The organism is Flavobacterium sp. J27 (genome assembly GCF_004303025.1).
Lineage (GTDB): Bacteria > Bacteroidota > Bacteroidia > Flavobacteriales > Flavobacteriaceae > Flavobacterium.
Genome location: NZ_PJQW01000003.1, coordinates 230687 through 287679, shown reverse-complemented (window position 1 = coordinate 287679; position 56993 = coordinate 230687). Strand labels below are relative to the sequence as shown.

Here is a 56993-nt window from a genome sequence, read left to right as displayed (position 1 = left end):
TTCATTAAGTCATTTTTATTGAAAGAAACTAAGTCTCCAAGTGTATCAACTTCAGCCGCTTTTAAACAATTTAATGCTCTAACTGATAAATCCATATCCACGAGTTTCGTTTTTAACAACTGTCTCATGTGTAAAGATTCTTCATCGTAAGATTCAGTTTGAGCAATTTCATCAGCCTCAAGTGTAATTCTCTCATCAGAAAACAACATAAAGTGGTGAATCAACGTTTTAGCTGCTTCAGTTAATGCATCTTTTGGATTAATAGAACCATCTGTAATGATTTCAAAAACTAATTTTTCGTAATCTGTTTTTTGTTCAACACGAAAGTTTTCGATACTATACTTAACGTTTTTTACAGGTGTATAAATCGAGTCTGTAAAAATAGTTCCAATAGGTGCGTTTGCTTTTTTGTTTTCTTCAGCAGGAACATAACCTCTACCTTTTTCAATAGAGAGTTCCATATTGATAGTCGTTTTGCTATCTAAATTACAAATTACAAAATCAGGGTTTAAAACTTGAAAACCTGAAATGAATTTCTGAAAATCACCTGCAGTTATTTGTTCTTTTCCAGAGATAGAAATAGAAACAGATTCATTATCTACATCTTCTATTTGACGTTTAAAACGAACTTGTTTTAAATTTAAGATAATTTCTGTTACATCTTCTACAACACCTGAAATAGTAGAGAACTCATGTTCAACACCTTCAATTCTAACAGATGTAATAGCATATCCTTCTAGAGAAGAAAGTAAAACTCTTCTTAATGCATTACCAACAGTCAATCCATAACCAGGTTCTAAAGGTCTAAATTCAAATTTACCTTCAAAATCGGTTGAATCGATCATGATAACTTTATCGGGCTTTTGAAAATTAAATAATGCCATATTTCGACTAAAGTCAGTTTTTATTTGTTATACAACTCAACGATTAGTTGCTCTTTAATATTTTCTGGAATCTGAAGTCTTTGAGGAACAGAAACAAAAGTACCTTCTTTAGTTTCATTATTCCATGTAATCCACTCATATACTTGAGAAGAATTAGATAAAGATCTATCAATAGCTTCAAGAGATTTAGATTTTTCACGTACAGCTACTTTATCACCAGCTTTTAAATGGTAAGAAGGTACATTAACAACTTCACCATTTACAGTAATATGTCTATGAGATACAATTTGACGAGCTGCTCTACGAGAAGGAGCTATACCCATTCTATAAACTACGTTATCTAAACGAGCCTCACATAATTGTAATAAAATTTCACCAGTTACACCTGATGCAGCAGAAGCTTTTTCAAATAAATTTCTGAATTGACGCTCTAAAATACCATAAGTATATTTAGCCTTTTGTTTCTCCATTAACTGAACAGCATATTCAGATTTTTTACCTCTCTTCTTAGCCAAACCGTGTTGTCCTGGAGGGTAGTTTCTTTTTTCGAAGGCTTTGTCTTCTCCGAATATTGCTTCGCCAAATTTACGAGCAATTTTAGTTTTTGGACCAGTATATCTTGCCATTTTAAAAATTAATTAAGATAGTGATTATGAATTCAGGTCAAAATAATCCTTCGATAATCGTTATTCTATCTTGGTTATACTTATAATTAAACTCTTCTTCTCTTTGGAGGTCTACATCCATTGTGCGGCATTGGAGTAACATCAATAATCTCTGAAACTTCAATTCCTCCATTGTGAATTGAACGTATTGCAGATTCTCTTCCGTTTCCAGGACCTTTAACGTAAACTTTTACTTTTTTTAGTCCAGCCTCTAGTGCTACTTTAGTACAATCTTCTGCTGCCATTTGAGCTGCATATGGAGTGTTCTTTTTCGAACCTCTGAAGCCCATTTTTCCTGCTGAAGACCAAGAAATCACTTCACCTTTCTTATTTGTTAAAGAAATAATGATGTTATTAAAAGTAGCATTAATATGTGCTTCTCCTGTAGATTCAACGATAACTTTACGTTTTTTAGTTGTTGCCTTAGCCATATTACTTACTTATTATTTAGTTGCTTTTTTCTTGTTAGCAACAGTTTTTCTTTTACCTTTTCTAGTTCTAGAATTATTCTTAGTTCTTTGACCTCTTAAAGGAAGTCCTGCTCTATGACGAATTCCTCTTTGACATCCAATATCCATTAAACGTTTGATGTTTAATTGAATTTCTGAACGCAATTCTCCTTCAATTTTGAAATATGAAACAGCATCACGAATACCGCTGATCTCATCATCATTCCAATCTTGAACTTTTTTATCTTCGCTTACTTGAGCTTTAGCTAAAATTTCTTTAGCTCTGCTACTGCCAATACCAAATATGTATGTTAAAGCAATAACTCCTCTTTTCTGTTTAGGTATATCAACCCCTGCAATTCTTGCCATAATTATCCTTGTCTTTGTTTAAATCTAGGATTCTTTTTATTAATCACGTATAATCTTCCTTTTCTACGTACTATAATGCACTCGGCACTTCTCTTTTTTACTGATGCTCTTACTTTCATTTTACTAGCTTTAGTATCTATATGTAATTCTTGCTTTTGTTAAATCGTAAGGACTCATTTCAAGTTTTACCTTATCTCCTGGTAATAATTTTATATAATGCATACGCATTTTACCAGAAATATGAGCAATTACAACATGTCCATTTTCTAACTCTACACGAAACATAGCATTAGATAATGCTTCAACTATTGTTCCGTCTTGTTCTATTGCTGATTGTTTTGCCATAAAAAATAATTTAAGCTACTGCTTTTCTATTTTTACCTGTTTTCATCAATCCATCATAGTGTTTATTCAATAAATAAGAATTTATTTGTTGAATAGTATCAATTGCAACTCCTACCATAATTAACAAAGAAGTACCACCATAGAAATATCCCCAAGCTCCTTGAACCTTTAACAAACTTACGACTATAGCTGGGAACACAGCTATCAAAGCTAAAAATAAAGATCCAGGAAAAGTAATTAAAGACATTATCCTATCTAGGTAGTCGCCTGTTTCTACACCAGGTCTAATTCCTGGTATAAAACCACCACTTCTTTTTAAATCATCTGCCATTTTATTAGTTGGAACAGTAATTGCGGTGTAAAAATACGTAAAAATAACGATTAACAAAGCAAATACAATATTATAAACTAAACCAAATGGGTTATTAAACATACCAGCTAATGATTGAGCAGTATCAGATTGCGATAATCCTGATACAGCAGCAGGTATAAACATGATAGCTTGCGCAAATATAATAGGCATAACTCCAGAAGCGTTTAACTTTAAAGGTATAAACTGTCTAGATCCCATCATATCTTGTTCAAAATCTCCAGAAACAGTTCTTCTTGCGTATTGAACTGGAATTTTTCTTACAGCCATAACAAGTAATATACAAGCTATAATAATTATAAACCACAACACTATTTCAAGAACAATCATCATAATACCCCCATTTGCTTGTATTGTTCTAGAACTAATTTCTTGAATAAAAGCCTGAGGCATTCTTGCAATAATACCAACCATAATTAACAAAGAAATACCATTTCCAATACCTTTATCAGTAATTTTCTCTCCAAGCCACATAGCAAAAATTGTACCTGTAACAAGGATTAATACTGATGAAAAAAGGAAAGAAAAAGATGTAAATCCTAATAGAAAAGCATCCGCTGGTAAAGTTTTATATAAATTATAAATATACCCTGGACCTTGAACTAAAGTTATCAAGATAGTAAGCCATCTTGTAATTTGGTTGATTTTTTTTCTTCCACTTTCACCATCCTTTTGTAATTTTTGCAAATAAGGTATTGCAATACCCATTAACTGAACCACAATAGATGCCGAAATATATGGCATGATACCTAATGCAAATACAGAGGCCTGCGAAAACGCGCCCCCTGTAAATACATTGATTAACCATCCAATACCTTGATCAGTTTGATTAGTAAGATTTCCTAATTTAGTAGCATCAATACCAGGAAGTGTTACCTGAGCACCAAAACGGTACACTAATAACATTCCTAAAGTTAATAAAATTCTATTTTTTAACTCTTCTATTTTCCAAGCATTGACTAAAGAATCTATAAATTTCTTCATTTTACTAAAAGGATTATAAAGTTACAGCTTCTCCACCAGCAGCTTCAATAGCCGCTTTTGCAGTAGCAGTAAATTTGTGAGCACTTACTTTAAGTTTAGCTTTTAGCTCACCTCTACCTAAAATCTTTACTAAGCTATTTTTTGTAGCCAAACGACTATCAATCATTACTGATAAATCTAAAGTATCAGTAACAATACCATTATCCACTAAAGATTGAATAGTATCCAGATTGATACCTTGATATTCAACTCTATTAATATTTTTAAATCCAAACTTAGGCACACGTCTCTGAAGTGGCATTTGACCACCTTCAAAACCAATTTTCTTAGAATATCCAGAACGAGATTTTGCTCCTTTATGTCCTCTAGCGGCTGTTCCGCCTTTACCAGAACCTTCTCCTCTACCTACTCTTTTATTTTGGTTGTGAACTGAACCTTCAGCTGGTTGTAAGTTACTTAAATTCATAACGAATATTATTATTTAGTTTCTTCTACAGAAACTAAGTGTTTAACTTTATTTACCATTCCAAGGACTGCAGGACTTGCGTCATGCTCAACAACTTGTCCTAATTTTCTTAACCCTAAAGACAATAAAGTTCTTTTTTGAGTTTCAGGACAATTGATTTTGCTTTTAACTTGTTTTACTAAAATTTTTGCCATTTTTCCTTGAATTTTTAACTTTTAAATACTTTTTCTAAAGAAATACCTCTTTGTTTAGCAACAGTTAAAGCACTTCTCATTTGTAATAAAGCATCAAAAGTAGCTTTAACAACGTTATGAGGGTTTGAAGAACCTTGAGATTTCGACAATACATCATGCACTCCTACAGACTCTAATACCGCACGCACAGCACCACCAGCAATAACTCCAGTACCATGAGAAGCAGGCATTAAAAATACTCTAGCTCCACCAAATTTCCCTTTTTGTTCATGAGGCACAGTTGCACTGTTCAAAGGTATTCTAACTAAATTTTTCTTTGCATCTTCTACTGCTTTAGCAATAGCCTCAGAAACATCTTTAGATTTACCTAATCCGTGACCAACAACACCATTTTCATCGCCAACTACAACAATAGCTGAAAACCCAAATGCTCTACCTCCTTTAGTAACTTTTGTTACACGGTTTACACTAACCAAACGATCTTTTAATTCAAGACCACTTGGTTTTACTAGTTCTACGTTTTTATATTTTTGATACATAATTTCTTAGAATTTAAGTCCAGCTTCTCTAGCTCCTTCTGCTAATGATTTAACACGACCATGATATAAATATCCACCTCTATCAAAAGTGATAGTATTTATTCCAGCTTTAAGAGCTCTTTCAGCTACTAATTTCCCAACTGCATTTGCAGTTTCAACATTTGTACCTTTAGTTACTTCTTTATCACGAGAAGAAGCAGCAACTAGTGTAACACCGTTAACATCATCTATGATTTGAGCATAGATTTCTTTATTAGATCTAAATACAGAAAGTCTAGGTTGAGAAGCAGTTCCGCTTACAACTTTTCTAATTCTGAATTTTATTCTTTGTCTTCTTTCAGTTTTTGTTAATGACATAGTCTTAATTTTTAAGCTGATTTACCTGCTTTTCTTCTTAATACTTCACCTACAAACTTAATACCTTTTCCTTTATAAGGTTCTGGTTTACGGAAAGCTCTGATTTTAGCAGATACTTGGCCTAATAATTGTTTGTCAAATGATGATAATTTTACTATTGGATTTTTACCTTTTTCAGAGATGGTTTCAACTGTAACTTCAGGAACAATTTCCATAACAATGTTATGAGAAAACCCTACCGCTAAATCAAGTCTTTGTCCTTGATTTGATGCTCTGTACCCTACTCCTACAAGCTCTAATTGTTTAGTAAACCCTTCTGAAACCCCTACAATCATATTATTGATAAGAGCACGATAAAGTCCATGTTTCGCTCTCTCATTCTTTTGATCTGATGAACGCTCTACGATAACCTGGTTATCTTCAACTTTTACTGTAACATCAGAAAATTCCTGAGAAAGCTCGCCTAATTTTCCTTTAACTGTAATTACAGCATCTTTTACCTCTACGGTTACTCCTGCTGGAATTGCAACTGGATTTTTACCTATTCTTGACATTCCTTCGTCTTTAATATTAATATACGTAACAAATTACTTCTCCACCAACATTAAGCTGTTTAGCTTGTTTACCAGTCATAACACCTTTTGAAGTTGAAACTATTGCAACTCCTAAACCGTTTAAAATTCTAGGTAATTTAGTAGAGCCAGCATATTTACGTAAACCTGGTTTACTAATTCTTTGGATATCTTTGATAACAGACTCTTTCGTTTCTTTATCATACTTAAGTGCAATTTTGATTGTTCCTTGAACAGAACTATCATCAAATTTGTAACTTAAGATATACCCTTGATCGAATAAAATTTTTGTGATTTCTTTTTTCAAGTTAGAAGCTGGAATTTCAACAATCTTGTGATTCGCTCTAACAGCATTTCTAATTCTTGTAAGAAAATCTGCAATTGGATCTGTATACATATGTATAAATTTGCGGTTACGGTTTTCATAAGGTACTCACCAAATGAACCTGTAACCAATTAAAATTATTTTTTGGATTGCAAAAGTATAAAAAAATTGCGATATTACCAAGATGCTTTTTTAACACCTGGAATTAATCCTTGATTTGCCATTTCACGGAAAGTTACACGAGAAATTCCAAATTGACGCATATAACCTCTTGGTCTTCCAGTTAACTTACAACGATTGTGTAAACGAACAGGAGAAGCATTCTTTGGTAATTTTTGTAATGCCTCGTAATCTCCAGCTTCTTTTAAAGCTTTTCTTTTTTCAGCATATTTAGCTACTAAAGCTTCTCTTTTCGCCTCACGGGCTTTCATTGATTCTTTTGCCATGTCTTAATTCTTTTTAAAAGGTAAACCTAGTTCTGACAATAATGATTTTGCTTCTTTATCTGTATTAGCAGAAGTTACAAACGTAATATCAAAACCAGCAATTTTATTTACTTTATCAATATCAATTTCTGGGAAAATGATTTGTTCTAAAACCCCTAAGTTATAATTACCTCTACCGTCAAATCCAGTTGATTTAATACCACCAAAATCTCTTACACGAGGTAATGAAGAAGTAATTAGTCTATCTAAAAACTCATACATTCTTTCGCCACGTAAAGTTACTTTAGCACCAATCGGCATACCTTTTCTTAATTTAAAAGACGCGACATCCTTTTTAGAAATTGTAGCCACTGCTTTTTGACCAGTGATTTTTGTTATTTCTTCTACTGCATAGTCTACTAATTTTTTATCAGATACTGCAGCACCAACTCCACGGCTTACAACAATTTTCTCAAGTTTAGGAACTTGCATTACATTTTTGTAACCGAACTCTTCTCTAAGAGCAGCAATTATTCTACTCTTATATTCTTCTTTTAATCTAGGTATATAAGCCATTACTATAATACTTGATTAGATTTTTTTGAAACTCTTACTTTCTTATCTCCTTCAACTTTAAAACCTACCTTAGTAACTGATTTTGATTTCGGATCAATTAAAGATAAATTAGAAATATGAATAGGAGCTTCTTTCTTAACGATACCACCTTGAGGGTTTTTTGCACTTGGCTTTGTGTGTTTAGAAACCATGTTCACTCCTTCAACTACCGCTTTATTTTTGTCACGGATAACTCGTAACACAGTACCTTCTGAACCTTTGTGGTCACCAGCAATTACTTTTACTACGTCTCCTGATTTAATTTTTAGCTTTGCCATCATTTTTAGAATTAAAGCACCTCTGGTGCTAATGATACAATTTTCATGAATTGTTTTTCACGAAGTTCTCTTGCAACTGGACCAAAAACACGAGTTCCTCTCATTTCTCCTGCAGCGTTTAACAACACACATGCGTTATCGTCAAAACGGATGTAAGATCCATCAGCTCTTCTCACTTCTTTTTTAGTACGTACAACAACTGCAGTCGATACAGCTCCTTTTTTTACGTTTCCGTTAGGAGTTGCATCTTTAATTGAAACTACAATCTTATCTCCTACAGAGGCATAACGACGTTTCGTTCCTCCTAAAACACGAATAGTTAAAACTTCTTTAGCTCCCGTGTTATCTGCTACTTTTAATCTTGATTCTTGTTGTACCATGGTTTACTTAGCTCTTTCAATGATTTCAACTAATCTCCAACATTTAGATTTACTTAAAGGTCTTGTTTCCATGATCCTTACTGTATCTCCAATGTTACAGTCATTCGTTTCGTCGTGTGCAACATATTTTTTTGTTTTTAACACGAACTTACCGTATAAAGGGTGTTTTACTTTTCTAGTTTCAGAAACAACAATAGATTTCTCCATTTTGTTGCTAGTAACTACACCAACTCTTTCTTTTCTTAAATTTCTTTTTTCCATCTTTCAGCAGAATACAATTATTGTAACTCTCTTTTAGTTATTTCAGTTGCCACTCTAGCAACTTCTCTTCTAATAGTTCTAATTTGAAGAGGATTTTCAATAGGAGAAATAGTATGAGCAGTTTTTAGCTCACTGTATCTTCTCTTTAATTCACTAAGTCTTTGTTGTAACTCAGCTGCAGATAGATTATTTATCTCTGATTGTTTCATAATAATTTTTGATTATGCTTCGAAATCTCTAGCAACGACAAACTTAGTTTTAACTGGAAGTTTTTGAGCAGCAAGACGCAGCGCCTCTTTTGCAACTGATAGAGGAACTCCTCCAACTTCAAACATAATTCTTCCAGGTTTCACAACTGCAGCCCAATATTCAACTGCACCTTTACCTTTACCCATACGTACTTCAAGAGGTTTCTTAGTAATTGGCTTATCTGGGAAAATTTTAATCCATAATTGACCCTCTCTTTTCATAAAACGAGTTGCAGCAATACGTGCAGCTTCAATTTGACGAGAAGTAATAAAGGTTGAATCTAAAGATTTAATTCCAAACATTCCATTAGAAAGTTCGTGTCCTCTTTGAGAAACACCTTTCATTTTACCTTTCTGTACCTTGCGGTATTTTGTTCTTTTAGGCTGTAACATTTTTCTTTAGTTTAAAATTACTTTCTTTTGCGTGAATTACCGTTTGGCTTACCTTTTCCAGTAGATCCTGCAGATTTAGATTTTTGTTTATCCATACCTACTAACGGAGAAAGATCTCTTTTCCCGTAAACCTCTCCTTTCATTATCCATACTTTGATCCCCATTCTACCATAAGTAGTATGAGCTTCAGCTAATGCATAATCAATATCAGCTCTGAAAGTTGACAAAGGAATTCGACCATCTTTAAATCCTTCAGAACGTGCCATTTCAGCTCCGTTTAAACGACCAGAAATTAAAACTTTAATCCCTTCAGCATTCATTCTCATTGCAGCCGCAATCGCCATTTTGATAGCTCTTCTATAAGAAATTCTGCTTTCAATTTGACGAGCAATGCTGTTAGCTACTAAATAAGCATCTAACTCAGGACGTTTAATTTCAAAAATATTGATTTGAATTTCCTTGTCTGTAATTTTTTTAAGCTCTTCTTTTAACTTGTCTACCTCTTGACCACCTTTTCCGATTATGATACCAGGTCTAGCAGTAGTGATAGTAACGGTTACAAGTTTTAAAGTTCTTTCTATAATTACTTTAGATACACTCGCTTTTGATAAACGCGCATGGATATATTTTCTGATTTTAAAATCTTCAGCGATCTTATCACCATAATCATTTCCTCCATACCAGTTTGAGTCCCATCCTCTGATGATACCAAGTCTATTTCCGATTGGATTTGTCTTTTGTCCCATACTGTTTATTAATTGCTTTGTGTGTTATTGTTTGAACCCAACACGATTGTTACGTGATTTGAGCGTTTTCTAATTCTGTGTGCACGACCCTGTGGTGCTGGACGTAATCTTTTCAACATCATTCCACCATCCACTCTGATCTCTTTAACAAATAAGCCTGCTTCTTCTACACTAGTTTCAGTATTTTTCTGCTCAAAATTATTTATTGCAGATAACAATAACTTCTCTAATTTTCTTGAAGCTTCTTTACTATTAAATCTTAATATATTAAGAGCTAATTCTACTTTCTGACCTCTAACTAAATCTGCTACAATACGCATTTTTCTTGGTGAAGTAGGGCAGTTATTTAATTTAGCAAAAGCCACTTGTGACTTTGCCTCTTTAATCTGCTCTGCTCTTTCTCTTTTACGAACTCCCATAGCTTCTTATTATTTTTTACCTTTATTTTTTGCACCAGCATGACCTCTAAAAGATCTAGTTGGCGAAAATTCCCCTAATTTATGCCCTACCATGTTTTCTGTTACGTAAACAGGTACAAATTGACGACCATTATGCACTGCAATAGTTTGACCAACAAAATCTGGAGTAATCATTGAAGCTCTAGACCAAGTCTTAATTACAGCTTTATTATCTTTCTCTATATTTTCTTGAACTTTTTTCTCTAATTTATAGTGAACATAAGGTCCTTTTTTTAATGAACGTGCCATGTGTATCTAATTATTTCTTTCTACGTTCTACAATATACTTATTACTTGGGTTAACCTTAGAACGAGTTCTATAACCCTTAGCAGGTAAACCTTTTCTTGAACGAGGATGTCCTCCTGACGAACGTCCTTCACCACCTCCCATTGGGTGATCAACTGGATTCATTGCAACAGGTCTTGTTCTTGGTCTTCTACCTAACCATCTAGATCTACCAGCTTTTCCAGAAACAACTAACTGATGATCAGAGTTTGACACAGCTCCGATTGTAGCCGAACAAGTCAATAAAATTAATCTTGTTTCTCCAGAAGGCATTTTTATAGTAGCATATTTTCCATCTCTTGCCATTAATTGAGCAAAAGTACCTGCAGAACGAGCAATAACAGCTCCTTGACCTGGTCTTAACTCGATACAAGAAATAACCGTTCCTAAAGGAATTTTACTTAAAGGTAAAGTATTTCCAATTTCTGGAGATGCATCTGGTCCAGAAACTACAGTTTGTCCAACTTGCAAACCATTTTGAGCAATAACATAAGTTTTAGCTCCATCAGCATATGCTAATAATGAAATAAAAGCTGAACGATTTGGATCATATTCTATAGTTTTAACAGTAGCTGGAACACCAACTTTTGTTCTTTTAAAATCTATAATACGATACTTTTGTTTATGACCACCACCTATATAACGCATGGTCATTTTTCCTTGACTATTTCTACCTCCAGAGTTTTTTTTCGGTGCGATTAAAGAACGCTCCGGCTTATCAGTTGTAATAGTGTCAAAGCTATTTACAACTCTAAAACGCTGACCTGGGGTAATAGGTTTTAATTTTCTAACTGACATTTTCTATTAGATATTAGTATAAAAATCTATTGTTTCTCCTTCTTGTACTTGAACAACTGCTTTTTTATAAGCATTAGTTTTTCCACTGATCAAACCACTTTTAGTGTACTTTACCGATCTATCAGCTCTATAGTTCATTGTATTAACACCAACAACATTCACTCCATATGCCGCTTCAACAGCATTTTTAATTTGAATTTTATTAGCTTTTTTATCAACTACAAAACCAAAACGGTTAAAAATCTCACCATCTTTAGTTATTTTTTCAGTTATAATAGGCTTAATAATGATACTCATAACCTTAATTATTTACTTAAATTATCTTCAATTCCGCTTAAAGCACCTTCTAAAACAACTAAATTATTAGCATTCAAAATACCATAAGTGCTTAATTCTGAAGAAGTTACTACTGATGACGTCTTTAAATTTCGTGACGACAAATATACATTTTTATTTGAATCACCCAACACAAATAAAGATTTTTTATTATCTAACCCTAAAGCTTTCAATACATTAATGAAATTTTTAGTATTTGGCGTTTCAAAATTAAAGTCTTCTAAAACTATTAAATTTGATTCTTTCGCTTTTAAAGAAAGAGCAGATTTTCTAGCCAATCTTTTCAAATTTTTATTCAATTTAAAAGAATAATTTCTTGGTCTAGGTCCAAAAACAGTACCTCCTCCTTTAAACAAAGGGTTTTTAGCACTACCTGCACGAGCCGTACCTGTTCCTTTTTGCTTTTTAATCTTACGAGTACTTCCAGTTACTTCAGCTCTTTCTTTAGACTTGTGCGTACCTTGTCTTTGATTTGCTAAATACTGTTTTACATCAAGATATACAGCATGATTATTTGGCTCTATTGCGAATACCGAATCAGAAAGTTGAACTTTTCTCCCAGTATCTTTTCCGTTGATATCTAATACTTTTACTTCCATTATTTCTGAATGATTACATAAGAGTTTTTATGTCCTGGAACACATCCTTTAACAACTAAAAGATTTTTATCAGCAACAACTTTTAAAACTTTAAGGTTTTGAACTGTAACATTCTCACCACCCATTCTACCAGCCATTCTCATTCCTTTAAATACTCTTGAAGGATAAGAAGATGCACCAACTGACCCAGGAGCTCTCAAACGGTTATGTTGACCATGAGTTGACTGACCAACACCACCAAAACCGTGGCGTTTTACAACTCCTTGAAAACCTTTACCTTTAGAAACACCTTGAACATCTACAAATTCTCCTTCATTAAACAAATCTACAGTTAGCACTTCTCCTAACTTGTATTCTTCTTCAAAGTACTTGAATTCAACAACTTTCTTCTTAGCAACAGTACCTGCTTTTTTGAAGTGACCTTCTTCAGCTTTTACAGAATGCTTTTCAGTTTTGTCATCGAAACCAAGCTGAAGAGCACTATACCCGTCAACCTCATTGGTTCTGACTTGGGTAATAACGCATGGACCCGCCTCTATAACAGTACAAGGAATATTTTTCCCGTTCTCATCAAAGATACTAGTCATGCCAATTTTTCTTCCGATTAACCCAGACATATAAAACTAATTAATTAATTAAACTATGATTACACTATATACATATATGTACACATCCTCATTTTGAGGGTGCAAATATATAATTATTTTTTAATTATCGCAAAAATAATTAGTTACCTTCTTTTTTTTCAAAAAAAGGCTAATTATGCTCATTAAAAAAACCGTAGCATTATTATAAACACTAACGGTCTTTTAAAATATTTTACTAGAAAATCAAAAACTTACACTTTAATTTCTACTTCAACTCCACTAGGTAATTCTAATTTCATTAAAGCGTCAATAGTTTTTGAAGATGAACTATAAATATCTAACAATCTCTTGTAAGAACTTAATTCAAATTGCTCTCTAGACTTCTTATTAACGTGCGGAGAACGTAAAACAGTAAAGATTTTTTTATTAGTAGGTAATGGAATTGGACCAGTCACTACAGCACCAGTACTTTTTACAGTCTTAACGATTTTTTCAGCAGATTTATCCACTAAATTATGATCGTATGATTTTAATTTTATTCTGATTTTTTGACTCATTTTCTTAAGAATTAAGCGTTACCTTTTGCTTTTTTAATTACTTCTTCCGAAATATTAGATGGCGTTTCAGCATAATGAGAAAACTCCATTGTAGATGTTGCTCTACCAGAAGACAAAGTTCTCAAAGTTGTAACATATCCAAACATTTCAGATAAAGGCACATCTGCTTTAATAGTTTTTGCACCTGATCTATCACCCATGTTATTTACTTGACCTCTTCTTCTATTTAAATCACCTACGATATCACCCATATTTTCCTCTGGAGTAATAACTTCGATCTTCATAATAGGTTCAAGAATAACAGCGCCAGCAGCTTTTGCCACTTCTTTATAACCTAATTTTGCTGCTAATTCAAAAGAAAGCGCATCAGAATCTACTGGGTGGAAAGATCCATCTAACAAAGTTACCTTTAAACTATCAACAGCATATCCAGCTAAAGGACCAGACTTCATAGCCTCTCTAAATCCTTTTTCAACTGCAGGAATATATTCTTTAGGCACGTTACCACCTTTAACTTCATTGATAAATTGTAATCCCATTGCTGGCTTACCATCAACTTCATCAGCAGGTTCTAATCTGAAAACGATATCACCAAATTTACCACGACCTCCAGATTGTTTTTTATAAACTTCTCTATGTTGCGCAGACTTAGTAAAAGCTTCCTTATACTCTACTTGCGGCTCCCCTTGATTAACCTCTACTTTAAACTCACGCTTCATACGATCTACCAGGATATCTAAGTGAAGCTCACCCATACCAGAAATAATTGTTTGACCAGAAGCCTCATCAGTTCTTACTGTAAACGTTGGATCTTCTTCAGCTAATTTCGCTAAAGCCATACCCATTTTATCAACATCTGCTTTCGTTTTTGGCTCAATCGCAATACCAATTACTGGATCAGGGAATTTCATTGACTCAAGAATAATTGGGTGTTTTTCATCACACATTGTATCTCCAGTCTTGATATCTTTAAATCCTACAGCAGCTCCAATATCTCCAGCTTCAATAAATTCAATTGGATTTTGTTTATTAGCATGCATTTGGTAAATACGAGAAATACGCTCTTTATTACCTGAACGAGTATTTAAGATATATGAACCCGCATCTAAACGTCCAGAATAAGCACGGAAAAAAGCTAAACGACCTACATAAGGATCTGTAGCAATTTTAAATGCAAGAGCAGCAAAAGGCTCTTTTGGATCAGGACGACGTAATATTTTCTTTTGATCTTCTTCTAACAAATCAGCATCATCAGGATGAATACCTTCAATACCTTCCTTATCTAAAGGAGATGGCAAATATTTACAAACAGCATCTAACATGAATTGAACTCCTTTATTTTTAAAAGAAGAACCAGCAATCATAGGAATGATAGCCATATCAATAGTTGCAGCACGTAAAGCTGTATTAATTTCTTCTTCAGTAATTGAATTTTCATCCTCCATATACTTATCTAAAAGATTTTCGTCATATGTAGCAATTTCTTCAATTAAGATAGAACGATACTTTTTAACATCATCTACCATATCTGCAGGAATATCAATAATATCAAAAGTAGCACCTTGAGTTTCATCATGCCATACTATAGCTTGATTCTTAACCAAATCCACCACTCCTCTAAAATCAGCTTCTTCACCAATTGGTAATGTAATCGCAACAGCATTAGATTTCAACATATCTTTTACCTGTTGACAAACAGCTAAAAAGTTAGAACCTTGACGATCCATCTTATTAACAAACCCCATACGAGGCACTCTATATTGATCTGCTAATCTCCAGTTAGTTTCAGACTGTGGCTCTACACCATCTACCGCACTAAATAAGAAAACCAAACCATCCAAAACACGTAAGGATCTATTTACCTCTACAGTAAAATCAACGTGTCCTGGAGTATCAATAATATTAAAGTGATATGCTTGAGAATCTGGTAGCAATTTCCCTTGTTGAGTTGGAAAATTCCACTCACAAGTTGTTGCAGCCGAAGTAATGGTAATACCTCTCTCTTGCTCTTGAGCCATCCAGTCCATTGTAGCAGCACCATCATGCACTTCTCCAATTTTATGTGATTTCCCTGTGTAAAAAAGAATACGCTCAGTTGTTGTTGTTTTACCAGCATCAATATGAGCCGCAATTCCTATATTTCTTGTAAATTTTAAATCTCTAGCCATTTCTATTATTTTATGAATTAAAATCTAAAGTGAGAGAAAGCTTTATTCGCTTCCGCCATTTTATGAGTATCCATTCTTTTCTTAACAGCAGCACCTTCTTCTTTAGCAGCAGCTAAAATTTCAGAAGCCAACTTACTAGCCATTGATTTTTCATTTCTTTTTCTTGCATATAAAATCATCCACTTCATAGAATAAGAAATTTTTCTGTCTGGACGAATTTGCATAGGAATTTGGAATGTAGCTCCACCCACTCTACGCGAACGCACTTCTACGTGAGGCATAACATTTGTTAATGCATCTTTCCATATTTCTAAAGCAGTTTTCTCTGCATCTTGCTTTTTAGTTTCTACAATATCTAATGCATCATAAAAAACTTTAAAAGCTGTTGATTTCTTACCATCCCACATTAAATTGTTTACGAAACGAGTTACTAACTGATCGTTAAACTTAGGATCTGGTAAAAGAGGTCTCTTTTTAGCCTGTCTTTTTCTCATGTCTTTTCTTTAAAAGATTTAAATTACTTTTTCTTTCCAGTTGTTGCAGCTGCTTGTCCTGGTTTTGGACGTTTCGCTCCATACTTAGATCTACGTTGTGTTCTACCTGCTACACCAGCAGTATCTAATGCACCACGAACGATGTGGTAACGTACACCTGGTAAATCTTTTACTCTTCCACCTCTAACTAATACTATCGAGTGCTCTTGTAGATTGTGTCCTTCTCCAGGAATGTAAGCATTTACCTCATTACCATTTGTTAAACGAACACGGGCAACTTTACGCATTGCCGAGTTTGGTTTTTTTGGCGTTGTAGTATAAACACGCGTACAAACCCCTCTTCTTTGAGGACAAGAATCTAAAGCAGCCGATTTACTCTTCTTAGTTATTTTGGCTCTTCCAGTTCTTACTAATTGTTGAATTGTTGGCATAATTGTTTATAAAATTACTAATATTAATCCCTCAACACTATTTAAGGGGGTGCAAATGTAATTATTATTTTTTACAAAACAAATCTAATTTATTTATTTTCAAGCTTATTAAATATTACTTAACCATTACTAAACATCACAATCACTAAATACCAAAATATTTAAAAAAAATAGAATACACATAAAGAATGAAATTTATTTTCCATTTTTGCGTTACTTTACACCAATGAAAAAAATAACAACCATATTGTTTTTATTTTACTTTTTGACATCAACAAGTCAAAACTTCTATTTAGAAATCAACGGAACAACCCCTACTGAATCAAAAACAATCGACAGTATTACTTACAAAAAAAAACACATTAATCTAGCGTCAATTATAGTTGAGAAAAAAAAGATTGATTCCATCTTAATTAAATCTGGATATTTAGAATTCATAACTAAAGAGGAAAAAAAAATAAATGACAGTACTTTTAATTTTCTTTATTATCTAGGAAAAAAGACAGTATTTGTAAAAATTTCAACATTAAACACTAACAAAGAAACCCTAAAACTTTTATCCCTTACAAACGACACATTAAAAATCCCTTTTCAAGAAACAGAACAATGGATAACAAACCAACTTAAAACACTTGAAACAAAAGGCTACCCATTAGCCAAAATCAAACTCATCAACCATAAAAAAAACTCTCATTATTTACTTTGCCAATTAGAGACAAAACTTAATAAACAAAGAAAGACAGATGAATTAGTTATACTTGGATATGACAATTTCCCAAAAAATATAAAAAAACACCTTAACAACTCCATAAAAAACAAAACATTCAACCAACAAGAAGTTTCAAAAATCTACAATCAACTCAACAACCTACCCTTTGTATCGCAAATAAAATACCCTGAAATACTATTTACTGAAAACAGCACAAAAATTTACGCTTATATCAACAAATCCAAACCAAATAAATTTGATGGTTTTATTGGCTTTGCAAATGACAATGAAGAAAAACTAGTCTTTAACGGCTACTTAGATCTTTTACTAGTTAATGCATTAAACTCAGGTGAAAAATTTAAGCTATTTTGGAAAAATAACGGCAACCAAGAAACCATGTTTAATCTAGAAACAGAATTACCTTATATTTTTAAGTCATCGTTTGGGATTCAGTCAGAATTAAACATTTTCAAACAAGACAGCACATTCCAAAATACAAAAATAGATTTAAATGCAGGTTACTATTTTTCATTTAATCAAAAAACATTTATAGGTTTTCAAAAAACCAGTTCAGTAGACATTCAAAACACAAACACCGAAAGCCTTCAAAATTTTGAGAATCAATTTTTCACCGTTACCTACAAATACTCAAAAAAAAACGAATCAAACCTATTCTTACCTGAAAAAACCAACATATCTATCAAAAGTGGCTTAGGACACAGAAATAATAACAACAATAAGAGTAAACAATTTTTTTCTCAATTCGAGATAAGCCATCTTATCGATTTAAATAAAAAAAATAAATTATTATTAAAAAACCACACTTATTACTTAAACAGCAACGATTACCTAACAAATGAACTATATCGATTTGGAGGCATCAATTCTATAAGAGGCTTTCGAGAAAACTCTCTTCAAGCTAATTTTTTTTCAGGGATAATGTCGGAATACAAATACTTAGTTACATCAAATTTATCTCTTCATACAATTTTAGACTATGGCTATACAGAAGACAAATCGATAAAGAAACAAAACAAGTTATTAGGAATTGGCGTTGGTTTTGAATTATTAACAAACAATGGTCTCTTTCATTTTATATATTCTAATGGAACCAACCAAAATCAAAACATTAAACTCTCCAATTCGATAATTCAAATTAGTTATAAAGCAATTTTTTAAGATTTATAATGTTAAATGTTAAAAAAAGATTAAATTTTATTAGGATTAGAAACTTTTTTTTTTGAATTTTGGGCAACTAATTCAAATTAACATTTATGAGATCTAAATTTAACGTATTACTAACTGTATTAGTAGTAATGTTAGGGCAAATGATTTTTGCCCAAGTAAAAACTGTTTCTGGAACAGTTGTAGATCAAAACGGACTTCCACTTCCTAGTGTTGCCATTCAAGAGAAAGGTACAGGAAATGGTACACAAACCGATTTTGATGGTAATTTTAAAATTGACGTAAGACAAGGATCAACGCTTGTTTTTAGTTATGTAAGTATGAAAACTCAAGAAGTTATTGTTAATTCCAATACTTTAAGAGTCACAATGCTTGAAGACGTAACTACTCTTGAAGGTGTTGTTGTTACTGCTTTAGGTATCAAAAGAGAGAAAAAAGCTCTTGGTTATGCCACTCAGGAGGTAAAAGGAGACGACGTAGCTGACACACCTGTTACCAATTTTGCAGATGCGCTTTCTGGAGAAGTTGCTGGTCTTGACATTCAAGCTTCTGGAACTATGGGAGGTTCTAGTAATATTGTTGTAAGAGGTTACAACTCAATTAGCGGAAGCAACCAAGCACTGATTGTTATCGATGGAACACCAGTAATAAACAACACAAACAATAGTACTGGCCAAACAGCAGGTAGAGGCGGTTACGATTATGGTAATGCTGCTATGGATATCAACCCAGACGACATTGAATCATTAAACGTTTTAAAAGGTGCTGCAGCAACTGCTCTTTACGGTTCAAGAGCCAGTAATGGTGCTATCATTATAACGACTAAAAAAGGAAAAAAAGGAAAAGGAATAGGCGTATCCTTTACAAGTTCTATAACAGCTGGAACAGTTGACAAAGAAACATTACCTAAATATCAAGACAAATATGGAGCTGGTTACGGACCTTATTATGATGACCCATCAGGATATTTTGATTATTTTGATATTAATGGGGACAGTACTGATGATTTAATTGTACCATTTAGAGAAGACGCATCTTACGGAGCGGCTTTTGATCCAAATTTAAACGTGTACCAATGGACTTCTATATACCCAGAATTACCAGGCTATTTACAAGCAACTCCTTGGGTTGCTGCTAAAAATACTCCAAATAGCTTATTCAAAACCGCATTAACTTACACAAACTCAATTTCGTTTGGTAAAAGTGATGATAAAAGTTCGTTCAGATTAGGTTATACAAATAAAATACAAGAAGGTGTAGTTCCTAACAGCCAAATAAAAAGAAATAATATTACCTTTTCGGGTTCAACAAACTTCTCAGATAATTTAACTGGTTCTGTTGATTTTTCATATATCAACACTAAAGGACAAGGAAGAAATGGAACAGGATATGACTCAAAAAATCCAATGCAAGCATTTCGTCAATGGTTCCAAACTAATGTGGATATCCAACAACAAAAGGATGCTTTCTTTAGTACTGGACAAAATATAACTTGGAATGCAACATCTGTATCAAATACAAAACCAGCATATACAGATAACGTTTACTGGACATTATACAAAAACTATCAAGATGACAGCAGAGATCGATATATGGGTAACTTCACATTAAATCAAAAAGTAACTAGTTGGTTTAGTTTAATGGGAAGATTTGCATACGACACCTACTCTGAAATTAGAGAAGAAAGAATTGATGTAGGTTCAGTAGATGTTCCTTTGTATGCTGTTACAAACAGAAAAACTTCTGAGATAAATTATGACTTAATGGGTACATTTAATCATAATATTACTGAAGACTTAAGCTTAGATGGCTTAGTTGGTTTAAACATTAGAGTTAATAAATTAAATTCATTAGCAGCACAAACAAATGGCGGTTTAGGTCTTGCTGGAATATTCACTTTAGCAAATTCTGTTAACCCTCTTACATCAGACGATTACAACAAAATAGATTACACTAAAAAAGTAGATGGTTTATTTGGTAAAATTGGATTAGGTTATCAAGGAACTTATTATCTAGATGTAACTGGTAGAAGAGACAGATCTTCTGCACTACCTGTTGACAATAACTCATATTTTTACCCATCTGTTTCAACTAGTATTGTTTTCTCAAACATACTTAAACAGGATTGGTTAAACTTTGGAAAAATTAGAGCAAACTATGCAGAAGTAGGTAATGACACAGACCCTTACCAAGTTTATGACACTTACAACTTAGTTCCACCTATAAGTGGTCAAGGTTCAGCTTCTAATTCACCAACTTTAAATAACCCAAATCTTAAAGCGGAAAGATCAAAAGATATTGAAGTTGGTTTAGAATTAAGCACTTTTAACAACAGATTAGGACTTGATTTTTCATATTACAACAGAAAAACAAAAGACTTAATTTCAAGAGTTGATATTTCTGCAGGATCTGGGTATACTGGACAATGGTTAAATGGTGCGGATATGGAAAACAAAGGGATTGAATTAATTTTAAATGGTACTCCAATTAAAACTGACAATTTCTCTTGGGATATCAAAGTAAACTTTGCTAAAAATGAAAGTAAAGTAACACGCTTAGCTGAAGACATCGAATTTATTCAACTTGCAAATGTTCAAGGAGGAATTTCATTAGGAGCTTCATTAGGAGAACCATTCGGAGTTATTAGAGGTAGTGACTATGTATATGTAAATGGACAACCTTTGGTTTATACAGCAGCAGATGCGCCTTCTTCAGCATGGATTGGTAAATATGCAAGAACAAGTACAAACAATAATGTAATTGGAAATATAAATCCTGATTGGACTGGTGGTGTAAAAAACATTTTAAAATACAAAAACTTTAATTTAAGCTTCTTAATTGATGTTCAAAAAGGTGGAGATGTATTCTCTCTTGATACATGGTATGGATATGCTACTGGATTATATGACTTTACAGCAGGAACTAACCATTTAGGCAACCCAGTTCGTGACCCTCTTTCAGCAGGTGGTGGTGTTATCTTAGAAGGTGTTAATGCTGATGGTTCACCAAATACAACTGTAACAAGTGCAACTACCTATGCAAACCCATGGGGATATGCTAGAACTCCTAATGCAGCCCATGTATATGATGCATCATTTGTAAAACTTAGAGAAGTTACTTTTGGTTATAAATTTTCAAATAGAATTGCTGAAAGCTTATCATTACAAAACTTAACGCTTTCTATTATAGGAAGAAACTTATGGATAATCCATAAAAATACACCATATTCAGATCCTGAAGCTGGTTTAAGTGCTGGTAATATTCAAGGTTATCAATCTGGTGTTTACCCATCAGTAAGAGAAATTGGCGCTAGCTTAAAATTAGAATTCTAATAATAAAATACTATGAAAAAATATTTAATAATACTTTTAGGTACATTGGCTGTAAGTTGTGCATCAGATGAGACCTATGACAGCTTAAACAAGGATCAAAACAATCCTCCAGATGTACCCTCAAGAACATTGTTCACAGGTGCTACAAAAAATCTTTTCGATCAAATGGAGAGCACCAATGTGAATACAAATGTATATCGCTTGTTTGCTCAATATTGGACAGAAACAACGTATATTGATGAATCGAATTACGATCTTACAACAAGAAATATACCATCAAATCACTGGACAGAAATGTTTACCAATGTTTTATATGATCTTAAAGACGCAAAAAACAAACCAGATACAGATACAGATGGAAAAAAAGGAATGATAGAAGTTTTAGAAGTATATACTTGGCAACAATTAGTTGATACTTTTGGAAATATTCCTTATTCTGAAGCATTGTTAGGAAGAGAAAACCAAAATCCAGCATATGATGACGCACAAACTATCTATCAAGATTTATTAGTTAGGATAGATGCTGCAATCCTAAAATTATCATCTGCAACTGATAATGGTTTTGAAGATGCAGATTTAATCTTTAATGGAGATTTAGGGCAATGGATTAAATTCGCTAATTCTTTAAAATTTAAATTAGCTATGAGAATAGCAGATGTTTCATCATTAGCAACACTTTCTCAAACTGCTGCTCAAGATGCTTACAATGCTGGATTAATTGCATCAAACTCTGACAATGTAACACTTTCTTACGGTGCAGCAACACCAAACACAAATCCTTTATGGGTAGATTTAGTTCAAAGTGGTAGACAAGATTTTGTTGTTGCAAATACGATTGTTGATTACATGAACACATTATCCGATCCTAGAAGAGCTTTCTACTTTGATGATAACTTAGGAACTGGAAGCTATGTTGGAGGTCCTTATGGAGACAATAACTCTTTCTTTTCTTATACACATGTTGGTGAGTTAATGCACCAACCTACTTTTAGAGGAGTATTAATGGACTATTCAGAAATTGAATTCCTTTTAGCTGAAGCTGCAGAAAGAGGATATGCTGTAGGAGGAACTGCAGAAACTCACTACAACAATGGTATTACTGCTTCTATGGAAGATTGGGGAGTTGCAACAGTTGATGCTTCTGCTTATCTTTTAAATCCATCTGTAGCTTATACAACTGCTACAGGTACTTGGAGAGAAAAAATTGGCTTTCAATTTTGGTTAGCTATGTACAATAGAGGCTTTGAAGGATGGTCTGTTTACAGAAAATATGACGCTCCTGCTATGAATGTTGCAGCAGATTCTGGTCTAGATGTTCCTAAAAGATATACTTATCCTTTAAGAGAACAAACGATCAACATAACAAATTATTCAGCTGCATCAGCTGCAATAGGTGGAGATGAATTAGACACTCCTATATTCTGGGACGTAAACTAAACATATAAATATAATTTAAATTAAAAAACCACCTCAATACGAGGTGGTTTTTTTATACCTTTGCAAAATGGAAAAGGAAAATCAAATATTTGGAATTAGAGCTATTATTGAAGCTATTCAAGCTGGAAAAGAAATTGACAAAATTTTCATCCAAAAAGAAAATCAAGGAGAGCTTATGCAAGAATTGATGAAAACTATGAAAACAAACAATATTAACTTTTCATATGTTCCAGTAGAAAAACTAAACCGATTAACATCTAAGAATCATCAAGGAGCAGTTGCCACAATATCTCCAGTTTCTTTTTATGAATTGGAATCACTTATTGAACAAGTTGCAAGTTCTGAAAAAACACCACTTTTTCTTATATTAGATCAGTTATCTGATGCCAGAAATTTTGGAGCCATAATTAGAACTGCAGAATGTACAGGCGTAGATGGAATTATTATTCAAAAACAAGGTGCTGCTCCAGTAAATGGTGATACCGTTAAAACTAGCGCTGGTGCTGTTTTCAATGTTCCAATTTGCAAAGTTGAACATATTAAAGACGCTATTTATTATTTACAAGCTAGCGGAATTCAAACCGTAGCGGCAACGGAAAAAACAGACAACACTATTTACGACATCAACTTTACAACACCAACTGCTATTATTATGGGCAGTGAAGATAGAGGTGTTAACCCTTCTGTTTTAAAGATTGTAGACCATAAAGCAAAACTTCCTATGTTTGGAACGATTGAATCATTAAATGTATCTGTTGCCTGTGGTGCATTTCTTTATGAATCTGTAAGACAAAGAATAAAATAAGATTATTGCATTACTTTTTTAATCCAATAAATTCATAAATAACTTTTAAAGAAGAAGTAAAGTATTCTTTGATGGTTTCATCTGGTTTTAGTGGCGGATTAAAATTTCCTTCATCATCAAAATTTCTCATAAAAGAATCATTCTCGGGATTAAAATCTGGTCTTTGCCAATCGTAAATAACAGGTTTGCCAAACTGAGGTGTTTTCATAATTAAAGCCATTGAAAGTCCAGTTAAAAAACCACTTAAATGTCCTTCCCACGAAATACCTTTCTCTGCATTGGGAAACATATACCAAATCATTCCACCATAAAACAAAACTACCACAAATGAAACTGCCATTAAACGAAAGTATTTTGTAAATATTCCTTTAAAAAAGATAAAACTAACTAATACGTAAATTAATCCACTTGCCCCAATATGATAACTCGATCGGCCCAATAACCAAGTCCCCAAACCAGAAAATAAAATTCCAAAAACCATTATCCTAATAACCTGTTCGTTGTAAAATAGTCTTAAAAAGAACAACAATACTAAAAGAGCTAAAGAGTTATTTGTGATATGTTCTAAATTACTATGCAATGCCCAACTAAACAAAATCCCTTTCAATCCAAATTGTGTTCTTGGATATATTCCATAATGATGAAAATTAAGACCAAACGCTTTTTCATATAAAAATATAACCCAAAGAAATAAAACAAAAAAAAGAGGAAATAAGATTACCGATTTTGAAAATTTAAATTGATGATCTCGTATAATTCGTTTCATAATTAATAAAATTATTTAGCATTTTATATTTCAAATATAGCACCACTCTTGTTTATGCGCTTTTTTGTCATACAAATAGCATTTTTTGTCATGTATACAATTATTATTTTGAATATTACATAAAAAATGTATCTTTAAAAAGTGGAAAATTTATTAAACATTCTCAATACCAAAATAACTATTTCAGAGGAAGATTGGCTTTTTATATCTTCTAAGTTACAAGAAAAAGAATTTAAAAAAAAGGATTTCATTATTACAACTCAAAACATTGAAGATAAAATTTATTTTATTCAAGAAGGTATTTTTCGTCTATATATAGAACTTCCTGAAAAAGACGTCACAATAGATTTTGGTTTTCCAAATAATTTTTTGAGCAGTTATTCTTCTTTTTTAACGCAAACTCCTAGTATAGCTTGCATTCAAAGCCTTACAAAATCAAAAGTTATTTTTATAACTCGCAAAGATTTACAAGAAATTTATCTTCATACACAGTCAGGTGAATCGATAGGAAGAATTTTTGCAGAAGAATTTTTTAGATACAAATCAAAAAGAGAACTAAGTTTTTTAAAAGACTCACCAACAGAACGTTATTTAAATTTAGTAAAAGAACAACCACAGTTAATTCAAGAAATTCCTCAAAAATACCTTGCATCTTATATCGGCATAACTCCACAAGCATTAAGTAGAATTCGAGCAAAAATCTAATTTTATTTTAATTTATTAACCGAAGTTCATTGTTTTATGTAACCAATCCCTATTTCTTTGTCATTGAATTAAAATCATAAAAACAATGGAAACAAATCAAATGAATACTTCGGAGAGTACTACACAAAAATCAAAACAAAATATTTTTGAAAACACAACGATTAAACCTACCAATGCTTTTATTGGAGCATCGTGGATTGCTTTATTAACTGGTATGGTTTCTTACTGCATCGGTCTTTGGAATGCGACCATGCAATTAAATGAAAAAGGATATTATTTTGCCATACTATTATTTGGTCTTTTCTCTGTTATTTCTGTACAAAAATCGGTTAGGGATAGAATTGAAGGCATCGCAGTAACAGACATGTATTATGGAATCAGTTGGTTTACAACTTTAGTATCGATACTCCTTTTAATTATTGGACTTTGGAATGCAGACTTAGCTTTAAGTGAAAAAGGATTTTATGCCATGTCATTTTTATTAAGTTTATTTGCTGCTATAACTGTACAAAAAAACACTCGCGATTTATTAGTTGTTACTCGATTTGAGAAAACGGAGCATTAAAAGATAAAGGTTTGGATAAAAATTCAAACCTTTTTTGTTTTAGCTAAATTTGAAATAGTGTAATTTTACATTATGGAAGCACCTTTAGCAGAACGAATTCGTCCACAGAAACTAACTGAATACATAAGCCAATTACACCTTGTTGGCGAACAAGGTTCTTTAACCAATCAAATAAACAAAGGAATTATCCCAAGTCTAATCTTATGGGGACCACCTGGAACTGGAAAAACAACACTTGCTCAAATAATGGCACAAGAAAGCAAACGCCCTTTTTACCAATTGAGTGCAATTCATTCAGGTGTTAAAGATATTAGAGAAGTAATTGAAAAAGCCAAACAAAGTGGTGGTCTTTTTACTGCCAAAAACCCCATTTTATTTATAGACGAGATTCACCGCTTTAGTAAATCACAACAAGACTCTTTACTAGCTGCTGTAGAAAAAGGATGGGTTACCCTAATTGGTGCTACAACTGAAAATCCTAGTTTTGAAGTAATTCCTGCACTTTTATCTAGATGCCAAGTATATATTTTAAATGCTTTTACAAAAGAAGACCTCCAAGCTTTACTAAAAAGAGCCATCAGAACTGATAGCATTTTAAAAACAAAAAACATTCAATTAATTGAAACTGAAGCTCTGTTAAGACTTTCAGGAGGTGATGGCAGAAAATTATTAAACATTTTTGAATTAGTTATCAATGCAACGGATGATGAAATCATAAAAATTACAAATGAAAAAGTAACTCATTTAGTTCAAAAAAACACTGCCTTATACGATAAAACTGGTGAACAACATTATGATATTGTTTCTGCATTTATTAAATCGATACGAGGTAGTGACCCAAATGGTGCTGTGTATTGGTTAGCCAGAATGATTGAAGGAGGTGAAGATGTAAAATTTATAGCCAGACGAATGCTTATTTTAGCTAGTGAAGATATTGGAAATGCAAATCCAACAGCTTTGATTATGGCTAATAACACATTTCAAGCAGTAACAACCATTGGCTACCCAGAAAGCAGAATAATATTAAGTCAATGTGCCATATATTTAGCTTCATCTGCCAAAAGCAATGCTAGTTATATGGCAATCAATAAAGCACAACAAGTAGTCAAACAAACAGGAGATTTATCGGTTCCAATTCACTTAAGAAACGCACCGACCAAACTGATGAAAGAATTAGGTTATGGTGAAGATTATAAATACTCACATGATTTCCCAAATAATTTTGCTGAACAAGAATTTTTACCTTCTGCATTAAGTGAAACAAAATTTTTTGAGCCTGGTGAAAATGCCAGAGAAAAAGAGCTACGAATGTTCTTAAAAAACAGATGGAAAGACAAATATAACTACTAAAAAATAAGTCAATAAAAAAGCGAGTAATTAAAGAAATACTCGCTTTTTTTATATAATATTAAAATTTCACTTCTACTTTTTCGACTATTAATTTACCTTTTTTATAGTATTCGTAAAACCAATTCCCTTCTTTTTTATAAAATATTCCATTATCAAGCATGCCTCTTTCTGCTAAAAATAAATCAGGAATGGTTGTTTTTTGAAGTTCAAAAATAACATTTGGCACCGCATTGACCAGCTTGAAACCAGTCTCAGTAGGCAATGCAAATAATAATGTCTTATTTGAAGTTGTTTCTGGTGCTACAGCAACGACAGTATTTGAAAGGACTTTTGCTTCTTCTATTGTTACTTCACTTTTAGTAGTATTTGCTTTATCAGTAAATGTCTTTTGAAAATCAACTTTACCTTTCAAAGAAGTTAATGCCTCTCTAAATGCCTGGCTGTATGCTGTATCATAACTTTTTTCTCTACTATTTCCTTCAATACTCGTAATCAAAATTTTATTCTGACAATCTTTTACTTCGATTGTAATTTTAGTATTAAAAATAGTACTATTTTTAATCGCATTAGCATACAAGACCTGACACTTGTCTCTTAAAAATGCTTCTGGAAGATCTTCTCCGTCATAAAAAACAGTCAAGCCTTCAGATTCAAAAAAGGATTTAGTTAAACTGTTTAAGTTATATTTATTAGGTTCAGTAAAAAAAGAGAATTGTTGTGGCACAACTATATATTTATATTTTTCTTGACCAACAAGAAGTGTAGAAAATAAAATTGCTATAAAAAGTAGGTTTTTTTTCATATTAAAAAAAGTTTTTAAGTTCGGTTAAGTTATTTATCTGGGGTACTTTTTTATCAATTATAATATTCTTTTCATTAAAAAAAATAGCATCAATTCCAAATTGAAGTGCGCCTTCTATATCAGCTTCTAAGCTATCTCCTATCATTATACTTTCTTCTTTATTAGCTTCAGCTAAAGACAATGCGTATTCAAAAATGCTTGGATGTGGCTTCTTTTCACCTGCTAATTCTGAATTTGTTATAGTGCTAAAATAATGAAAAATATTAGCATTTTTCATTTTTTTATCCTGAACATGATGAAAACCATTAGTTACAATATGCAGTTGATATTTCCCTTTTAAATATTCTAAAATTTCAATCGCACCTTCAAAAAGGAAGTTACTATTAGGCAAATGTTCTATGTAATCTTCTGAAATTTGATGAATCAACTCTTTAGTTACTGAAACATCCAGAATTTCAAAAACATCATTTAATCTATTAAAACGTAATTCTTCCTGAGAAATTTTATTTACCTGATACAAAGACCAATAATATTGATTCCTAGGAATATAATGTTCTAAAAAATCGGTTACAGAAATATCAAAATTGTATTTTTGAAAAATGAAATCAAAAGCCACTTCAGAATTTTTATCAAAATCCCAAAGGGTATGATCTAAATCGAAGAAAAGATGTTTTTTATTTTTAAAAATCATAATAAACTAACCTATATTATTTTATTGTGAGACACAATTTATTTTATAAAATAAGAGGCAAAAAAAGCCCAAAAATAGGGCTTCAAATTAATTTCCTGCTGTTATGACTGCATTTTCAATATGATAAATCCAATCTTCTATATCACTATCATTATACCTAAACTTTCCTTTTAAAGTAACAAATTGATCGGTCTTCAATTTAGGCAAATCGCCTTTAAATTTGATTCCCATTAAAGTTTCAGGTCCAGATTTACCACAAAAAAAACAAGCTGCGAAAACATTTTTACTTACCGCATAGTTTTTATTATCTATAGGAATTATAAAACCACTAATGGTAACTTCCTTTCCTTGTAACGACTTCAACTTTGGATTTACAACAGGAAACATTATTTCTCCATAGACTTTATCTGCTTTTTTCAAATAATCTATTTTTCCTAATAAACTCCAAGTTAAAGTATCGGTAACAGGTACTGATACTTTTGTGTTAAAACTAACACACTCCTTTTTTGTGTTAAAACTAAATAACGACACTACCACTAATAGTGCTATCGAAAATTTAATATAATTACGCATTGGCTAATGTTTTTGAAATATTTAATTGATATGCTTTTAATGCTGGTATTAAAGCTGCTAAAACACCTACAAAAAGTGTCAACAATAATAAAATACCTTCCTTATCCCAAATAAATTCATAAGGGTTAAAACTAAATTTAAAATCTTTTTCCGCTGATGTTGAAATCAACCATAATGCTATTCTACCTAAAATCGTACCAAAGATAAAACCAACAATACAAAGTAAGAGACTTTCTATCATTACTAATCTTAGAAGTTGAAAACGCTTTGCTCCATTTACTCTTAATAAAGCAAATTCATTTTTTCTTTCTTTTAGAGTATTAAACAAAGCTATAAAAATAGAAATTCCAGAAATAAACATAATTCCATAAGCCAAATAGCGTAAAGCATCGATACCTATTCCAAACATCGAAACCAAACGATTTACTTCTATGGCGGGTGAAACGGCTTGCATTTTTGTATTTTGAGCTATGATTCTAGGCCAAGTTACTATTCCCATTTTATTTCGAAATTGTAATAAAACAGCAGTTATTTCCATTCCTTTTTTATCTAAAGTCATCTCTTCATTATGGTGATCTTCTTCATCATGTTCATGCGCATGTTCATCAGCATCGTGCTCATGTTGATAGTGTTCATCTCCTTCTTCATGAATATGACCTTCTTCTCCATGTTCTGGGTTGTGCATTTCTTCTTCGTGATGTTCCTCTTCATGATTGTCATGCATTTGCCATACACTTGGAATATTACAAAGAATTAAATTATCCACTACTTTTCCAGTAATAGCCGTAATACCAACCACTTTATAACCAAAATGTTCATGAACTTCACCCTCTGCAGCGTCACCATGAGAGCCAAAAAATTCATCTCCTATTTTTAGATTCAATTTTTGAGCCATTTCTCCACCTACTACAACTTCAAAATTCTTTTCAAACAAATGACCTTCAGTAAGTTTTGCATCATATTTATCTAAGTAATCAACAGTTGTTCCCACAATTTTATAGCCTCTATAATTATCTCCAAAGGCGAGCGGAATAGCCTTTTTAACAAAAGGATGTTGCATCCAAACACGAGCAGAATCATAATTTATATTTCCTGTAGGAGCATCTATCTGATAAACAGAGGATAAAATCAACTGTAACGGACTTCCTTGCGCGCCAAGCACCAAATCTACTCCGTCAATATTAGCATTAAACTTTTCATCAAATTGCTTTTCTAATAATACTAGAACCGTAATTATAGCAGTACTCGCTGTTAATAAAATAATACTTAAAATGGTATTTAAGGGCTTATACCAAATATTTTTCCATGCTAACTTTACTATCATATTACACTAGTGTTATTCGGTTAATAAATTTTTCTTTAACGCGACTATCATGGGTAACAATCACTAAAGCGGTTTTATATTCCTTCGATAATGAAGTTAATAATTCAATTACTTTTTCTGCATTTTTATCGTCAAGACTAGAGGTTGGTTCGTCTGCTAATACTACTTTAGGTTCATTCATTAAAGCTCTTGCAATAGAAACGCGTTGTTGTTGACCTATACTCAATTGACTAGGCAATTTTTGACTTTGGTTTGCAATTCCTAATTGTTCCAATAGTCTTTTAGCTCGAGCAGAATTCTTTTTCCCTGTAGCTAACCAACTTGCCATTTCTAAATTTTCCAATACTGTCAAAGCCGCTACAAAATGCGATTTTTGAAAAACAATACCAATATTTTTCCCTCTAAAAGTATCGTTTTTCCTTTCAGATAAAGAAACAATATCAGTGTTATCTATATGAATTGTACCTGTTGATGGTTTAAGCAAACCTCCTAAAATATGCAAATAGGTGGTTTTTCCTTTACCAGAATCTCCTGTAATTAAAATTGTACTTCCAGCATCACAATGTAAATCTGGTAAAATAAATGTTTGCTCTTTAGTATATGAAAATGTAATATCCTTTGTGCTTATCATAATTTGATATGCTAAATTTTAATGAGCTGCAAGATACTAATTTGAAAAGAAGTATTTCTTAATCTTTATTTAAAAATTCGTTTATCGAAAGGAAAATCTTCTTGTTGAATGATTTTTATTCTTTTAAAATCATCATGAAAAGGGTTTAGTAGATAATTATAATCTCCTTGAACTACAGCAGAAGGAACTTTTAAAACGGCACTTTTTTTATTTCTTAAAAACTCATTACCTATTTTTTGTGTGTCTACTAATTCAGGAAAACTATTCCATCCTGCAGGCAATTTTTTAACATCTATAGTTTCAATAGCAATATCATCTGGAATAAAAATGGTGAGCATTACAAAACCAGAAGGCAACGTAGCTAAAGTAACATGAACAACTACTTCAGCCATAGCCAAAGCTCTACTCTGTGCTGTGTAGACTACTTCAATCCCTTTGGAATTCCATCGAGCTCCAGTAATAGATGCTCCTACACCTGAAAGCTCAATTGGATATTTTTTATTTGCTAAACGAAACACCTCCATTATACAAATATTCCATATTGAATTTTATTCAATTCATTCATTACCATTTCTTTACCGTAAGAATCTTTTAACAATTCAAAAGGCTGTAAATTTCCAAGTGCAAAATTAGGAGTGTTTAACCACAGATAAAACTGTTCTTTAGTATCGAAGACTTCTTTACCTAAAGCTGTAACTTCGGCTAATTCTAAAATTTTCTCTGTGGGAATAGGATCAAAAACAAAGTCTTTTTTGGTTTTATTACGTTGTAATGTTCGTAAAGAAACCCCAAGAAATTGTGCCCAATCTTCTTCATTGAAAGGTGTCCGTTCTTTAATTAAATCATATAATTCGTAAGGCAATCCCCTTCTAATAGAATGCACAATTAACATTCGGTTAGATAAGAATTTCTTATAGGTAATATTTTTATCAACTACTGTTAAATCAGATTCTTTCCCTACTTTTGAAACATACATTCTAACGGCTTTATCTATTTTAACATCTGAGTTTGCAACTAATTTGGTCATAACAATGTCATTTGTCTGTAAAATTACGACATTTGTCTTTAAAAACAAAGTTTAACGTTCTTTATTTTCTTTCTTTTTTTGCAACCAATTTACAATATCAGAAAAAACGATATCCCAGTTATAACTCTTTTCTAAAAACTTACCTTCTTTGTCATATTCATTTTTAAAAAAATTATGGTCATAATCTGGGTATACTTTTACAAAGAAATCTTTTTTCCCTTTTAATATAAAAGGAAGTAAATCATTATGCACAGCAGCTAAATCATTGGTTCCATATGCAACAAGAATAGGAATTTTGACATCTTTAAAAATTTCATAAATTAATTTTTCATCATAACTAGCCCAATTGTATAATTCAAAATCACTTTTATATTCAGCAATATTCTTAATATTTAAATAATCAGTAGTAAGACTTTCAATAGTATGCTGGCTTATTGAATCTGTATTTTTCTCAAAACTTTCTATTCTTATTTTCAAAACTTCCTCTGCCGCTCTATTAAAAGGATCTGCAGACAAGCATACTAATTTAGCTATTTTTTTATTTTTATTAGCTACGTTTGCCGCTACACGATAACCCTCAGAATGCCCAATAATATAGATTGCTTTTTTATCAACCCACTTTTGGGTATATAAAAAATTTACAACTTCACTTGCCTGATTTGTTCTGTAGGTAAGATTATCGTTTTTTATATATTCAATAGGAACATTTCCATTCTTATCCTTATATCCTCTCGAATGCTCTTGAAACTCTCCAATAAATGGAATACCTTTTCGGGAAATTAATATCAAATTATATTCAGACAAATAATCTGTTGTTTTGAATGGCAAAGAAACAAAAATACCGTCTTCATCTTTAAAAACTATTGGTAATGGTAGAGAACCTTGTAAAAACAAGATGACAGGTTTCGGTTTATTTTCTTTATTAATTGACTTTATAAAAACAATTGTATCTGACTTTGATTTTAACTCTATTTTTTCAAAACCTATCTCTTTTAATTCATCAGTTTGTGCAAAGGTTTTAAAAATGAAAAGAAAAAAAAATAAACTACTCAACTTCACAATGTCCTTCAATGGATTCAATAACTTCTTCATAAGACAATTCTTCAATGTTAGTATTTTTAATAAAATCATCGGGTAAATCTTTCAAAATTCTATTTTGTAAATGACAAACTAATTTAACAATCTCTTTACAATAAATAGATGGATTATTGAAGCCATTTTGATCAGAAAACCTATGCCCTATAAATCCACCTCCACAAACAGGTTCAATAATACAATTTTGACATGATTTGCATAGATTTTCATGTCCATAATAATATTTTCTAGCTAATTCACTACTTTCATACAATTCATCAAACTCATTATGTAATACATTTAAATTATCCAGAGTAAAACCATCACCACATATTTTTAATGTATCAACAGTTTCAATACTTCCATCAGTTTCAACAACTAAAGTATCATTAACTCCTTTTCCAAAAATTTCAGAATATTTTTGAAAACCAAAAATCAATCCTATCAAATCAGTTAAAGGTCTAATATTTGGTTTATTTTCATCTTTATCATTATACCAAATATCAAAAATACCTATTAACCATTCTCCTGTTTTCGGCACCGTATTTTGATTAAAACCAATATAATTAAAATCCTGAAATAATAAATGTACATTTTTCACACCTATTTCCTTATAGTGGTTGTATACTTCTTTTACATCCTGATTAGTATCTATTACGCTCAAACAATTTGCATAATCTGATCCATAAATTTCTTTTAAAACATCAAAACCAGATATAATTTCTTTATAAGCTCCTTTCCCATTATGAAAAATTCTATTTTGATTGTTTGAAAGAATTGTTGTGTCTAAACTAATTCCAACTTGAATATTTAGTTCTTTTAATTTTTTAGCAGTTTCTCTATCTAACAAAACCCCATTTGATTGCATAGAATAATCTATCTTTACAGAATTATTGATAATCTTATTTTCTATTTCGATAAATTTTTCATAAAAACTTATTCCTGTAAGTAATGGTTCGCCTCCATGAAAAACAATAAGGAATCTTTCTAGTTTGTTTTTTTCGCAATGATTCTTAATTCTCAAAAAAAGGGATTGAATCACATCCTCTGACATAAATTTAGGTTGCTTTTTGTAACTTTCATCTCCCATATTATAAACATAACAATAAGTACAATTCAAATTACATCTACTAGCTACCTTTACTACTAAACTATTGGTATACATACTATAAATAAATAAAAAAAACTAACAAAATTTAAAATGTATGTAATAAAACAGACATATAAATCTTTGTTAGTTTTAGAATTAAAATTTCGAATTATTTTCTAACGTAAGTACTTTCTGTGTACGTAGTTCTTGTATACTCAGGTTTTATTTTAGAGTAACTTGGATCATCTATTTCTAAATCAACTAGACCACCTAAAATTTTACTCATCTGAGTCTTCCCTAATTGCTCTTTACAATTTCCTACTTCTTCTTTTGAAAAAAAGAATTTCTTTTTGTTTTCTTTCATTTTTTATGATTTTAAAATAATATCAAACATAAGTAAAAACCTACATAAATAGCTTAATTTTTAGTTAAATATTCTACAACATTCCTTCATCGGCAAAACTAAAATAATTCGTTTCTGTAACTATAACATGATCTAGGACCTGTATTTCTAAACTTTTTCCTGCTTGAATTATGTTTTTTGTTAATTGAATATCGGCTTGACTTGCCTGTAATTTACCAGATGGATGATTATGCGACAAAATAATGGCTGTTGCGTTATATTCTAAAGCTAATTTAAATACAACTCTAAAATCGACTACCGTACCTGTCCATCCTCCTTTGCTTATCTGAAATTTACAAATGACTTTGTTGGCATTATTTAAATAAATAACCCAAAATTCTTCATGCATTAATTCTCCTATTATAGGTTGCATTAATTCAAAAACAGCTTTACTAGATGTAATTTTTGAAAGCACTATTGTTTCTTCAACTCTTCTCCTTCTTCCTAATTCTAAAGCAGCAGCAATACTTATTGCTTTTGCTTCTCCAATTCCCTTGAACTGAGTTAATTGAGCAATAGATAGTTTTCCTAAAAGATTGAGGTTGTTTTGAGTAGTGTTTAAGATACGCTGACATAATTGAACAGCACTCTCATTTTTGGAACCTGATCCTATTAAAATAGCTAGCAATTCAGAATCAGATAAAGCGCTTTTCCCTTTGAGTAAAAATTTTTCACGTGGGCGATCGTTTTCAGCCCATTGATTAATTGGTGTATACATTGTTTGTTTGGCATTTATAAAAAAACAAATTAAATTATTTTTTTATTATTGTCAAAATTTTTAAATTACAATATAAATACAACTTGTTTTTCCAAAAAATAAAAAATGAGAAAAATCATTGTCCATTTTAGTCTTTTTATCCTTTTCATAGGCTGTCAAAACGAGAAAAAAACTCATCTTGACACAGCAATTATAGTTCAGAATCAAAAAAAACAAAATCAAAAAAAAGTAGCGATACAACAACCAAAAACTTTTTCAGAAAAACTTTCTAATGCTGCTATTGCCATTATTGATCCTGAAGTAGTTTACACTCCTACTTATGTTACTCTAAAATACCCTAATGGCGATGTACCTTCAAAAACAGGAGTTTGCACTGATGTTATTATTCGTGCTTATCGAAAGCTAAACATCGATTTACAGCAAGAAGTTCATGAAGACATGAAAGCTCATTTTTCTCAATATCCAAAGATTTGGGGATTAAAATCGACAGATAAAAACATTGATCATAGAAGAGTGCCTAATCTAGAAGTTTTCTTTGAAAGAAAGGGTAAAAAACTAGCCCTAAGTCAAAACCCAAATGATTACAAAACTGGCGATCTTGTTACTTGGATGATAGCAGACAAACTACCTCATATAGGTATTGTTACCCATTTGAAATCCACAGATGGAAAACGCCCAATGATAGTTCACAACGTAGGAGGCGGTCAAGTTTTACAAGACTGCTTGTTTAGCTACACCATTGTAGGACATTTTAGATATGAGAAATAAACAATATACCAATTAAAAACATGTCAATTTATAAATTGAACCAACAGAATCAACACATTGAAAATTGCAAATTGACTAATCAAAAAAGTCTTTTACCTCATCAAAATTCAGTCCACCATAATTCCCAGAACTCATTAAGAGTAAAGTTGTATTGTCAAAATTTTGTGAGAAAAGAAAATCTTTAAACTCTTTTGGATTTGTGTAAATAATTAAATCATCTCTTTTAAACGAAGAGGCAATTTGATCGTAAGTAACTTCTTCTAATTTTTTAATTTTCACGGCATCTGGTGAATAAAAAACCACAGCCACATCTGCACTATCTAACGTTCCTTGATATTGTGACAAAAATGCAGCATTTAAACTACTATACGTATGCAATTCTAAACAAGCCACTAATTTTCTATCTGGATATTGCTTTTTAACTGCCTTTGTAGTTGCAGCCACTTTACTTGGTGAATGAGCAAAATCTTTATAAGCCACTTTATCTTTATTTTCAGCAATTTTTTCTAATCGTTTGCTCGCTCCTTTGAAAGTCGCTATAGCTTCATAAAATTCAGCTTCGTCTACTCCCATGCATTGGCAAATCCATTTTGCACCAGCTAAATTACTTAAATTATGAGCTCCAAATACTTCAATTGGCATAGGTCCTTCTGGTGTACTCAATAACGTCATTCCATTTTCAACCACATAATCAGGGGTTTGATATGCGATTTTACGAATAGGATTCTGTGCTTCTTCAGCCACTTGTTTTACACTTGTATCTTCTTCATTGTATACCAAAATACCTCCATTGGTAATCTGGTTGGTAAAAATTTTAAATTGGTCAACATAATTTTCAAAAGTCGGAAAAACATTAATATGATCCCAAGCAATGCCCGATAACAAAGCAATATTAGGTTGGTACAAATGAAACTTCGGACGCAAATCGATTGGTGAAGACAAGTATTCATCTCCTTCTAAAACAATGAAGTCATTTTTTTCTGTTAAATGCACCATGGTGTCAAAACCTTCTAATTGAGCACCTACCATATAATCCACTTCAATATCATGAAAATGCATCACATGTAAAATCATGGAAGTTATTGTAGTTTTACCATGAGATCCACCAATAACAACTCTGGTTTTATTTTTAGACTGTTCGTACAAAAATTCAGGGTATGAGTAAATCTTCAACCCTAATTCTTTTGCACGTAACAGTTCTGGGTTATCTGCTTTAGCATGCATACCTAAAATAACAGCATCGAGAGCTGTATTAATTTTTTCAGGGAACCAACCCATTTCAATTGGCAACAAGTTTTTTTTCTCCAATCTAGATTTTGAAGGTTCAAAAATAGCATCATCGCTACCCGTTACTTTATATCCTTTATTATGTAAAGCTAGTGCCAAATTGTGCATTGCAGCACCACCTATTGCTATGAAATGTATATTCATTGAAATTTTAGTTGTTATTTATCTTATATTACGAAATATAAATAGCTATGAGTCCTTATTATATTTATATGATTCTTCTTCTATAGCTTTTACCTTTTTAGGAAGTTCCATTTTTTTATATAAATTAATTAATCTGAGATATGCAGTTTTTGAATGGGTTAAATTTACTCCTTGTAAATAGTAACTTTCTGCTTTTGTATATCTTTTAAAATATTCTTCAATATGTCCTTTTGCCATAACCCCATCAATCTTAGAAATAGTCATTAATTCATCAGCATATTTTTGTGCTTTTTTTTCACTTCCTCCAAGTATTCCTGGTAATTCTAAATATAATATCAATAAGGCCCATCTAGTGTCGGTATGTTTAGCGTCTAATTTAGCAGCCGTTTTAAAAGATGTTTCAATTTCATCAATCATCCCTAAGGCTTTAAATTTACTACTTTCTTTTGCTTTCATTCCCATTGCACCACCATATTTATAATGGTAGTTGGCATTATTAGGAAATTTTTCCTTTAATACTTTGTATTTTACCATGGCTTCATCCCATTTTTTATGATAGCCCGCAATATCTCCCAAATATTCAATCGTTTTATAATCTGAGGGTTTTGCTTTTAAATGCGCTTCAAAATATACATTTGCTTCATCGTATTTCTTTTGATGGAATAATGATTCCCCTTTTTCAAAATTACTTTGTGAAAAAGTGAGGAAAGGCAAAAAAAATAATACAATCCTATACATAGCAAATTTTAATATTCAAAAGTAAGAAAATTGATGCATTATCCTAAAACTAAAATTATTTTATCTTAGACAAAATTTTTGATTGAGATAATCCAACCTTTTTTGAATTTCATTACTCTATATAGAAAACTACTCCAATGAAAAAATATTTTACTCTAATCCTCATTTTTTTTCCATGTTACTTTTTTCTCAAAACAATTTTGACAAAGATTGGCGAGAAGTATATCAATATGAAATAGATGGCAAAACAAATAGTGCTTATGAAGGTGTTCAAAATATTTATAAAAAAGCAAAGAAAAAAAAAGACAATTCTCAAATTATAAAAACCTTTTTTTATATTTCAAAATTTACACAAGAGCTAGAAGAAGATGCACAATCTAAGATTATTTCAAATCTAAATAAAGAAATAACAAAAGCCAAAGGAAATTCTAAAGCAATATTACAATACATTTATGCCACTATTTTAAAAGATTATTTCAACAAAAATAGATACCAGATAAACAAAAGAACACCTGCTGAAAAAGAAGATGAAACCAATTTTCAATTATGGAGTAGTCATAAAATAAATCTTGAAATTGAGAAAAATTACCTTAACTGCATAAGCAATCCTCCTCTACTACAAGAGCAAAACATTCTCAACTATAAAGACATCCTCATTATTTCTCCAGACATAGATGGAAAAAACTACAACCTTTATGATCTATTATGGAACAAATGTATTGAGTATTATAAAAATAATTTTACAACATGGGATATAAAAAAAAGTGATTTTGAGGAGCATAAAATTAAAAAATTCTATGCGCAATCAGACACTTTTATTGAAGTATCAACAAAAGAAATAACCCTTCCAAATTTCAAAAAAACAATTGAATTACTACAAGAATACGAGCAATATTATCTACACGATACTCATAAAAACAATGAAGCTCATTTAAAAAGACTAAATTATATTCATTCAGTTTTTGAAGACAACCTCTCTTACTTTCAACAATTAAAAAAATTAGAATCTAAGGTCGATTCTATCTTTTTATTACAAGAAATTAAAATTAATAAAGCAAACTATTTATATTCTATTACAAGTAAAAATTCGGAAGAAAATCACTATAATGAGATTTTAAAAATTTGTGATTCGGTTCTACAAAAGAAAAATAATCATAACGCTTTAGCAGAAGCTGAAAAGATTAAAAATAAAATTTTACAAAAATCTTTGCATGTTGAAACAAAACGAATTTTATATGAGAAAGAACCTTCTAGAGCTTTTTTAACCTATAAAAATATAGATACTGTTACGATTCATTATTTTAAAATACCGAAGTCATTCGATCTTTCAAAAAACGTATTAGAAAAAAACACTCTTGTTTCTAATTTTATTTCTAAAAATAAGCCAGTAATTTCTTTCACAAGAAAACTCCCTAATCCAAAAAAATATTTTGAATACACTACCGAAATTTTACTAGAACCTATGCCTATTGGCGATTATCTTATAGTAATTCAACCTAATAATTTAGAACTCCAAAATAACAATTATGAATATACTAGAATAACGGTTTCTAATATTTCGTTTGTAAAAGATAGCGATGGCCAAAACGATTATTTTTATGTCTCTGACAGAAAAACTGGCAAGCCTCTTCAAAATATTATTGTTAAAAACGATGAAGAAACAAAAAAACCAAATGTGCTTGGTAAAGTAAGTTTTAGGAAAAAAAAGTATGATAAAAGTAAAAATATGAATGCCGATTGTCCTATTTTTTTGATTCAAAAAGGAGACACATTAGCAGGCACATATAAGAAAGGATTTTTTTTCAAAGAGAAAGATACAAAATCATTCGACGATAGCAATGAAGCATTTCAAGCGAAAGCTAAAGTATATTTTGATAGAGCAATCTATCGTCCAGGCCAAAAAGTATTTTATAAAGGTATTTTAATTCAGAATAAAAAAAACATAAAAAGTATCGTGCCTTTTGTAACTGTTTTAGTCACCATTGAAGACTCTGATTATAATATCTTAAAAGAATATGAAGTACAAACTAATGAATTTGGTTCTTTTTCAGGGGAATTTGACATTCCAAAAAACGTACTGACAGGTCAATTTAAACTTATCGTTGATGAACCTGACACTTACGAAAATGACAAAAAATATTACAATAAAAAAGAAGAAGAACACGCTTTTTGGGATATTGTAAATTATAATTATGATAATGAATTTACTTTTCAAGTTGAAGAGTACAAACGTCCTACTTTTGAAGTTACTTTTGAAACTATTAAAGAGAATTATACTATTGGCGACACTCTAAAAATAGTAGGAAATGCTAAATCCTTAGCTGGTAGTAGTCTTACAAACGCAAAGGTAAACTACACCATAAGTAGAAATTCATATGCAAACACTTACGATTCTAATTCTGAAAGAAAAAACATTGGATCAATAGAAACAGACTCAAAAGGCAATTTTACAATTCAATTTATTGCTAATGATAATTTATTAGGAAATAACCAAAATACAGAACTCTTTTATACTATAGAAGTTGATGTGGTTGATAATAATGGAGAAACTAGAGCAGCTTCTAAAAAAATAGTAGTAGGAAAAGAAATGCTCAAACTAGAACTTAACTCGTATAACAGAATATTTTATAAAGAAGAAGACAATTACATTAAAATTACTGCTACCACATTAAATGACTATCCAATAGAAACTAAGGGAAACTTGTATATCTCTATTGTTGAGGCGAAAAGTTTTTTAAAAAACCGTCAATTTGAAATTCCAGAAACCCAAACCATTTCAGAACATGCTTTTAGACTTTTTTTTCCTCATGAACCTTATGACAAAAACGACTCTAAAACAAGTGAAAAAGTACTAAAAGTAATTCCATTTGATACCGCAAAAGAAAAAATAATCTCTTTGAATTTTTTTAAAAAACTAGAGAATGGAAATTATAAAATTGTTGCCAAAGCACTAGACAAGAACAACAATGAAATTATTAAAACGAACTATTTCGAATTAAAATCAAATAAAAATAATTTTGATAAAAATGCTCTTTTTACTTTTAAAGACATCACTAACCCTAAAAACGATTATTTTGAATTTGAATTTCAATCTGTCATACCTGATTTATATATCTTTTCTCGATTTTATACAGGTACAAAATTAACTCAAGAAGAAGCAATTCAACTACAAAACAACAAGGGTACTTTAAAAATTAAAAAAGAAAATTACACCAATAATGAAGATTTCTTTTTTCATTTTTCAGCTCTTTATGACAACACAACTTTAGAAAAAAAATATTCCATTTCTAAAGAAATAGTAAATAAAAAACTAGAATTTGAAATCATCAGTTTACGCAATAAAATTGAACCTAGCAGTAAAGAAATTTGGTCTTTTAAAATTATCAATTCGCAACTTGAAACTGAAGTATTAGCAAGTATGTATGATAGTTCATTGGATCAATTTAAACAACATGAATGGGATTCAAATCTACATTTTAATACTAGTTACCATTCTCCTAATTATCCTTCTTTTTATAATTACAACAAAAGCTATATTTATTTTAATAAATTTAGCCAGAGCGTAAAACACTACAATTATTATATAAAAGAACCCGATTTAAATTATTTTGGATTTAATTTTGAAAATCCCAACAACGTCTATTCAAAAGAAAAATATTTAAAGTCTATACAACCTCTAACTACCATTCCTAAAAATGCCAAAACAGTAACTGGAACCATTTCAGACATGTTAGGCCCATTAGCTAGTGCTTCTATCACTGTACAAGGCACCAAAAGAAATACAATTACAGATTTTGATGGTAATTTCAGTATACAGGCTGAACCAGGAGAAATCTTAACCATTTCTTATATAGGAATGATTGATTTCTATTATACAGTAAAAACGAAAAATGACAATATAAACATTACTTTAGAAAACAACGAAACCGATTTAAAAGAAGTTGTGGTTGTAGCATATGGTATTCAAAGAGAGAAAAAAACGCTTGGATATGCAGTAACCGTTATTGAAGATACAATTCCTCAAGACTCTAAATTTTTAAGTTATTTAAGTGGACAAGTAGCTGGGGTTGAAGTACAACAAAATCTGGGAAGCACTCCTACCATTAGAATTAGAGGTTATAACTCTATAGGAAATGACATAGAACCTTTATATATTGTTGATGGCGCTCCAGTTACATCTGAAGAATTCTCAAAATTAAGGGTCGGGCTCATTGGTAATTACACCCTTTTAAAAGATGCTTCTGCAACTGCTTTATACGGAAACAAAGCAGCTGGTGGAGCTATTATTGTCACAACAAAAAAAGCACTCAAAGAAGTGACTCAAGTAAAAACCCGTACTAATTTTAACGAAACTGCTTTCTTCTATCCAGATTTAAAAACAGATAAAGAGGGCAAAATTAGCTTTAACTTTAGCACTCCAGAATCATTAACCCGATGGAAATTGCGATTATTAGGACATAATAAGAATTTTGAAACCGCTTATTTTCAAAGTGATATTGTTTCTCAGAAAGATCTTATGGTAATGCCAAATTTACCTCGTTTTGTAAGAGAAAAAGATACCATAACATTGGTTTCTAAAATAGTAAACATGACAAATGAAACTAAAGCAGGTATAGCGATGCTTTTATTATTTGATCCCACTAATGGAACGGCAATAGATAGCATGGCTCTCAACCTGAACAATCATAAAAATTTTATTTGTAAACCTAAAGAAAGTGTTGCCGTTTCATGGACCATAGCTATTCCAGAAGATTTACAAGGATTACAATATAAAATTGTAGCTCAATCAGGGAATTTTTCGGATGGCGAAGAAAACATCTTACCTGTTTTAAGTAACAAAATCCTTATCACAGAAACCATTCCTGTTTGGGTAAAAGAACACAGTAAAAAAGTATATGTTCTTGAAAATTTAAAAAACAACACCTCTTCCACCTTACAAAACCATAAAATTACTTTTGAATATACTTCTAATCCTGTTTGGTTTGCAATACAAGCTCTTCCCTATTTGATGGAATTTGAACATGAATGCGCTGAACAAACATTTTCTCGTTATTATGCCAATACAATCGCAACAGAAATTATAGCAAAAAACCCTAAAATTGCTACTTTATTTGAATCCTATAGAAATGAAAAAAGACCTGATGCTAAATTAAAGATTAATGAAGAATTAAAATCTATTTTATTAGCTGAAACACCTTGGTTTTTCGAAAATGAAAACGTAAACAACAAAAACAAACAATTAGCTTACCTATTCGACATCAATACATTAGAACAAAACAAAAAGACAACTTTACAAAAACTAAATGAAAAATTAGGATTAAATGGTGGTTTTCCATGGTTTGATGGTGGCGAAGTAAATCTATTTATTACACAACATATTCTAGCAGGCATTGGTCACTTAAACCAATTATTTCCTAATCAAAAAGCCAACTACAATGCTATAGTTTCAAAAAGTATTCCTTTTATAGATCAATACTTTTTAGAAAACTTTGAAACCAACCGAGATAATTTTAAACACTATTCCTTTAGCGATATTCATTATTTATACACCAGAAGCTTTTTCTTAAAAGATTTGCCCTTTTCTAGTAAACTACCCCCTGTAATACAAGAACAATTAACAATCATTAAAGAAAATTGGCTTACTTATTCGTTATACCAAAAAGCACAGTTAGCACTTATTTTTAATCGTTTTGGAGACATAAAAATGGCCAAGAAGATTCTTACCCATTTAAAAGAAACTGCTTCGTTAAATAATGAAATAGGAATGCATTGGATTGAAAATAAAACGAGCTGGTATTGGTATCAATCTCCTATTGAAACTCAAGCCTTACTAATTGAAGCTTTTCATGAAGTAAATCAGGATGAAAAGACTATTGATCAAATGAAAGTTTGGTTATTAAAAAACAAACAAAGTAAAAATTGGAAAACGACAAAAGCAACTACTGAAGCTATTTATGCGTTATTGCTACGAGGAACTGAATGGACATCTATCAAAGGGGAAACCCAATTTAAAATAGGTAATGAAAAAATGAATATCAAAAAGCTAAACGAACAAGAAAAAGAGAGTGAAATTGGTTACCTAAAACTCAATTGGAAAGCTCCTGAAATTTCAAAAGAAATGGCGGAAATTAGTATTGAAAACCAATCTAAAATACCAGGTTATGGCGGAATTTATTGGCAATATTTTGAGACATTAGAAAATATAAAAGAAAGCAATAACAAAGCTTTATTAATTACTAAAAAACTATTCAAAAAAGAACAAACCACAACAGGAATTATTTTAAAAAATATCGATGACAAATCGTTAAAAATAGGCGACATTGTAACGGTTCAATTATCATTACAAGTTTTTGAAGATATAGAATATATTCATTTAAAAGATGTAAGAGCATCGTGTTTTGAACCTATAGATGTATTATCTAAACAAGAATGGAATGATAATTTACATTATTACAAGAGTACAAAAGATGTTGCTACACATTTCTTTTTCGATAAGATAAATAAAGGATACTATATTTTAGAATACGATGTTAGAGTAAACAATTCAGGCGTTTTTAATGATGGAATCGCAACAATACAAAGTATGTATGCTCCTGAGTTTAGTGCACATTCTAAAAATAATATTGTAAAAGTTATGAAATAATCATTTTGAATTTTAAAATAATCATTTCATTTTTAGTATATTTGAGTAGTAACAAATAAACAACTTTAAATTATGGGATTATTTTCATTTGTAAAAAATGCGGGCGCTAAACTTTTTGGCAAAAAGGAAGAAGAAGCACCAGTAGAAGAAAAAGCAGTCTTAAAAGCGAGTGCACTGTTAGAACACGTTAAAGCTTTGGGATTAAAATATAAAAATATAAAAATAACCTTAAAAGGTGATGATGTAGTTGTTGAAGGTGATGTAGAACAACAAGAAGATGCAGAAAGAATAATATTAGCTATTGGTAATGTAGAAGGAGTTGATACAGTTGATAACCAAATGAAAGTTATTGCTCCCGAACCAAAACCTGAAGCGCAATTTCACACAGTTGAAAAAGGAGAATGGTTATCAAAAATTGCAAAAAAATACTATGGAGACGCAAATAAGTACAATATTATTTTTGAAGCAAACCAACCTATGTTAGACCATCCAGATAAAATTTATCCTGGTCAAGTACTTCGAATTCCAAAATTAGATTAAGAAATAAAAAAATAGAAAAGCGACCATAGTATAGTCGCTTTTCTATTTATCGTCTTCTTCTCCCAAAATAGCTAGTTCCTAAATTAGTTAAATTCATTGCAGATTTAAATTCTGGCTTTTTAGTGGATTGAGCAACAAAATCAATACCACTCTCTACTCCTACTAATTCACCTTCCTCTTCTAGTTCAATTGCATTAAAAATAGGTTCTTCTCTTTTAATTTCTTGATTTCTAAATGATTCATCTGCATATCCAAAACGAATCTTATTAAAAGTTTCTAACTTTAAGCTCAAGGAATATTTTAGAGCTTCTAAATCTTTTTGGTTTTCCATCTCAAATAATTTTAATCAAAGCTACAAAATATTTTAACACTAATTACAGAAAAAGTGTAATAATTTTAACGTTAACAAAAAAAAACCAATTATCTTTGTATCAAATAAATATATGATAGCGAATATGTTACAAAAATTAATTTCAGAAACTGCTATAGACGCTGCTCTACTCTTCGATAAAAAAGGAACACTTATAGATTCGGTAAATTTAGACAAACCTGAAACGCTCTCCGCAATGACTAATATTATTGTTGAAATGTGCCAAGGACTAATTGAAGAGTTAGATCAAAAAAAATTAAATCAAATCATTTTAAAAAGCGAATCCTTACTTATCATCGCAAACACTACAAATGAAGAACAGTTTTTGATAGCCATTACAAGCGACATTACAAGATTAGGCCTACTAATTAAAGTCTTAGAAAACTTCGTAAACTAAATTTTAAAATTAAATAAACATGTCAGATTTCTTATCTAAGTTCGGAGAGGACTTAAAAAACAATGTTTCTGGTTTTATCGCTGTAAGCATTACAGAAGTAAAAACTGGAATGTCATATTATTCATTATCTGTTAACTCATCTTTTGATCCAGAACTAGCTTCTGCTTATAACCTAGAAGTAGTTAAAGCTAAATTAAGCGCAATTAAAGCTTTAGGTCTAGATCAAAAAATTGAAAACATAATGATTAATTTATCATCTCAAATTCACATTATTGACATTTCAGACGCGGGAGATTATTTTATTTATCTTGCAGTAGATGCTAATAAAGTAAATTTAGGAATGACCAAGGCACTTTTAAACAAATACAAACAAGACATTATTGGAAAAATTTAAAAAAATCTTATTTTCAGTAAACAAAAAAGGAATGACAAAATATCATTCCTTTTTTTTATTTCTTTTATACTTTATCTACATTGAGCATTTTCCAAAGTTTATCTTTTAATTCTTGTAACCCTTGTTGCGCTACAGATGAAATAAACATATAATCAACTCCTTTAAAATCTTTATCTAGTTGCATTTTCATTTCTAATTTCAGCTCATCATCTAACATATCTGACTTAGAAACAACTACCAATCTGTCTTTATCTAACATCTCGGGATTATAACGTCTTAATTCGTCTAATAAAATTTCATATTCTTTTTTAATATCTGTTGCATCAGCTGGAATTAAAAAAAGTAATGTTGAATTACGCTCAATATGTCTTAAAAAATAATGTCCTAATCCTTTTCCTTCAGCTGCACCTTCAATAATACCTGGAATATCTGCGATTACAAAAGATTGAAAATCTCTATATGCAACTATTCCTAAATTAGGTTTTAAAGTAGTAAAAGGATAGTCGGCTATCTTTGGTTTTGCTGCAGTTAAAACAGACAACAAAGTAGATTTTCCTGCATTAGGAAATCCTACTAAGCCTACATCTGCCAAAACCTTTAATTCTAAAATAATATCTAATTCTTCACCCGGAAGACCTGGTTGAGAATAACGTGGCGTTTGATTTGTAGCACTTCTAAAATGCCAATTTCCTAAACCTCCCTTGCCTCCTTTAGCAATAATTTTAGATTCTCCATGTTCGGTAATTTCAAATAGTACTTCTCCAGTTTCTTTATCTTTAACTACTGTACCTAATGGTACCTCAATTATTTTATCTTCACCATCAGCTCCTGTACTTCTAGAGCTTCCTCCATCTCCTCCATGACCTGCTTTTACATGGCGTAAAAACTTCAAATGAAATAACGTCCACAACCCTTTGTTTCCTACTAAAATTACATGACCGCCACGACCACCATCTCCACCATCTGGGCCTCCTTTTTCAATAAATTTTTCTCTATGTAAGTGTGTAGATCCTTTCCCTCCTTTTCCTGAAGCCAAATAAATTTTTACATAATCTACAAAATTCCCTTCTGTCATAACATTTTAAACATTTGTATAGTTAAAACCGCTTCTTTTTAAAAAGTGTGTTTAGTCTATTTTTTTGCAAAGTTAAAATTAAAAATTTGAAAAAGATTAGTTTATTTATTCAAACCCAAAAATATTGATAGTAAAAAAGTTTTTACTCTTCTTTTATATTAGAAATAACAACTTTACCTACCTTTAATCCATCCATTTCCGTTACTTCAAATTTAAGCTTATTCCATACCATTTTTTGTCCCACTTTTGGTATTACTCCTAGTTCTTTTATAATAAAACCACTTACAGTAGCAACATCATAGTCGAGCCAATCGGTTCCCATTTGGAAGAAATTTAAACAATCATGAAAAGAATATCCTCCATCAACAATCCATTTTCCATTCTCAGATGGCTCCAATCTAAACTCATTTTCATCAAAATCAGAAGGAGCACCAACCAAAGCTTCTAATATATCATTTAATGAAATAACACCTTGAAATAAAGCATATTCATCAGTAACAAATGCGGTGTGTTTTTTCGATTTTTTAAAACTGTCTAATGCTTTATAAGCAGAAGTATATTCTATAAAATACAGTGGTTCCTTCATGATTTTCTTTAAATCAAAATCTGGATTATCTATAGTTCCAAATAAATCTTTTAAAGTTACTAGTCCTATAATATTGTCTAAATTAGAAACACAAACAGGGTAAATAGCATACAAATTCCCAATTATTTTATTCTTTATTTGCTCTTTTGTATCTTCTAAAGACAAATAAACAACATAACTCCTATGCGTCATTAATGAGTTTACTTTTCGATCGCCTATGTGAAACACTCTTTCAACAATATCTTGTTCTATTTCTTGCACTTCACCTACTTCTGTTCCTTCTTTTATTATTGCTTTAATTTCTTCTTCGGTTACTTTCCCGTCTGTTGTAGGCTTTATTTGCAAAACTTTCAATAAAAACTCGGTTGAAACAGTTAAAAGCCATATAAAAGGTTTTGTAATTGTAGACATCAGTCGCATTGGAACTGCAACAATTTTAGCAATCCCTTCTGGGTGGTTTAATCCAATTCGTTTCGGTAACAACTCTCCTAGCACTAAGGAAAAAAAAGTCAAAATTATAACTACTATTCCTACTGCAATAGTATCTGAGTAAGCCTTCAAAAAAGAAAAAGAAGCAATAAACTGTTCAACATCAGCTGTAATTTTATCACCTGAAAAAATTCCTGTTAAAATACCAATGAGCGTAATCCCAATTTGGACTGCTGATAGAAATGTATTGGGTGAATTTGCTAAATCTAAAGCGACTTTCGCTTTTTTATTTCCTTTTTTAGCGGCCGATTCCAAACGGTTCTTTCTGGAAGAAATTAAAGCAATTTCAGACATAGAAAAAACGCCATTTAAGAGTATCAAAAATAAAACAATTAGTATTTCCATATTTGTTTCTATAAAAAAAGCTATGTTTGATTATACAAAAACATAGCTTTTAGATAATAATGTAGTTGTAAACTTTTTTATATTATACAAAAGTGTCTAATATTAAACTTAACCTTTCAGTTACCTCAGCAATTTCACCTATTCCATCTACTGGTTTAAATTTATTTTGTGCTTTATAATAATCCATTAAAGGTGCTGTCTTTTGATTGTATTCGTCGTAACGATTTCTAATTTTCTCTTCATCTTGATCATCTGGTCTTCCTGAAGTTTTACCTCTTTCTAATAATCGTTGAACCAAAATTTCATCGTTTGCTTCTAATGCAACTGTTGCAGTTATTTCTTGGTTTTTAGAATTTAAAAAAGTATCTAAAGCCTCAGCTTGTGCTATGGTTCTCGGAAAACCATCAAATAAAAAGCCTTTTGCTTGTGGGTTTTTGTCTACTTCACTTTGCAACATTTGTATGGTCACCTCATCTGGAACTAAATCGCCTTTATCCATATATGTTTTGGCTAATCTTCCTAATTCTGTATCATTTTTTATGTTGTATCTAAAAATATCGCCTGTTGAAAGGTGTACTAAATTATATTTTTCTTTTAAAAAATCGGCTTGTGTTCCTTTTCCAGCTCCGGGTTTTCCGAATAAAACTATATTAATCATTGGTGTGTTTATATTTTCTTTAGCTAATTGATATACATCGGGTAAATTCCTTCCTAAACCATCATAATCCAATCCAAAACCTACAATAAATCGATCTGGAATACGAATACCTACATAATCTAATTTTATGTCTTTTTTGTATGCATCAGGTTTAAAAAATAAGGTTGCAATCTTTAAATGTTTCACTTTTTTCTCTTTAAAAATAGCTTTCAATTCTTCAACTGTATTGCCTGTATCTACAATATCTTCAACAATAACAACCGTTTTACCTTCTAAATCTTCATTTAACCCAATTAGTTGCTTTACTTGGTTTGTAGTTTGAATCCCTTCATAAGAAGCTAATTTTACGAAACTCACTTCACACATCCCTCTGTAATATTTCATTAAATCGGAAATAACTTTAAAAGAACCGTTTAAAACACCAATAAAAACAGGAATTTCGTCAAAAAAATCGTCATCCATTTGTTTGGCCATATTTTGAATCGCAAAATCAATTTCGTCAGAAGAAATGAATGGTTCAAAATGTTTATCATGTAGTTGAATCACAGGATTTAGTTTTAAAAATAAAGGAACAAATTTAAGAAAGTAATACCTATTAAGCATTACTAATTGAAATGTTTTTTTCTAATTTTTACTATTTTTATCAAATGAAATCATCCTTTTATTTACAAATAGAAAACAGTACCGCACATAGGCATTCCAGAGACGAACTCTGCGAAGTTGCTTTATCTAACACAGAAGCTCTTACTGAACTTTTCCTTTTTGCATTTGATTTAAAAAATAAAATTCACTTTAAAGCTTGTTGGGCATTAGAACTTGTCCTAGAAAAAGATATCAATTTACTAATTTCGCATTTAACCACTTTTGTAGAAAAAGTAAAGTTATATCATCATGATTCGGCTTTACGGTCAATTTCAAAAATTTGTTTGTTTATCTCAAAAAGTAGTACAATACAACTCACAGATAAACAAGAACAAATTCTCATTGAAACCTGCTTAGATTGGTTAATCCAAGAAGAAAAGGTAGCTACAAAAGCTTACGCTATAAGAGCTTTGTACAATTTTAGCAAAAAAAAAGTTTGGATAAAAGAAGAGTTACGTACCATTTTAGAACAAGATTACAGTTCGCATTCTGCTGCTTACAAAGCCGTTGCTAAAGAGGTTTTAAAAAAAATTAATAACGAAGCAATTGTGAAATAGTATTTGTCTAAGTATCTTTGCAGAACTAACTACAAACAACAAAAAAAGAAACCGGTAGAATCGGTTCACACACAACAATGAATTATTTCTCATCAGACTTTAAACTAGGTATTTTAGGCGGTGGTCAATTAGGAAAAATGATGCTATATGACACTCGTAAATTTGATATTCAAACATTTGTTTTAGATCCAAGTGAAGAAGCACCAGCTCGATTTGGTTGTAATAATTTCTATCGAGGTAGCTTAATGGATTTTGATACGGTATACCAATTTGGAAAACTGGTTGATTTATTAACCATTGAAATTGAAAATGTTAATTTAGATGCCTTAGACAAATTAGAAGAGGAAGGCTTGCCTATTTTTCCTTCACCAAAAACACTTCGCCTAATCCAAAATAAAGGGAAGCAAAAAGATTTATACGTTAAAAACGAAATTCCAACTTCTAAGCATTTACGATTTGTAGGTTTAGACGATTTACGAGAAAGCTTAGCTAAAGATGAATTGGATTTTCCTTTTGTTTGGAAAAGTGCGCAATTTGGCTATGATGGTAATGGGGTAAAAATTTGTCGTTCGGCTCTAGATTTATTAAAACTCCCAGATGTAGAATGCTTGGCTGAAGATTTAGTTCCTTTTAAAAATGAATTAGCCGTTATTGTTGCACGAAGTTTTTCTGGAGAAATTAACACCTATCCTGTGGTAGAAATGGAATTTCATCCTGAAGCGAACCAAGTAGAATATGTGATTTGTCCTGCGAGAATAAATGATACCGTTGCTCAAAAAGCAAGAGAAGTAGCGCTAAAAGTTTCTGAAACCTTCAATCATGTGGGTTTATTAGCGGTAGAAATGTTTCAAACTGAAACAGATGAAATATTAGTTAATGAAGTAGCTCCTAGACCTCACAACTCAGGACATTATAGTATTGAAGCAAGTTATACATCACAATTTGAAAATCACATACGTGCCATTTTAAACTTACCTTTAGGCAATACCGAAAGTAAAGTTGCTGGTATTATGGTTAATTTAGTAGGAGAAGAAGGACACACGGGTCAAGTATACTATGAAAATATTGATAAAATCATGGCTATTGAAGGTGTAACACCACATATTTATGGAAAAAGAGAAACTAGACCTTTCCGAAAAATGGGACACGTTACTATTGTGAATGAAAACATGGCGGAAGCAAGAAAAATTGCGGAAGAAGTAAAGAATAGCATACGAGTGATAAGTATTACGTAAAGATAAAGATGACAGAATTAATAAAAACAGGAAGAAGAAGAACTATACTTATATCCATAAGCATTTTATTAATTTCCATTCATACTATTTATCTCTACAATAAAGTACAACTTGAAATAGATTCTAAAAAACTAATACAACAAATAATTCGTTTTGTATTAACTTTTGGTTTATTATACAGTATTTACATTGGTAAAAATTGGGCAAAAAATATTGCTATAGTCCTTTTTACTTTTGGAATAGTATTTTCTGTATATAATTTATTTAATTATAAAACAGCTGTAATGGGAAACATTTTAATTTTAGAAATAATCTTCATTTACTCATTAGCGGTATATCATTTTTTGTTTTCAAGTAGTTTTGCCGCATTTCAAGAGTACCAAAACAAAAAGAAATCGAATGTTTAAGACATTTTTCAAAATAAGCTTTTATGCGTTTGTTACTTTTTGTGTAATTAATTTTATTATTCTTCTATTTCAAATTTTACTATTTTCATTATATAAAGAGATACCTAATATAACGCTAGGTTTCCTTTTAAATTTTATTATACATTATTGTTAGATGAAAGAGATTTACAACATGGTTCCAATTTAGATTATTTTATATATGATTCTATAACCTTTTGGATAATTGTATTTATCTATTTCCAACTAAAAAATAACATTAAACGCTTAAACCATTTTAAACAACATAAAACCAAATAAAAATGAGTAAAGTAGCCATCATCATGGGAAGCATTTCAGACATGCCAGTCATGCAAGAAGCCATCACTATTTTAAAAGAATTTAATATCGAAACCGAAGTTGATATTGTATCGGCTCATAGAACCCCTGAAAAACTATTCGATTTTAGTCAAAATGCGCACAAAAAAGACATTGCGGTTATTATTGCAGGTGCTGGTGGTGCAGCTCATTTACCAGGTATGGTTGCTTCTATGTCTCCATTACCTGTAATAGGTGTTCCTGTAAAATCTAGCAATTCTATCGATGGTTGGGACTCGGTTTTATCTATCTTACAAATGCCAGGTGGTGTACCCGTAGCAACTGTAGCATTAAATGGTGCTAAAAATGCTGGAATTTTAGCTGCTCAAATTATTGGTAGTAATAATGGTCACGTATTACAAACAATAATCGATTACAAAGAAGGGTTAAAACAAGCTGTTTTGAAGGCTTCAGAAAGCTTAAAATAAAAAAATCCCGACGCAAACAATAACATCGGGATAAAAATCTATTCACAATTAAGTGACAACTATAAAAAAAATTCTATTTTGGGAACAAAAAGGTGTTTGTAACATCTTTTTTGTTGCTACAAATATAATCAGTTAATCGAATAAAACAAACATTTTGTCGGCTATTTTTAATAATTTTTGAAAAAAAATTTGAAAGCCTTATTTTAAAGGTAAAAATCATACATTTTTGATTGTTTTTAAAACCTTTTTCAATTATAAATCTCTTATTTTATTCCATAAACTGCTTTATTATTTTTGAAAACTTTTGAAAAGAGGTAAGATAAATCCTTATTTTTGAAAAAAAATCCCGACGCAAACAATAACATCGGGATAAAAATCTATTCACAATTAAGTGACAACTATAAAAAAAATTCTATTTCAGATATAAAGACATTATTTTTCATGTCCTTACTATACAAATATATACATTTAATCGTAAAAAAAAACTTTTTATCGATATAGATCATGCATAACAAGTAAAATTTAACAATAATTGCTCCATATATAAATAATAAAAAAATGAATATCTTAACACATCCATTTAATACAAAATATCAAAGTGCTCCTTTTTCAAAAATTAACAATAGTGATTTCAAAGATGCTTTTGTTCAATTAATTACTGAAGCAAAAGAGGAAATTAATACTATCATTGCAAATAACAACCAACCCACTTTTGAAAATACTATTGAAAGCCTAGATTTTGCAGGTAGCCAACTAGAACGTGTTTCCAGTTTATTTTTCAATTTAAATGCTGCTGAAACATCAGAAGAAATACAAAAAATTGCTCAGGAAGTTTCTCCCTTGCTAACAGAGTTTAGTAATGACATTACGCTAAATGAAGATTTATTTAAAAAAATAAAAATAATTTATGATTCCAAAAGTTCATTAAACTTATCTGTAGAACAACAAACTTTATTAGATAAAAAATACAAAGGCTTTGTAAGAAATGGAGCTTTATTGAATGAGGAACAAAAAAAGACATTGAGAGAAATTGACACTCAATTAGCCAAACTCAAACTAACTTTTGGTGAAAATGTATTAGCAGAAACAAACAATTACCAACTTCATATTACTAATGAATCCGATTTAAAAGGATTACCTGAAGGTGCAAAAGAAGCAGCAGTAGCATTGGCAAAATCGAAATCGCTAGAAGGCTGGGCCTTTACCTTAGATTTCCCAAGTTACTTGCCTTTTGTAACGTATGTTGAAAACAGAGCACTACGAAAAGAAATTAGCCTTGCCGCTGGTAAAAAAGCATTTCAAGACAATCATTATAATAATGAAAACAACATAAAAGATATAGTCCGTTTACGCCATGAAAGAGCAAATCTTTTAGGTTATGCAACTCATGCACACTTTGTATTAGAAGAAAGAATGGCTCAAAATCCTGAAAAAGTAACTTCTTTTCTAAATGATTTATTAGAAAAAGCAAAACCTGCTGCTACTAAAGAATTTGCTGAATTAAGCTTGTTTGCCAAAGAATTAGACGGTATTGAACAATTAGAAAAATGGGACGGAGCTTATTATTCAGAAAAATTAAAACAAAAACTATTTAATTTGGATGATGAAAAATTAAAACCTTATTTCAAATTAGAAAATGTTTTACAAGGTGCTTTTACCATTGCCGAAAAATTATATGGTATAACCTTTAAAGAAGTTTTTGATATAGACAAGTACCATCCCGATGTACAAACCTTTGAAGTATTAGATTTTGAAAACAATCTTGTCGCTTTGTTTTACACTGATTTCTTCCCAAGAAAAGAAAAAAGAAACGGCGCTTGGATGACATCATTTAAATCACAATACATTAAAGACAAAATAAATGAACGCCCACATATTTCTAATGTATGTAATTTCACACCACCTACTCCTTCTAAACCTTCCTTATTAACTTTTAATGAAGTAACCACATTATTCCATGAATTTGGTCATGGCTTACATGGTATGTTAGCAAACACAAAATATCCTAGTTTATCTGGAACATCTGTGTATTGGGATTTTGTTGAACTACCAAGTCAAATAATGGAAAACTGGTGTTATGAACCAGAAGCATTAGCTTTATTTGCTAAACATTATGAAACTGGAGAAATTATTCCGCAAGAATATGTTGAAAAAATAAAAGAGAGTGCCAGCTTTCTAGAAGGTATGGCAACCATGAGACAACTTAGTTTTGGATTATTAGATATGGCTTATCATGGAAAAGTTGAAGCAATAAATCATATAAAAAACTTTGAAGAAAAAGCTTTTGAAAGCACTAAACTATATCCAGATGTAGCAGAAAACTGCATGAGTACTTCTTTTTCACATATCTTTCAAGGAGGTTATTCATCAGGATATTATAGTTACAAATGGGCCGAAGTTTTAGATGCTGATGCCTTTGCTTATTTCCAAGAAAAAGGAATCTTTGATAAAAATGTAGCTACAAAATTTAAAGAAAATGTATTATCTAAAGGTGGAACTGAGCATCCTATGACTCTATATAAAAAATTTAGAGGTCAGGAACCAAAACCAGAAGCTTTGTTAAAAAGAGCAGGACTTATTGAATAAGAAGTAGCAAAAAAGTATCTTTACACAAAAAAACAAATAAAAATGCAACATATTATAGATCGCTTTATCAGTTATGTAACTGTTGATACCGAATCAGATCCTAATTCAAATACAACACCTAGTACAGCTAAACAATGGGATTTAGCCAATCAATTAGTGGAAGAATTAAAACAAATTGGTCTACAAGAAGTTACCATAGATGAAAATGCATACATCATGGCTACTTTACCAAGTAATGTAGACCACGAAGTACCTACTATTGGATTTGTATCCCATTTCGATACTACTCCAGATTTTACAGGTGCTAATGTAAAACCACAAATTATTGAAAACTATGATGGAAAAGACATTGTTTTAAATGCAACACAAAATATTGTTTTATCTCCATCATACTTTGAAGACTTGCTACTTTATAAAGGACAAACCATTATTACAACTGATGGCACTACTTTATTAGGTGCAGATGATAAGGCAGGAATTACAGAAATTGTAAGTGCTATGGAATATTTAATCCAACATCCTGAAATTAAACACGGAAAAATTCGCGTTGGTTTTACACCAGATGAAGAAATCGGTAGAGGTGC

67 protein-coding genes (2 of these 67 running past the window's edge) are annotated in these 56993 nt (G+C 31.1%); 18 read left to right on the top strand and 49 right to left on the bottom strand.

All coding sequences use genetic code 11. From position 1 onward, the window contains the following. The 31 genes from CX675_RS05750 to rpsL form a co-directional block, all read right to left on the bottom strand. Positions 1-884 carry the 5' portion of a DNA-directed RNA polymerase subunit alpha gene (locus CX675_RS05750; protein ID WP_130734258.1) on the bottom strand. The gene continues 109 nt to the left of window position 1, outside the view, so 884 of the gene's 993 nt are visible here — the first part of the coding sequence; its start codon is at positions 882-884; its stop codon lies off the left edge, out of view. A 20-nt stretch (positions 885-904) separates the two neighbouring features. Then, positions 905-1510 (bottom strand): 30S ribosomal protein S4, encoded by a 606-nt coding sequence (gene rpsD / locus CX675_RS05745; RefSeq protein WP_130734257.1) that lies wholly within the window; start codon positions 1508-1510, stop codon positions 905-907. Between the two features lie 86 nt (positions 1511-1596). Further along, positions 1597-1980 (bottom strand): 30S ribosomal protein S11, encoded by a 384-nt coding sequence (gene rpsK / locus CX675_RS05740; protein ID WP_130734256.1) that lies wholly within the window; start codon positions 1978-1980, stop codon positions 1597-1599. Between the two features lie 12 nt (positions 1981-1992). Continuing rightward, positions 1993-2367: a 30S ribosomal protein S13 gene (gene rpsM / locus CX675_RS05735; RefSeq protein WP_045968397.1), complete on the bottom strand. Its 375-nt coding sequence runs from the start codon at positions 2365-2367 to the stop codon at positions 1993-1995. Between the two features lie 2 nt (positions 2368-2369). Next, positions 2370-2486, bottom strand: a complete 117-nt coding sequence (gene ykgO, locus CX675_RS05730) for a type B 50S ribosomal protein L36 (protein ID WP_002987490.1) — start codon at positions 2484-2486, stop codon at positions 2370-2372. Positions 2487-2496: 10 nt separating this feature from the next. After that, complete coding sequence (infA, locus tag CX675_RS05725; RefSeq protein WP_045968400.1) at positions 2497-2712, bottom strand: translation initiation factor IF-1; 216 nt, start codon at positions 2710-2712, stop codon at positions 2497-2499. Positions 2713-2722: 10 nt separating this feature from the next. Beyond that, a complete protein-coding gene (gene secY / locus CX675_RS05720) occupies positions 2723-4066 on the bottom strand; it encodes a preprotein translocase subunit SecY (protein WP_130734255.1) in 1344 nt (447 codons plus the stop codon). 13 nt (positions 4067-4079) lie between these two features. Then, positions 4080-4532 (bottom strand): 50S ribosomal protein L15, encoded by a 453-nt coding sequence (gene rplO / locus CX675_RS05715; protein WP_130734254.1) that lies wholly within the window; start codon positions 4530-4532, stop codon positions 4080-4082. Between the two features lie 11 nt (positions 4533-4543). After that, the gene (gene rpmD, locus CX675_RS05710; RefSeq protein ID WP_130734253.1) at positions 4544-4726 is read right to left on the bottom strand and encodes a 50S ribosomal protein L30; all 183 of its coding nucleotides are present in this window, start codon (positions 4724-4726) and stop codon (positions 4544-4546) included. A gap of 14 nt (positions 4727-4740) precedes the next feature. Further along, positions 4741-5265 carry a 30S ribosomal protein S5 gene (rpsE, locus tag CX675_RS05705; RefSeq protein WP_130734252.1) on the bottom strand — a complete coding sequence of 175 codons (525 nt, stop codon included), beginning with the start codon at positions 5263-5265 and terminating at the stop codon, positions 4741-4743. 6 nt (positions 5266-5271) lie between these two features. Further along, positions 5272-5622 carry a 50S ribosomal protein L18 gene (rplR, locus tag CX675_RS05700; RefSeq protein WP_130734251.1) on the bottom strand — a complete coding sequence of 117 codons (351 nt, stop codon included), beginning with the start codon at positions 5620-5622 and terminating at the stop codon, positions 5272-5274. An 11-nt stretch (positions 5623-5633) separates the two neighbouring features. Next, complete coding sequence (gene rplF / locus CX675_RS05695) at positions 5634-6176, bottom strand: 50S ribosomal protein L6 (RefSeq protein ID WP_130734250.1); 543 nt, start codon at positions 6174-6176, stop codon at positions 5634-5636. A gap of 16 nt (positions 6177-6192) precedes the next feature. Continuing rightward, positions 6193-6591 (bottom strand): 30S ribosomal protein S8, encoded by a 399-nt coding sequence (gene rpsH / locus CX675_RS05690; protein ID WP_130734249.1) that lies wholly within the window; start codon positions 6589-6591, stop codon positions 6193-6195. A 104-nt stretch (positions 6592-6695) separates the two neighbouring features. Beyond that, positions 6696-6965: a 30S ribosomal protein S14 gene (rpsN, locus tag CX675_RS05685; protein WP_130734248.1), complete on the bottom strand. Its 270-nt coding sequence runs from the start codon at positions 6963-6965 to the stop codon at positions 6696-6698. Between the two features lie 3 nt (positions 6966-6968). Further along, on the bottom strand, positions 6969-7520 hold the full coding sequence (gene rplE / locus CX675_RS05680) for a 50S ribosomal protein L5 (protein WP_130734247.1): 552 nt from the start codon (positions 7518-7520) through the stop codon (positions 6969-6971). Positions 7521-7522: 2 nt separating this feature from the next. After that, positions 7523-7837, bottom strand: coding sequence for a 50S ribosomal protein L24 (gene rplX / locus CX675_RS05675; RefSeq protein WP_130734413.1), 315 nt, complete (start codon positions 7835-7837; stop codon positions 7523-7525). Between the two features lie 11 nt (positions 7838-7848). Next, a complete protein-coding gene (gene rplN / locus CX675_RS05670) occupies positions 7849-8217 on the bottom strand; it encodes a 50S ribosomal protein L14 (RefSeq protein ID WP_007803649.1) in 369 nt (122 codons plus the stop codon). 3 nt (positions 8218-8220) lie between these two features. After that, positions 8221-8478, bottom strand: a complete 258-nt coding sequence (gene rpsQ, locus CX675_RS05665) for a 30S ribosomal protein S17 (protein ID WP_109568503.1) — start codon at positions 8476-8478, stop codon at positions 8221-8223. A gap of 17 nt (positions 8479-8495) precedes the next feature. Further along, positions 8496-8687 (bottom strand): 50S ribosomal protein L29, encoded by a 192-nt coding sequence (gene rpmC / locus CX675_RS05660; RefSeq protein WP_130734246.1) that lies wholly within the window; start codon positions 8685-8687, stop codon positions 8496-8498. Between the two features lie 12 nt (positions 8688-8699). Further along, positions 8700-9119 carry a 50S ribosomal protein L16 gene (rplP, locus tag CX675_RS05655; RefSeq protein WP_045968424.1) on the bottom strand — a complete coding sequence of 140 codons (420 nt, stop codon included), beginning with the start codon at positions 9117-9119 and terminating at the stop codon, positions 8700-8702. A 17-nt stretch (positions 9120-9136) separates the two neighbouring features. Then, positions 9137-9865 (bottom strand): 30S ribosomal protein S3, encoded by a 729-nt coding sequence (gene rpsC, locus CX675_RS05650; RefSeq protein WP_130734245.1) that lies wholly within the window; start codon positions 9863-9865, stop codon positions 9137-9139. 8 nt (positions 9866-9873) lie between these two features. Continuing rightward, positions 9874-10284, bottom strand: coding sequence for a 50S ribosomal protein L22 (rplV, locus tag CX675_RS05645; protein WP_130734244.1), 411 nt, complete (start codon positions 10282-10284; stop codon positions 9874-9876). A gap of 9 nt (positions 10285-10293) precedes the next feature. After that, positions 10294-10572 (bottom strand): 30S ribosomal protein S19, encoded by a 279-nt coding sequence (gene rpsS / locus CX675_RS05640; RefSeq protein ID WP_045968430.1) that lies wholly within the window; start codon positions 10570-10572, stop codon positions 10294-10296. A gap of 10 nt (positions 10573-10582) precedes the next feature. Then, the gene (rplB, locus tag CX675_RS05635) at positions 10583-11407 is read right to left on the bottom strand and encodes a 50S ribosomal protein L2 (RefSeq protein ID WP_130734243.1); all 825 of its coding nucleotides are present in this window, start codon (positions 11405-11407) and stop codon (positions 10583-10585) included. 6 nt (positions 11408-11413) lie between these two features. Beyond that, positions 11414-11704, bottom strand: a complete 291-nt coding sequence (gene rplW / locus CX675_RS05630; protein ID WP_130734242.1) for a 50S ribosomal protein L23 — start codon at positions 11702-11704, stop codon at positions 11414-11416. Positions 11705-11712: 8 nt separating this feature from the next. Next, entirely contained in the window at positions 11713-12342 is a 630-nt protein-coding gene (rplD, locus tag CX675_RS05625; protein WP_130734241.1) for a 50S ribosomal protein L4, read from the bottom strand. After that, a complete protein-coding gene (rplC, locus tag CX675_RS05620; RefSeq protein ID WP_130734240.1) occupies positions 12342-12959 on the bottom strand; it encodes a 50S ribosomal protein L3 in 618 nt (205 codons plus the stop codon). The genes rplD and rplC overlap by 1 nt, the downstream gene beginning before the upstream one ends. Positions 12960-13180: 221 nt before the next feature. Beyond that, on the bottom strand, positions 13181-13486 hold the full coding sequence (rpsJ, locus tag CX675_RS05615; RefSeq protein ID WP_045968439.1) for a 30S ribosomal protein S10: 306 nt from the start codon (positions 13484-13486) through the stop codon (positions 13181-13183). A gap of 11 nt (positions 13487-13497) precedes the next feature. Continuing rightward, on the bottom strand, positions 13498-15654 hold the full coding sequence (fusA, locus tag CX675_RS05610) for an elongation factor G (RefSeq protein ID WP_130734239.1): 2157 nt from the start codon (positions 15652-15654) through the stop codon (positions 13498-13500). A 17-nt stretch (positions 15655-15671) separates the two neighbouring features. Continuing rightward, a complete protein-coding gene (gene rpsG, locus CX675_RS05605; RefSeq protein WP_130734238.1) occupies positions 15672-16148 on the bottom strand; it encodes a 30S ribosomal protein S7 in 477 nt (158 codons plus the stop codon). A gap of 23 nt (positions 16149-16171) precedes the next feature. Further along, positions 16172-16579, bottom strand: coding sequence for a 30S ribosomal protein S12 (gene rpsL / locus CX675_RS05600; RefSeq protein WP_045968445.1), 408 nt, complete (start codon positions 16577-16579; stop codon positions 16172-16174). Between the two features lie 226 nt (positions 16580-16805). Between rpsL and CX675_RS05595 the strand changes: the two genes are divergently transcribed. The 4 genes from CX675_RS05595 to rlmB all read left to right on the top strand — a co-directional run bounded on the left by CX675_RS05595 (position 16806) and on the right by rlmB (position 24047). Beyond that, complete coding sequence (locus CX675_RS05595) at positions 16806-18467, top strand: hypothetical protein (protein WP_130734237.1); 1662 nt, start codon at positions 16806-16808, stop codon at positions 18465-18467. A gap of 95 nt (positions 18468-18562) precedes the next feature. Next, complete coding sequence (locus CX675_RS05590; RefSeq protein WP_130734236.1) at positions 18563-21805, top strand: SusC/RagA family TonB-linked outer membrane protein; 3243 nt, start codon at positions 18563-18565, stop codon at positions 21803-21805. A gap of 12 nt (positions 21806-21817) precedes the next feature. After that, positions 21818-23242 carry a SusD/RagB family nutrient-binding outer membrane lipoprotein gene (locus CX675_RS05585; RefSeq protein WP_130734235.1) on the top strand — a complete coding sequence of 475 codons (1425 nt, stop codon included), beginning with the start codon at positions 21818-21820 and terminating at the stop codon, positions 23240-23242. 67 nt (positions 23243-23309) lie between these two features. After that, positions 23310-24047 carry a 23S rRNA (guanosine(2251)-2'-O)-methyltransferase RlmB gene (rlmB, locus tag CX675_RS05580; RefSeq protein ID WP_130734234.1) on the top strand — a complete coding sequence of 246 codons (738 nt, stop codon included), beginning with the start codon at positions 23310-23312 and terminating at the stop codon, positions 24045-24047. 10 nt (positions 24048-24057) lie between these two features. Here the strand turns inward: rlmB and CX675_RS05575 are convergent, their stop codons facing one another. Then, entirely contained in the window at positions 24058-24813 is a 756-nt protein-coding gene (locus tag CX675_RS05575; RefSeq protein ID WP_130734233.1) for a rhomboid family intramembrane serine protease, read from the bottom strand. Between the two features lie 141 nt (positions 24814-24954). Here CX675_RS05575 and CX675_RS05570 point away from each other — a divergent pair, with 141 nt between their 5' ends. The 3 genes from CX675_RS05570 to CX675_RS05560 all read left to right on the top strand — a co-directional run bounded on the left by CX675_RS05570 (position 24955) and on the right by CX675_RS05560 (position 27433). Beyond that, positions 24955-25518, top strand: coding sequence for a Crp/Fnr family transcriptional regulator (locus tag CX675_RS05570; protein ID WP_130734232.1), 564 nt, complete (start codon positions 24955-24957; stop codon positions 25516-25518). 85 nt (positions 25519-25603) lie between these two features. Further along, positions 25604-26083, top strand: a complete 480-nt coding sequence (gene yiaA / locus CX675_RS05565; RefSeq protein WP_130734231.1) for an inner membrane protein YiaA — start codon at positions 25604-25606, stop codon at positions 26081-26083. A 72-nt stretch (positions 26084-26155) separates the two neighbouring features. After that, a complete protein-coding gene (locus CX675_RS05560; protein WP_130734230.1) occupies positions 26156-27433 on the top strand; it encodes a replication-associated recombination protein A in 1278 nt (425 codons plus the stop codon). 58 nt (positions 27434-27491) lie between these two features. On the opposite strand, the gene CX675_RS05555 is transcribed toward CX675_RS05560, so the two are convergent. The 11 genes from CX675_RS05555 to radC form a co-directional block, all read right to left on the bottom strand. Then, entirely contained in the window at positions 27492-28235 is a 744-nt protein-coding gene (locus CX675_RS05555; protein ID WP_130734229.1) for a hypothetical protein, read from the bottom strand. Position 28236: 1 nt separating this feature from the next. After that, the gene (locus tag CX675_RS05550; protein ID WP_130734228.1) at positions 28237-28926 is read right to left on the bottom strand and encodes a YjjG family noncanonical pyrimidine nucleotidase; all 690 of its coding nucleotides are present in this window, start codon (positions 28924-28926) and stop codon (positions 28237-28239) included. 87 nt (positions 28927-29013) lie between these two features. Then, a complete protein-coding gene (locus CX675_RS05545) occupies positions 29014-29499 on the bottom strand; it encodes a hypothetical protein (protein ID WP_130734227.1) in 486 nt (161 codons plus the stop codon). Then, entirely contained in the window at positions 29492-30823 is a 1332-nt protein-coding gene (locus CX675_RS05540) for an FtsX-like permease family protein (RefSeq protein ID WP_130734226.1), read from the bottom strand. The genes CX675_RS05545 and CX675_RS05540 overlap by 8 nt, the downstream gene beginning before the upstream one ends. Before the next feature lies 1 nt (position 30824). Next, positions 30825-31454, bottom strand: coding sequence for an ABC transporter ATP-binding protein (locus CX675_RS05535; protein WP_130734225.1), 630 nt, complete (start codon positions 31452-31454; stop codon positions 30825-30827). Between the two features lie 65 nt (positions 31455-31519). Then, entirely contained in the window at positions 31520-31978 is a 459-nt protein-coding gene (locus CX675_RS05530; RefSeq protein ID WP_130734224.1) for an RES family NAD+ phosphorylase, read from the bottom strand. Next, positions 31978-32481: an antitoxin Xre-like helix-turn-helix domain-containing protein gene (locus tag CX675_RS05525; protein ID WP_130734223.1), complete on the bottom strand. Its 504-nt coding sequence runs from the start codon at positions 32479-32481 to the stop codon at positions 31978-31980. Before CX675_RS05525 ends, CX675_RS05530 begins: the two co-directional genes overlap by 1 nt. A gap of 51 nt (positions 32482-32532) precedes the next feature. Then, complete coding sequence (locus CX675_RS05520) at positions 32533-33573, bottom strand: hypothetical protein (protein WP_130734222.1); 1041 nt, start codon at positions 33571-33573, stop codon at positions 32533-32535. Beyond that, the gene (locus tag CX675_RS05515; protein WP_130734221.1) at positions 33527-34720 is read right to left on the bottom strand and encodes a radical SAM protein; all 1194 of its coding nucleotides are present in this window, start codon (positions 34718-34720) and stop codon (positions 33527-33529) included. Before CX675_RS05515 ends, CX675_RS05520 begins: the two co-directional genes overlap by 47 nt. A 94-nt stretch (positions 34721-34814) precedes the next feature. Continuing rightward, on the bottom strand, positions 34815-35009 hold the full coding sequence (locus CX675_RS05510; protein ID WP_130734220.1) for a hypothetical protein: 195 nt from the start codon (positions 35007-35009) through the stop codon (positions 34815-34817). Between the two features lie 73 nt (positions 35010-35082). Then, positions 35083-35766, bottom strand: coding sequence for a DNA repair protein RadC (gene radC, locus CX675_RS05505; protein ID WP_130734219.1), 684 nt, complete (start codon positions 35764-35766; stop codon positions 35083-35085). A gap of 105 nt (positions 35767-35871) precedes the next feature. On the opposite strand from radC, the gene CX675_RS05500 reads away from it, so the two are divergent. Further along, entirely contained in the window at positions 35872-36534 is a 663-nt protein-coding gene (locus CX675_RS05500) for a DUF1287 domain-containing protein (protein WP_130734218.1), read from the top strand. 75 nt (positions 36535-36609) lie between these two features. Here the strand turns inward: CX675_RS05500 and murC are convergent, their stop codons facing one another. Continuing rightward, positions 36610-37965: a UDP-N-acetylmuramate--L-alanine ligase gene (gene murC / locus CX675_RS05495; RefSeq protein ID WP_130734217.1), complete on the bottom strand. Its 1356-nt coding sequence runs from the start codon at positions 37963-37965 to the stop codon at positions 36610-36612. A gap of 45 nt (positions 37966-38010) precedes the next feature. Continuing rightward, on the bottom strand, positions 38011-38703 hold the full coding sequence (locus tag CX675_RS05490; RefSeq protein WP_130734216.1) for a M48 family metallopeptidase: 693 nt from the start codon (positions 38701-38703) through the stop codon (positions 38011-38013). A 175-nt stretch (positions 38704-38878) separates the two neighbouring features. On the opposite strand from CX675_RS05490, the gene CX675_RS05485 reads away from it, so the two are divergent. Both CX675_RS05485 and lysM read left to right on the top strand, forming a co-directional pair. Continuing rightward, the gene (locus tag CX675_RS05485) at positions 38879-45346 is read left to right on the top strand and encodes an MG2 domain-containing protein (RefSeq protein ID WP_130734215.1); all 6468 of its coding nucleotides are present in this window, start codon (positions 38879-38881) and stop codon (positions 45344-45346) included. A 72-nt stretch (positions 45347-45418) separates the two neighbouring features. Further along, complete coding sequence (gene lysM / locus CX675_RS05480; RefSeq protein ID WP_130734214.1) at positions 45419-45886, top strand: peptidoglycan-binding protein LysM; 468 nt, start codon at positions 45419-45421, stop codon at positions 45884-45886. Positions 45887-45932: 46 nt separating this feature from the next. Here lysM and CX675_RS05475 read toward each other — a convergent pair whose 3' ends face one another. After that, a complete protein-coding gene (locus CX675_RS05475) occupies positions 45933-46217 on the bottom strand; it encodes a hypothetical protein (RefSeq protein WP_130734213.1) in 285 nt (94 codons plus the stop codon). 112 nt (positions 46218-46329) lie between these two features. On the opposite strand from CX675_RS05475, the gene CX675_RS05470 reads away from it, so the two are divergent. Both CX675_RS05470 and CX675_RS05465 read left to right on the top strand, forming a co-directional pair. After that, the gene (locus CX675_RS05470; RefSeq protein WP_130734212.1) at positions 46330-46653 is read left to right on the top strand and encodes a roadblock/LC7 domain-containing protein; all 324 of its coding nucleotides are present in this window, start codon (positions 46330-46332) and stop codon (positions 46651-46653) included. A gap of 19 nt (positions 46654-46672) precedes the next feature. After that, a complete protein-coding gene (locus CX675_RS05465) occupies positions 46673-47047 on the top strand; it encodes a hypothetical protein (protein ID WP_130734211.1) in 375 nt (124 codons plus the stop codon). 64 nt (positions 47048-47111) lie between these two features. Here the strand turns inward: CX675_RS05465 and obgE are convergent, their stop codons facing one another. From obgE to CX675_RS05450, 3 genes are all read right to left on the bottom strand, one after another. Beyond that, a complete protein-coding gene (gene obgE / locus CX675_RS05460; protein WP_130734210.1) occupies positions 47112-48122 on the bottom strand; it encodes a GTPase ObgE in 1011 nt (336 codons plus the stop codon). A gap of 142 nt (positions 48123-48264) precedes the next feature. Continuing rightward, positions 48265-49542, bottom strand: a complete 1278-nt coding sequence (locus tag CX675_RS05455) for a hemolysin family protein (protein ID WP_130734209.1) — start codon at positions 49540-49542, stop codon at positions 48265-48267. A gap of 82 nt (positions 49543-49624) precedes the next feature. Continuing rightward, entirely contained in the window at positions 49625-50803 is a 1179-nt protein-coding gene (locus CX675_RS05450; RefSeq protein ID WP_130734208.1) for an adenylate kinase, read from the bottom strand. A gap of 44 nt (positions 50804-50847) precedes the next feature. Here CX675_RS05450 and CX675_RS05445 point away from each other — a divergent pair, with 44 nt between their 5' ends. The 6 genes from CX675_RS05445 to pepT all read left to right on the top strand — a co-directional run. Next, complete coding sequence (locus CX675_RS05445) at positions 50848-51399, top strand: hypothetical protein (RefSeq protein WP_130734207.1); 552 nt, start codon at positions 50848-50850, stop codon at positions 51397-51399. A gap of 77 nt (positions 51400-51476) precedes the next feature. Next, the gene (locus CX675_RS05440; protein WP_130734206.1) at positions 51477-52634 is read left to right on the top strand and encodes a 5-(carboxyamino)imidazole ribonucleotide synthase; all 1158 of its coding nucleotides are present in this window, start codon (positions 51477-51479) and stop codon (positions 52632-52634) included. Positions 52635-52642: 8 nt separating this feature from the next. Further along, positions 52643-53041 carry a hypothetical protein gene (locus CX675_RS05435; protein WP_130734205.1) on the top strand — a complete coding sequence of 133 codons (399 nt, stop codon included), beginning with the start codon at positions 52643-52645 and terminating at the stop codon, positions 53039-53041. Positions 53042-53340: 299 nt separating this feature from the next. Beyond that, positions 53341-53823 carry a 5-(carboxyamino)imidazole ribonucleotide mutase gene (gene purE / locus CX675_RS05430; RefSeq protein WP_130734204.1) on the top strand — a complete coding sequence of 161 codons (483 nt, stop codon included), beginning with the start codon at positions 53341-53343 and terminating at the stop codon, positions 53821-53823. A gap of 558 nt (positions 53824-54381) precedes the next feature. Further along, positions 54382-56409, top strand: a complete 2028-nt coding sequence (locus CX675_RS05425) for a M3 family metallopeptidase (RefSeq protein ID WP_130734203.1) — start codon at positions 54382-54384, stop codon at positions 56407-56409. 42 nt (positions 56410-56451) lie between these two features. Then, positions 56452-56993 carry the start of a peptidase T gene (gene pepT / locus CX675_RS05420; RefSeq protein ID WP_130734202.1) on the top strand. Its footprint extends 697 nt past the window's final position, so 542 of the gene's 1239 nt are visible here — the first part of the coding sequence; the start codon lies at positions 56452-56454; the stop codon falls past the right edge of the window.

Bases quoted from the DNA above. Each gene is read 5' to 3' on its own strand.
- rpsD (WP_130734257.1), bottom strand. From the start codon at position 1,510: ATGGCAAGATATACTGGTCCAAAAACTAAAATTGCTCGTAAATTTGGC.
- rpsK (WP_130734256.1), bottom strand. From the start codon at position 1,980: ATGGCTAAGGCAACAACTAAAAAACGTAAAGTTATCGTTGAATCTACA.
- rpsM (WP_045968397.1), bottom strand. From the start codon at position 2,367: ATGGCAAGAATTGCAGGGGTTGATATACCTAAACAGAAAAGAGGAGTT.
- ykgO (WP_002987490.1), bottom strand. From the start codon at position 2,486: ATGAAAGTAAGAGCATCAGTAAAAAAGAGAAGTGCCGAGTGCATTATA.
- infA (WP_045968400.1), bottom strand. From the start codon at position 2,712: ATGGCAAAACAATCAGCAATAGAACAAGACGGAACAATAGTTGAAGCA.
- secY (WP_130734255.1), bottom strand. From the start codon at position 4,066: ATGAAGAAATTTATAGATTCTTTAGTCAATGCTTGGAAAATAGAAGAG.
- rplO (WP_130734254.1), bottom strand. From the start codon at position 4,532: ATGAATTTAAGTAACTTACAACCAGCTGAAGGTTCAGTTCACAACCAA.
- rpmD (WP_130734253.1), bottom strand. From the start codon at position 4,726: ATGGCAAAAATTTTAGTAAAACAAGTTAAAAGCAAAATCAATTGTCCT.
- rpsE (WP_130734252.1), bottom strand. From the start codon at position 5,265: ATGTATCAAAAATATAAAAACGTAGAACTAGTAAAACCAAGTGGTCTT.
- rplR (WP_130734251.1), bottom strand. From the start codon at position 5,622: ATGTCATTAACAAAAACTGAAAGAAGACAAAGAATAAAATTCAGAATT.
- rplF (WP_130734250.1), bottom strand. From the start codon at position 6,176: ATGTCAAGAATAGGTAAAAATCCAGTTGCAATTCCAGCAGGAGTAACC.
- rpsH (WP_130734249.1), bottom strand. From the start codon at position 6,591: ATGTATACAGATCCAATTGCAGATTTTCTTACAAGAATTAGAAATGCT.
- rpsN (WP_130734248.1), bottom strand. From the start codon at position 6,965: ATGGCAAAAGAATCAATGAAAGCCCGTGAGGCGAAAAGAGAAGCTTTA.
- rplE (WP_130734247.1), bottom strand. From the start codon at position 7,520: ATGGCTTATATACCTAGATTAAAAGAAGAATATAAGAGTAGAATAATT.
- rplX (WP_130734413.1), bottom strand. From the start codon at position 7,837: ATGGCAAAGCTAAAAATTAAATCAGGAGACGTAGTAAAAGTAATTGCT.
- rplN (WP_007803649.1), bottom strand. From the start codon at position 8,217: ATGGTACAACAAGAATCAAGATTAAAAGTAGCAGATAACACGGGAGCT.
- rpsQ (WP_109568503.1), bottom strand. From the start codon at position 8,478: ATGGAAAAAAGAAATTTAAGAAAAGAAAGAGTTGGTGTAGTTACTAGC.
- rpmC (WP_130734246.1), bottom strand. From the start codon at position 8,687: ATGAAACAATCAGAGATAAATAATCTATCTGCAGCTGAGTTACAACAA.
- rplP (WP_045968424.1), bottom strand. From the start codon at position 9,119: ATGTTACAGCCTAAAAGAACAAAATACCGCAAGGTACAGAAAGGTAAA.
- rpsC (WP_130734245.1), bottom strand. From the start codon at position 9,865: ATGGGACAAAAGACAAATCCAATCGGAAATAGACTTGGTATCATCAGA.
- rplV (WP_130734244.1), bottom strand. From the start codon at position 10,284: ATGGGAGTTCGTAAAAGAGAAAGAGCAGAGCAGATTAAAGAGGCAAAG.
- rpsS (WP_045968430.1), bottom strand. From the start codon at position 10,572: ATGGCACGTTCATTAAAAAAAGGACCTTATGTTCACTATAAATTAGAG.
- rplB (WP_130734243.1), bottom strand. From the start codon at position 11,407: ATGTCAGTTAGAAAATTAAAACCTATTACCCCAGGTCAGCGTTTTAGA.
- rplW (WP_130734242.1), bottom strand. From the start codon at position 11,704: ATGAGTATCATTATTAAGCCTATTATAACTGAAAAAATAACTAAAGAT.
- rplD (WP_130734241.1), bottom strand. From the start codon at position 12,342: ATGGAAGTAAAAGTATTAGATATCAACGGAAAAGATACTGGGAGAAAA.
- rplC (WP_130734240.1), bottom strand. From the start codon at position 12,959: ATGTCTGGGTTAATCGGAAGAAAAATTGGCATGACTAGTATCTTTGAT.
- rpsJ (WP_045968439.1), bottom strand. From the start codon at position 13,486: ATGAGTCAAAAAATCAGAATAAAATTAAAATCATACGATCATAATTTA.
- fusA (WP_130734239.1), bottom strand. From the start codon at position 15,654: ATGGCTAGAGATTTAAAATTTACAAGAAATATAGGAATTGCGGCTCAT.
- rpsG (WP_130734238.1), bottom strand. From the start codon at position 16,148: ATGAGAAAAAGACAGGCTAAAAAGAGACCTCTTTTACCAGATCCTAAG.
- rpsL (WP_045968445.1), bottom strand. From the start codon at position 16,579: ATGCCAACAATTCAACAATTAGTAAGAACTGGAAGAGCCAAAATAACT.
- CX675_RS05595 (WP_130734237.1), top strand. From the start codon at position 16,806: ATGAAAAAAATAACAACCATATTGTTTTTATTTTACTTTTTGACATCA.
- CX675_RS05590 (WP_130734236.1), top strand. From the start codon at position 18,563: ATGAGATCTAAATTTAACGTATTACTAACTGTATTAGTAGTAATGTTA.
- CX675_RS05585 (WP_130734235.1), top strand. From the start codon at position 21,818: ATGAAAAAATATTTAATAATACTTTTAGGTACATTGGCTGTAAGTTGT.
- rlmB (WP_130734234.1), top strand. From the start codon at position 23,310: ATGGAAAAGGAAAATCAAATATTTGGAATTAGAGCTATTATTGAAGCT.
- CX675_RS05575 (WP_130734233.1), bottom strand. From the start codon at position 24,813: ATGAAACGAATTATACGAGATCATCAATTTAAATTTTCAAAATCGGTA.
- yiaA (WP_130734231.1), top strand. From the start codon at position 25,604: ATGGAAACAAATCAAATGAATACTTCGGAGAGTACTACACAAAAATCA.
- CX675_RS05560 (WP_130734230.1), top strand. From the start codon at position 26,156: ATGGAAGCACCTTTAGCAGAACGAATTCGTCCACAGAAACTAACTGAA.
- CX675_RS05555 (WP_130734229.1), bottom strand. From the start codon at position 28,235: ATGAAAAAAAACCTACTTTTTATAGCAATTTTATTTTCTACACTTCTT.
- CX675_RS05550 (WP_130734228.1), bottom strand. From the start codon at position 28,926: ATGATTTTTAAAAATAAAAAACATCTTTTCTTCGATTTAGATCATACC.
- CX675_RS05545 (WP_130734227.1), bottom strand. From the start codon at position 29,499: ATGCGTAATTATATTAAATTTTCGATAGCACTATTAGTGGTAGTGTCG.
- CX675_RS05540 (WP_130734226.1), bottom strand. From the start codon at position 30,823: ATGATAGTAAAGTTAGCATGGAAAAATATTTGGTATAAGCCCTTAAAT.
- CX675_RS05535 (WP_130734225.1), bottom strand. From the start codon at position 31,454: ATGATAAGCACAAAGGATATTACATTTTCATATACTAAAGAGCAAACA.
- CX675_RS05530 (WP_130734224.1), bottom strand. From the start codon at position 31,978: ATGGAGGTGTTTCGTTTAGCAAATAAAAAATATCCAATTGAGCTTTCA.
- CX675_RS05525 (WP_130734223.1), bottom strand. From the start codon at position 32,481: ATGACCAAATTAGTTGCAAACTCAGATGTTAAAATAGATAAAGCCGTT.
- CX675_RS05520 (WP_130734222.1), bottom strand. From the start codon at position 33,573: ATGAAGAAGTTATTGAATCCATTGAAGGACATTGTGAAGTTGAGTAGT.
- CX675_RS05515 (WP_130734221.1), bottom strand. From the start codon at position 34,720: ATGTATACCAATAGTTTAGTAGTAAAGGTAGCTAGTAGATGTAATTTG.
- CX675_RS05510 (WP_130734220.1), bottom strand. From the start codon at position 35,009: ATGAAAGAAAACAAAAAGAAATTCTTTTTTTCAAAAGAAGAAGTAGGA.
- radC (WP_130734219.1), bottom strand. From the start codon at position 35,766: ATGTATACACCAATTAATCAATGGGCTGAAAACGATCGCCCACGTGAA.
- CX675_RS05500 (WP_130734218.1), top strand. From the start codon at position 35,872: ATGAGAAAAATCATTGTCCATTTTAGTCTTTTTATCCTTTTCATAGGC.
- murC (WP_130734217.1), bottom strand. From the start codon at position 37,965: ATGAATATACATTTCATAGCAATAGGTGGTGCTGCAATGCACAATTTG.
- CX675_RS05490 (WP_130734216.1), bottom strand. From the start codon at position 38,703: ATGTATAGGATTGTATTATTTTTTTTGCCTTTCCTCACTTTTTCACAA.
- CX675_RS05485 (WP_130734215.1), top strand. From the start codon at position 38,879: ATGTTACTTTTTTCTCAAAACAATTTTGACAAAGATTGGCGAGAAGTA.
- lysM (WP_130734214.1), top strand. From the start codon at position 45,419: ATGGGATTATTTTCATTTGTAAAAAATGCGGGCGCTAAACTTTTTGGC.
- CX675_RS05475 (WP_130734213.1), bottom strand. From the start codon at position 46,217: ATGGAAAACCAAAAAGATTTAGAAGCTCTAAAATATTCCTTGAGCTTA.
- CX675_RS05470 (WP_130734212.1), top strand. From the start codon at position 46,330: ATGATAGCGAATATGTTACAAAAATTAATTTCAGAAACTGCTATAGAC.
- CX675_RS05465 (WP_130734211.1), top strand. From the start codon at position 46,673: ATGTCAGATTTCTTATCTAAGTTCGGAGAGGACTTAAAAAACAATGTT.
- obgE (WP_130734210.1), bottom strand. From the start codon at position 48,122: ATGACAGAAGGGAATTTTGTAGATTATGTAAAAATTTATTTGGCTTCA.
- CX675_RS05455 (WP_130734209.1), bottom strand. From the start codon at position 49,542: ATGGAAATACTAATTGTTTTATTTTTGATACTCTTAAATGGCGTTTTT.
- CX675_RS05450 (WP_130734208.1), bottom strand. From the start codon at position 50,803: ATGCTTAATAGGTATTACTTTCTTAAATTTGTTCCTTTATTTTTAAAA.
- CX675_RS05445 (WP_130734207.1), top strand. From the start codon at position 50,848: ATGAAATCATCCTTTTATTTACAAATAGAAAACAGTACCGCACATAGG.
- CX675_RS05440 (WP_130734206.1), top strand. From the start codon at position 51,477: ATGAATTATTTCTCATCAGACTTTAAACTAGGTATTTTAGGCGGTGGT.
- CX675_RS05435 (WP_130734205.1), top strand. From the start codon at position 52,643: ATGACAGAATTAATAAAAACAGGAAGAAGAAGAACTATACTTATATCC.
- purE (WP_130734204.1), top strand. From the start codon at position 53,341: ATGAGTAAAGTAGCCATCATCATGGGAAGCATTTCAGACATGCCAGTC.
- CX675_RS05425 (WP_130734203.1), top strand. From the start codon at position 54,382: ATGAATATCTTAACACATCCATTTAATACAAAATATCAAAGTGCTCCT.